This is a genomic window from Streptomyces spiralis (genome assembly GCF_014654675.1).
In the GTDB taxonomy this organism is placed as follows: domain Bacteria; phylum Actinomycetota; class Actinomycetes; order Streptomycetales; family Streptomycetaceae; genus Streptomyces; species Streptomyces spiralis.
Genome location: NZ_BNBC01000028.1, coordinates 56114 through 100495, shown reverse-complemented (window position 1 = coordinate 100495; position 44382 = coordinate 56114). Strand labels below are relative to the sequence as shown.

The window sequence follows — 44382 nt, the reverse complement described above, 5'->3', positions numbered from 1 at the left end:
ACGTCGTGGTCCTTGGCGGCGGCGATGGAGAACCGCAGCCGGGCCGCCATGCCGGAGGAGTACGTCCGCATCGGCAGGGTGATGAAGTCGCCCTTGTCGTTGATGCCGGAGAAGTCGACGATCCCCTGGTAGCGCTCCCTGATCTGCTCCCGGGACATGCCCATGGCCAGCCCGCCCAGGTGGACGTTGCGCTCGCCGGTCAGGTCGTTCATCAGCGCCGCGTTGACGCCGAGGAGCGAGGGCTGGCCGTCGGTGTAGATCTTGCCGTTCTCCACCGGCAGCAGGCCCGCCACCGCCTTGAGCAGCGTGGACTTGCCGGAGCCGTTGGTGCCGATCAGGCCGATGGCCTCGCCCTTGTAGGCGACGAACGACACGTTCTTCACCGCGTGCACCCGGCGTACGCCCGCCGCCTTCTCGGCCTTCCCCGGGCGCAGGATGCGGTTGAGGGCGGCGGTCGCGGAGCCGCGTCCGGCGCCGGTGCCGTACACCCGGTAGACGATGTCGACCTTGTCGGCGACGACGGTGGGGATCTTCTCGGAGCTGTGCTCAGCCACGGCCGTACCTCTCCTCAGCCTTCCAGAAGTAGACGAAGCCGCCGACCCCGGCGAGCAGTGCCCAGCCCAGCGCGAAGGCCCACACGTGGTGCGGGAGCTGATGGGCGTGGAAGCTGTCGATCAGCGCGAAGCGCATCAGGTCGATGTAGACGGCGGCCGGGTTGGCCTCCAGCAGCACCTCCACCGAATGCGGCAGGTTGCTGTTGCGCAGCGTGGCGTCGATGCTGAACATCACGCCCGAGACGTACATCCAGGTGCGCAGGATGAACGGCATCAGCTGTGCGATGTCCGGCGTCTTGGCGCCCATCCGGGCCATGATCATCGAGACGCCGGCGTTGAAGACGAACTGCAGGAACAGCACCGGGATGGTCAGCACCCAGGAGACGCCGACCGGGATGCCGAAGCAGAACAGGATCACCACCAGCGCGGCCATGGAGAACAGCAGCTGCTGGAGCTGCTGCAGCGCGAAGGAGATGGGCAGTGCGGCGCGCGGGAAGTGCAGGGCTCGCACCAGGCCGAGGTTGCCGGAGATGGCCCGCGTGCCCGCCATGATCGAGCTCTGCGTGAACGTCCAGACGAACACGCCCGTGACCAGGAACGGGATGTAGTCCTTCACGCCGTGCTTGGTGCCGAGCAGCACGCCGAAGATGAAGTAGTAGACCGCCGCGTTCAGCAGCGGGGTGGCCACCTGCCAGACCTGGCCGAGCTTCGCCTGGCTGTACTGGGCGGTCAGCTTGGCGGTGGCGAAGGCGGTGATGAAGTGGCGCCGCGCCCACAGCTGGCGGATGTAGGCCGGCAGGGAGGGGCGGGCGCCGCTGACGGTCAGGCCGTGGCGGGCGGCGAGCGCCGCGAGGTCGTCCTCGGCCTCGGCCGGGCGCGGGGGCGGTGTGTGGAGGACCTGGCTCACATCCGCTGCTTTCGTCGGGGGGAGGGGCTGCGGGCGTACGGTTCCGCGTCGGCCGTCCGTTTCCTTACGGTTCTCTTCTCGTTTTCTTACGTCGGGACGGGACCGTATCGTCGAAACGCGAGCGTACGGCCAAGTGACGTCGGGACGCAACCGTTTCGTCGTAACGCCCTATGCTGGACGGCATGACGACGAACGCCGGCGAATCCCAGACGCGTCCGCGCCGCCGTGCCCCCGCGGGGGCGGCCGTACTCCGGGAGGACGTGACGGAGGCGATCCGGGCCGCCGTCTTCGCGGAACTGGCGTCCGTCGGCTATGCGCGGATGTCCATCGAGGGAATCGCACGGCGCGCGGGGGTTGGCAAGACGGCGGTGTACCGCCGCTGGCGCTCCAAGCTGCACCTGGTGCTCGACGTCGTCTCCGCGCTCGCGGTCCAGGGTCTGCCCGCACCCGACACCGGCTCCCTGGAGTCCGACCTCCGGCTGCTCTACGAGGTGACCTCGCGCGCCCTGCGCCACCCCGTGGCCTCGCAGATCATCCCCGACCTCCAGGCCGAGGCGGCCCGCAACCCCGACATCGCCGAGGCCATGCAGAAGGCCCTGCGCGACGGCCAGGAGAGCGTCGCCAGCAGCATCCTCGCCGCGGCCGGACAGCGCGGCGAGATCCGTCCCGGGCTCGACCGCGACCTCGCCCTCGACCTCATCTCGGGCCCCCTGTACTGGCGCGCGGTCGTCATCCGCTCCCCGAAGCTCCCCAAGGGCTACCTGGGCGCCCTGGCCCGGGGCACGGCGGAGGCGCTCAAGGCGCTGTGACGCCGCACGACCGCCTCCCGGAACCGTCCCGGAACCCTTCCGGAGCCCCCGGAACGCGACCGGGCCCGCCGAAGCGGGCCCGGGGAGGACATGAGCGGGTGACCGGGAAGGCCTGAGGCGGGTGACCGCGACGACGCGAGGCGGCTGAGCCGACCGGGACCGATAGGCGTCCCGTCAGTCGCGGGCCGCCTGCGGGTGGTGGCGGAGCCAGCCCTGCCAGGCCGAAGCGATCATGTCGTGGACGTCGTGGCGGGCCTTCCAGCCGAGCTCGGTGGCGATGCGGTCGGCGGAGGCGACGACGCGGGCGGGGTCGCCGGGGCGGCGCGGGGTGACCGTGGGGACGTGGTGGTGGCCGGTGACGGCGGCGATGGTGTCGATCATCTCGCGCACCGACACGCCCTCGCCGCGGCCGATGTTCAGGGTCAGGTCGAGGCCGGGGGAGGACTGGAGCGCGCGGGCCGTGGCCACATGGGCCTCCGCGAGGTCCACCACGTGGATGTAGTCACGGATGCAGGTGCCGTCGGGCGTGGGGTAGTCGTCGCCGAAGATGCGCGGGGCCGCGTTCTCCGTCAGCTTCTCGAAGACCATGGGGACGAGGTTGAACACACCGGTGTCCGCCAGCTCCGGGCTCGCCGCGCCCGCCACGTTGAAGTAGCGCAGGGACGCCGTGGACAGGCCCGTGGCCCGGCCGGTCGCACGGACCAGCCACTCGCCCACCAGCTTCGTCTCGCCGTACGGGCTCATGGGCATGCACGGCGTCTCCTCCGTGACCAGGTCCACGTCCGGCATCCCGTACACGGCGGCCGAGGACGAGAAGACGAACGCCGAGACATCCGCCGCCGTCACCGCCTCCAGCAGGACGCGCAGGCCCTCGACGTTCTCCCGGTAGTAGCGCAGCGGCTGGTCCACCGACTCGCCCACCTGCTTCTTCGCCGCCAGGTGCACGACGCCGGTGACCTCGTGCTCGGCGAGGACCCGCGCCAGGCGGTCACCGTCCAGCGTGGAGCCCACCACCAGCGGGATCCCGTCCGGGACCCGGGCGGCGTCGCCGGTGGACAGGTCGTCGTACACCACGGCCCGCTCGCCCGCTCGGGTCATCGCGCGGACGACATGCGCTCCGATGTAGCCGGCGCCGCCGGTGATCAGCCAGGTCATGTCGGGCGTCTCCTCGTCAGTCGGAGTCAGTGGTGCGAGTCGGAACCGGGTCGGAGTCGGCCGGGCCGAGGTGTGTGCGGGGCGCAGCGGCAGGCGGCTCAGGGCAGCAGGCGGCGGAGTCTGCCGCGGAGCACCGTTGCGGCGCCGCGCAGCCCGGTCGCCACGCGCACGGCGAGCGCGCCGGAGTGTGTGGCGTAGGGCTGGGCCAGCAGGATGCCGAACCTCAGGCTCGGCACGACGCTGCGGCGCAGCAGCCCGGCGCCCGCGACGGCGTGCCCCGTCATCTGCCGGGAGGTGCCGTCGGCGAAGCGCAGCCGTAGGCGCAGGTCCCACGTACCGGCGCCGAGCCCCGCCAGGTCCACGGGCGTCTCGGCGGACCAGCTGCCACCGGAGGAGCGCGTGAGGGGGACGGTGGTGCGCCGGGCCGGCCGGTCCGTCTCCCGGTGCCGCCACTCCACCTCCAGCTCCCGGGGACCCGCGGCGGCCACCCGGCCGTACATCTCGTGCAGGCGCAGCCGCAGCACGGAGGCACGCGCGCGGGGGCGCAGTGCCGCGTCCACGCAGAGCGGGAGGAGGTGCGCCGGCCGGGTCTGGCACGGCTCCAGGGTGACCTGGGGCAGATCGTCCGCCCAGACGGGCGTGGAGTGCTGGTCCCGCGCGTAGGGCGGGCACAGCCGGGCCGGGCGGGCGGCGAGCCCCTTCAGCCGGGACAGGTCGCGCGGCTCGGGCGAGGCCAAAATCACCCGTGCGAGGAGCCGCCCGGGCGCTGACGGGTTGACGGTCCAGTCGGCCGCGTCGTACTCCGCGAGGTACTTCCGCGTGTGCGTCCACCACGCGCGCCGGTACTCCGCGTCGCGCAGGTGCAGCTCGCGGGCGTACATGCGCAGCTCGTGGTCGAGGAACTTGGTGCGGGCGGCCCGCGCGAGCTCCTTGCGCCCGGCGCCCAGCAGGATCTCGTACGCCTGCCGGCTGGCCTCGATGCGCGCCCGCCAGTTGTCGACGTGCGCGCGGTCCAGCGAGATGGACAGCCGGTCGGCGGAGCGCCGCACGTGCCACAGGTAGACCCGGTCGGGGACGAGGGCCATCCGCGGCCCGGCGGCCAGCAGCCGGGCGGTGAACACGAAGTCCTCGTAGGGGAAGCGGCCCTCGGGGAAGCGGATGTCGTGCCCGCGCAGGAAGTCGGTGCGGTACAGCTTGTTGACGCAGAGGGTGTCGTGCACCAGGGCGGGCAGCCGCTCCGGGCGCGTCAGCACGGCGCTGCGCTCGTACAGCGCCGCCTGCCAGGGCACCTCGCGCCCCGAGGGCAGCTCCCGGCGCACGCACAGGCCGGCCGCGACGTCCGCGTGTTCCTCCTCGGCGGCCGTGAGCAGCGCGTTCACCGCGCCCGCCGGCAGCTCGTCGTCGCTGTCCAGGAACATCACATACGGCGAGGTCACCGCCTCGATACCGGTGTTGCGCGGGCTGCCGCAGCCGCCGCTGTTGGTCTCCCGCCGGATCACCCGCAGTCTCGGTTCGGTGGCGGCGAGGCCGGTCAGAAGCTCGTGACTGCCGTCCGTCGAGCAGTCGTCGACGGCGACGACCTCGCGGACGACGGGTCCCTGCGCGAGCGCCGAGCGCACCGCGTGGGCGATGTGGGCGGCGTCGTTGTATCCGATGAGGACGACGCCGACGTGGGGGGTCGGATGCTGGGTCTCGTCGGGGCTCTGGCTCTGGTGGGGGTGCATGGAGTCCACGGGCAGGGGATTGTAGGTACGGACGGTAATCTCCCATTAAGAGGGACTTGGCGTCCGGTGCGGAAGACGGTATGGGTCCGGCTCGGGTTGTCTTGCGGGTAGCACCGGTCTTGTCGAGCGCCACAGCCGGACGAACGAGACTACCGCCGCCGAGGCGAGCAGACCGTTGCGTACCAACATCAGAGCGCATCCCGTCCAGGTGCAGCCCGCCACCTGGGGATAGAACATCGGGTAGGCGATCACGCTGACCAGGCTCGCCGCCGCGATCAGCGCCGCAGCCGGGCGCTGCACGGTGTGCCGTGACGTCAGACACACGGCGGCCAGCCCGAGCAGCCAGACCATGTACTGCGGACTGATCACCCTGCTGGTCACGGTGAACAGCAGCACGGCGCTCAGCGCCGCGTCGTACGGCGTCGCCGGAGTCCGGTGCCGGGCCCGGACCCGCCACACCAGCAGCAGGGCGAAGGCCACCGCGGACAGCGCCAGCGCCAGGTGCGCGACGGCGGTCACGTGCGGCCCGGTGAACTCCAGCGCCCCGTACTGGTACCGCACCGTCCCCGGCCAGCCGGCGTGCGTCGCCAGGGCCAGCGCCGTGCCGCCGAACGACTCGATCTGCACGCCCCGGTCGCCCTGCTGGCGCACGAAGGCCAGCGGGTTGCGGAACACACCGGCGAGCAGCAGGCCGACGACGGCCCCGGTGGCGGCCGCCCACGTCCACGCCGAGCGGGTCGTACGGCCCCGGGGCGTGCCCAGCAGCACCAGCGCCGGCCACACCTTCACCAGGGCGCCCAGCGCGGCGAACGCGCCGCACGCGCGCGGGGAGCGCCCCAGCGCCAGCAGGGCGAGCACGGCGATGGCGGTGACCTGGACGTCGTAGCGGGCCAGCGGGACGTGCATCAGCAGCGGCAGGCCCAGCGTCCAGTAGCCGGCCCCGCGCAGGCTGCGGCCGGGGCGGGTGCCCGCGCGGGCCAGCGCCAGCGTGATCAGGGCGTCGGCGGCCAGGGTGAGCGCCACGAACGCCTGGAAGTACGTCAGGCCCGGCAGCAGCGCGGGCGACAGCAGCACCACTCCGGCGCCCGGCGGGTACTGCCACAGCGTGTCGTGCGCCGGGAAGGCGCCGTGGGAGAGAACGGTGTACCAGTGCCGGTACAGCAGCCACACCTCGCGCGCCACCGCGCCCCGGCCCAGCAGGGGCAGCGAGTCGTGCACGAGCAGCCACAGCATCAGGGCGCGGGTGAGCAGCCAGGTGGCCGTCAGGGCGAGGAGGCGGTGTCTGGCCACCGCACGCGTGAGGGCACGCGGCACGCTCCGGAAGGCACTCATCACGGCGGATCGTAGACCGCGTGAATGGTGCGTTCGTGCCGATACGCCGTCGACCACGTGAAGAGAGGGCCAACAGCACCACACCGGCCACACATTCACCGGACACGCATCACACCGGACACGCATCACACCGGCGCGCAGTCACCCGCAGTCCGGTGCCTCCTCCAGCGCCGCCGCGTCGAGCGCGCCGGTGAGCCGGTCGAGCCGGGAACGCAGGTCGACGATCTCCTCGAGGGTGAAGCCGGTCGCCGCCATGATCCGGCGCGGCACCAGTGCGGCGCGCTCGCGCAGCGCCACGCCCTGACCGGTCGGCAGCACCTCGACGGACCGCTCGTCCCGCGTGCTGCGCTCCCGGCGCACCAGGCCGGCCGCCTCCAGCCGCTTGAGCAGCGGGGAGAGGGTTCCGGAGTCGAGGCGCAGATGCTCGCCGAGCCTCTTCACGGGCGTCCGGCCGTGCTCCCACAGCACCAGCATCACCAGGTACTGGGGATAGGTGAGCCCGAGCTCCTTCAGAAGCACGCGGTAGACGCCGTTGAAGGCGCGCGAGGCGGCGTGCAGCGAGAAGCAGATCTGGTGCTCCAGGTGCAGCCAGTCCTCCTCCGGCACGGCGTCGGGCGCGGTGTCAGGCGGGGCGCTGGGCGGAACCTCGGTCGTCATGCCCTCAGGATAGCCGGGCGTCATTAAGTTGTGCACAACTGAATTGCGTGCTCTACTTGTCTCCGGACGCGAGGACACCCGGTCCACGCTCGTCCGCCGACGTCCGCACGACGTCCGCACACTTTTCGAGAGGGATGGTTTCCATGGACGCGCTCTACACCGCCGTCGCCACCGCCACCCACGGCCGTGACGGCCGCGCCTACACCTCCGACGGCAAGCTGGACGTGCAGCTGGCCCCGCCGGTGGAGCTCGGCGGCAACGGGCAGGGCACCAACCCCGAGCAGCTGTTCGCCGCCGGCTACGCCGCCTGCTTCGCCAGCGCCCTCGCCCTCGTCGGCCGCCAGGCCAAGGTGGACGTGAGCGACGCCGCGGTCACCGGCGAGGTCGGCCTCGGCAAGCAGGGCGAGGGCTTCGCGCTCGCCGTCACCCTGCGCGTCGAGCTGCCCGACACCGTGGACCAGGCCACCGGCCGCAAGCTGGTCGAGCAGGCCCACCAGGTCTGCCCGTACTCCAACGCCACCCGCGGCAACATCCCGGTCGAACTCGTCGTCGAGTAGCGCACCGGCCCGGGGCCCTGTTCACGGGCCCTCCCCGCCCCAGGGTCCCGCTCACCCCCCGACCCGCGCCAGCACCTCCCCGGTCCGCCGGCTCCACGCCACCACCACCGCCTCCCGCGGCGCCGCACGCCACCGCGGCAGCAGCAGCCAGCGCACGTGGTAGCGGCGGACGACGGCGGCACGGCCGGCGCGGGTCGTCGCCGGGTCGAGGTAGGCGCGGACGGCGGCGGCCCGTCGCTGCCGCTCCCGCTCGTCGAGCGCGATGTCCGGCCAGAGAGGCGCGACCAGGTTCACGCCGTACCCGGCGACGGCGTGCCGGGCGTAGTAGCCGTCGGCGAGCACCACGTCGCCGCGCCGCATCCACCCCGCCGCCCAGTCGTACGACGGCCAGCGCGGCGGCTGGTCGAAGCCGACCGGATCCAGCGAGCGCGGCACCACCGCCCCGGCCTGCACGCTCAGGAACCCCACGCAGGCGCCGGCGGCGGCGATCACGCCCAGCAGACGGCGCCACGGCGCCCAGGGCCGGGGTGCCGAGAGCTCCACGGCGAGCGCGATCTGCGGCCCCAGCAGGGCCGGGCCGAGGACCCGGCCGTAGGTGAAGTGGCCGCTGAACCACCCGTACGCCACGACGAGGCAGTCCAGCAGGAACATCAGCACCAGCGGGTCCCGCCCCCGCGACCGGCGCGCCCGCCGCCACAGCGCCGGCACACCGAGCAGGGCCAGCCAGAAGTGGCCGCCGAGGCCGTCGTAGAGCACCCGGTGCAGCCCGTCCAGCCGGTCGTCCCGGACCATTGCGAACACGTCGAAGTACGGCCAGCTTCCGGCGAGCGCGAGGGACACGGCCGCCGCCAGGAGCCAGCGGCCCGCCACCCGGACCCGCCATCCGCGCTGCCAGGCCGCCACGCACGCCAGGGCCCCCACCCCGGCGGCCACGAACGTGATCGGATGCACCAGCAGGACCAGCCCGTACAGCGCGCCCAGCCCCGCGTACCCGCCGAGGCCGCGCAGCCCGTTCGGCCCCACGAACCGCACCCGCTCCGCATCCCGCGCCCGAGCCGCCGTCAGCGCCCACGCCCACAGCGTCAGGCCGAGCGCGAACGCCGACGGATAGCCGAGGTTCTCCGCCATCGACATCAGCCCGAGATAGCCGCTCCACGAGACCGGCTCGGTGCCCCACAGCAGGGTCACCGCGCCCAGTGCCGGCACCGGCGCCCAGGGCCGCGGGGTCAGCGCCCGAACGAACCGCCCGAGCCCGGTCAGCAGAACCAACAGGTTCAGCGGCCCGGCGAGCCGCAGCACGTCCCAGCCGGACAGCCCGGTCCACCGGGCGAACACGCCCTCCGCGAGGGCGTACGGCGAGTAGTACGGGCTGCCCGCGCCCGGCAGGTCCGCCATCGGATGCCGGGGATGCAGCAGATCGTCCCTGAGGCGTTCGATCACCGCCGCGTGCTGGCCGGCGTCGCAGCACAGCGGCAGGCGCCAGTACGCCAGCGTCATCACCAGCCAGAACAGGGCGCCGCACACCTGGTACGGGCTCGGGCGCCGGGAGCGTCCGCCCAGCGCGGCCGCCCCGCGCGCGGAGCGCCGCCGGACGAGGACGCCGCTGCTCACCGGACCGGGAGGGGGAAGCGCGCGGCTCCCGGGCCGGGGGCGGAGACCGCTACCGGGCCGGGAGCAGGGACGGACAGGGATCTACGGGACATTAACCGTATATTCCCAATATCTTCGGCCGGGTCGGCGACGCCCGTCCCGGGTCACCTCATCGGGTGAGCGGGTTCCCCGTGACGGCGGCCGCTGTTTCCCGCTCGGCCTCGCCGCGCGGGCTCATGACGGTGCGAGCCGGTCGTGGCCGCAGGACTGGGCGGGCAGCTGCGCGGTGACCGCCCGGGGGCGCGCGGGCGGCGTCGGCGCCGACGGGGTCCACGCGACCTCGCCGAGGATCAGCGTGCGCACCACCCGCTCGGCCGCCCAGCCGTCGTCGAACTCGCAGAAGCGCGCCCGGAAGGCCGCCCGCAGCCGCGCCGACTCCTCGTCCCGCCAGCTCCCGGAGGCCGGCAGCCACGCCGGTCGCGGCCCGGTCGTCCCGGCGGTCGCCAGGTCGGGGGCCGGGTGGGGACGGGCCGTGACGCGGGGCACATACGAACTCCCATAGGGGCAAACGGTGGTCAGTGGCCGTCGGTGACGGTCTGCCGGCCGGCGGGTTGCGGCACGTTGGCGGGCCGGGAACGAACCGGGTCCGCGGCCGGCCACGGCACCGGGTGGCGTTCCGCGAGCGGGACGACGGGCGGCGGCCCGGCCGCCTCGCCGCCCTGTCCGGGCACCACTTGCCGCACCATCCGCTCGGCGGCGCGCCCGTCGCCGTACGGGCAGAAGCGCTCACGGAACACCGCCCGTAGCTGGGCGGAACGGAAGCCGCGCACATGCCCGCCGGTGAGGACGCGAGCGGGCCGGCGCCGGCCCGCGGGCGGCGTGTCCGGGGCCGGCCGGCGGCACCGTGGGGTGGTGCTGGCGGAGAAGAGCGCGCGGTCCGCGTGCGGCGGCAGACACGGCCGGATCCGGTGGTGCGCTTGCAGCAGGACGGCCCGCAGCGCCCGCAGCAACTTCACGACGGCCTTGGCCGTACGGCGGCGCAGGGTCATCGCCATCCGCAGCGCGCGGAAGGTGCGGTGCAAGGCGAGGCGGACCAGGGCGGGCCGCAGCCGGGGACGCAGCGGGAGCCGGACGCCCGGGGCGAGGTGGCGGCGGTGGTACGTGCGGGCCCGGCGCAGGAACTTCGCGCGGCAGCCGCGCGGCATCCGGCCCGGGCGGGGGAACGCCCGGTCGTGCCGCTCGAGGACGTCGAAGTGCCGGCGGCCGGTGGTGCCCGGGACGCCGTCCCGCCGGGGCTGCCGGTGGTGCACGCACACCCGGTCCAGGGAGGCGATCGACGCCGCGGCCGGCGGCACCGGGTACGTCCACGGGGTGTCCTCGTGGCAGTCGGCCGCGAAGGTGAGGCCCTCGCGCTCCACGAAGTCCCGACGGCAGGTCCCCGGGCGCCCGGTGACGTCGCCGTGGATCGTCCTGCCGGTCCGGTCCGTGCGCGCGGAGTCGTAGACCAGGACGTCCGGTTCGCCGGTCTCCTTCAGACGCGTCTCGATCGACCAGAGCGCGTCCGGTGTGAGCGTGTCGCCGCCGTCCAGGAGAACCAGGTAGTCGCCCGTGGCCCGGTACAGCCCCGCGTCGCGGGCCCGGGCCGGCCCCTGGTTCTCCGTCAGGTGCACGGGCCTGACGCGCGGGTCACGCGCGGCGAACTCGTCGACGATCGCACCGCACGCGTCCGGCGAGCAGTCGTCGACGGCGATCAGCTCCAGGTCCATGAACGACTGGGACAGCACCGACTCCAGGCACTCGTCCAGACCCGCCTGGACCTGGTACACGGGGACGATCACACTGAACCGGGGCACGAAGGACTTCCAAGGGTCGGCGCGGGCGGTCGGCCCGTCGCGCCGCTTGCGTCACGACCGGGCTGTGCCCGGGAACGGCCGATGGACCGAATGGGTCACGTTCCGCTACGGCAACCGGGGGACGGCGGGGGAACGCGAAGGGGCGGGCCGTCACCGGCCCGCCCCTGGTTTCCTGCTCGCCGCTACAGCGCCTGATCTCCCCGCTGCATCGCCTGATCTCCCACTACTTGACCGCGCCCGCCATCACACCGGACACGAACTGCCGCTGGAACGCGAAGAACACGGCCAGCGGGATCACCATCGAGATGAACGCGCCGGGCGCCAGGACGTCGATGTTGTTGCCGAACTGACGTACCTGCGTCTGCAGGGCGACCGTGATCGGCTGCGTACCGGACTTGGTGAACACCAGCGCGACCAGCATGTCGTTCCACACCCACAGGAACTGGAAGATGCCGAGACTGGCGATCGCGGGCCCGCCGAGCGGCATCACGACCCGTGCGAACAGGCGCAGTTCACCGGCGCCGTCGAGCCGGGCCGCCTCCAGCAGCTCGCGGGGGATCTCCGCGAAGAAGTTCCGCAGCAGGAACACCGCGAACGGCAGGCCGTACCCGGTGTGGAACAGCACCACTCCGAAGATCGTGCCGAACAGGCCGATCTTGCCGAAGAGTTCGGCGATCGGGATCAGTGCCACCTGCACGGGCACGACCAGCAGACCGACCACGGCCAGGAACCACCAGTCGCGGCCCGGGAACTCCATCCACGCGAACGCGTAGCCCGCCAGCGAGCCGACCACGACCACCAGGACCGTCGCCGGAACGGTGATCAGGACGGTGTTGAGGAGGGAGTTGGTGATGTCGCTGTTCTCCAGCAGCTTCTGGTAGCTGTCGAACGTCAGCTGCGAGGGCTTGGTGAACACGGTCCACCAGCCGCTGGCGCTCATGTCCTCCGGGGAGCGCAGCGACGACAGCAGCAGACCGATCGTCGGCACCAGCCAGAACAGGCCCACCACGATCAGCACCACACGGACCACACCGCCGCTGACGGCTTCGGCGAGGCGGGAGCCGACCGACCGCCTGGCTTTCACGGGCTGGGCAGCAGGGATCGCCTTCGTGACGGCCTCGGTCGTCATCGCCGCACCTCCCGCCGCAACCGCCGCATGTTGAACAGCATCACCGGGATCACCAGCACCAGCAGGAACACCGCGATCGCGCTGGCGACGCCCGGCCGGCCCTCCGAGAAGCCCTTGCGGTACAGCTCCAGGGCCAGCACGTTGGCGTCGTCCTGGGAGGAACCGGGGGCGATGATGAAGACCAGGTCGAAGATCTTCAGCACATTGATCATCAGCGTGACGGCGACGACCGCGAGCACCGGCGCCAACAGCGGCACCGTGACCCTGCGGAACACCTGCCACTCGTTCGCGCCGTCCACCCGGGCGGCCTCCAGCAGTTCACGCGGCACGCCCGCGAGCCCGGCCGCGATCAGCACCATCGCGAACCCGGCCCACATCCACACGTACGCCCCGATGATGGCCGGTGTGACCAGGGAGGGGCCCAGCCAGTCCACCCCGTTGTACGGCTCCTTGAAGTTGCCCGCCGGAAGCCTCAGCAGGGCGCCGTCGGCCTTCGCGGGCAGCGTGAAGGTGCCGTCGGCGGCGGCCTTCGCCGTCGCCACCACCTTGCCGTCCTTGACGGCCTCGATCCGCATGCCCGAGTAGCCCAGTTCGGACGGGTCGACCGCGCCGAGCTTCCCGACTCCCTTGCCGCGGGTGAAGTCCTGCCACGTGGTGCCGGTGATCTTCCCCGGCTCGGCGGCGGCCCGCACGGCCTTCTCGGCGCTGTCGGGCATCTGTTCGGGGGCGACACCCACCAGCGGCAGGGCGACCGACTGGCCCGTGTGCACCGGGCTGGTGGTGAGGAAGCCGCCGTGGTCGGGTTTCAGGGGCGAGTTGCGGCCCGGGTGCGCCTTCGGGAACGCCGACGACTGCGCGAAGGTGTCGTGGACCCCCACCCACACCGCGTTGGCGACGCCCTTGTCCGGGTCCTGGTCGTACACCAGCCGGAAGATGATCCCGGCCGCCAGCATCGAGATCGCCATCGGCATGAAGACGACCAGCTTGAACGCCGTTCCCCAGCGCACCCGTTCGGTCAGCACCGCGAAGATCAGGCCGAGCGCGGTGGCGACCGCCGGGGCGAACACCACCCAGATGATGTTGTTCTTCAGCGCGGTGCGGATGCCGTCGTCGGTGAACAGCGCCCGGTAGTTGTCGATTCCGGCGAAGTGGTCGCCGGAGGAGTCGTAGAAGCTGCGGACGATCGAGTACCCGATCGGGTAGACCACGAGCGCGCCGAGCAGCACCAGTGCGGGCAGCAGGAAGAGGGCCGCCACGGTCCTTCGGGTGCCGGTCACGCTCTTGCGACCACGGGGAGCGGAGGGCGTCGCCGACGTCTTGGCGACGCCCTCCGCGGCTGCCGACGTCATCGCCGGCCCCCTCCTCGGTGGGTGCGAGCGGTCATCGGCCCATCAGCTCCCGCTGCCGTACGCCGCCGCCGCGTCCTTCTCCAGCTTCGCCTGGGTGCCCGCGACGTCCGAGGGGTTCTTCAGGAAGTCCTGGAGGTCCTTCCACTCGCCCTTGCCGGGCGTGCCGCCGAACGCCTGCGGGGCCTGGTCCGACATGTCGAAGCGGAAGTCGTCGCCGGACGCGATCAGCGCCTGGGCGATCTTGCGCTGCACCTCGTTCGGGTACGCCGAGTTCGGCACGTTCTTGTTCGGGGACAGGTAACCGCCGAGCTTCGCCTGGATCGTGGCCGCGTCGGACGAGGCCAGGAACGTCACCAGCGCCTGCGCCGCCTTGGAGTCCTTCAGGATCACCGCCGCGTCACCGCCGGAGACGACGGGCGCGCTGGAACCGACCGCCGGGAACGGGAACACCTTGGCGTCCGTGCCCACCTTCGCCTTGGTCTCGCCGATGTTGACCTGCGCGAAGTCGCCCTCGAAGACCATGCCGGCCTTCGGCTGGTCGCCGCCGGTGAAGGTCTGCGTGACGGAGACCGGGAACTCCGTCTGGAGCGCGCCCTTCGCGCCGCCCGCGACGTAGTCCTTCTTGGACCAGATCTGCGCGAGGGTGGTCAGAGCCTGCTTGACCGACGGATCCGTCCACTTGATCTTGTGCTGGGCGAGCTGGTCGTACTTCTCCGGGCCCGCCTGGGAGAGATAGATGTTCTCGAACCAGTCGGTGAGGGTCCAGCCGTCGGCGCCGCCCACGGAGAACGGGGTGACACCGGAGTCGTAGACCGTCTGCGCGGTGGCCAGCAGGTCCTTCCAGGTCTTGGGCTCGCTCGCGCCCGCGTTCTCGAAGACCTTCGCGTTGTACCAGATCAGCGACTTGTTGGCGGCCTTGTAGTAGGCGCCGTACTGCTTGCCGCCGACCTTGCCGATGTCCTGCCAGCCCTGCGAGTAGTTCTTGGCGAGCTGCGCCTGCGCCTCCGGGCCGAGCGGCTTGGCCCAGCCCTTGTCCACGGCCTGCTTGATGGCGCCCGGCTGCGGCAGCAGCGCCACGTCCGGCGGCTGCCCGCCCGCGATCTTCGAACCGAGGAAGTTGATGATCGGGTCCTGGGCGGGGACGAAGGTGACCTTGGCGCCCGTGCGCTTGGTGAACTCCGCGAGCACCTTCTTGAAGTTCTTCTGCTCCCCGCCGGTCCAGACGGCGGCGACCTCCAAAGTCTGGCCGTCCAGCTTCGGGAGGGTGACGGTGGTGCCGCCTCCCGTGCCGCCGGTGGCTCCGCCGCTGTGGTCGTCGCCGCTCTTCTTGTCGTTGTCCGAGCCGCCGCACGCGGCAAGGGAGAGAGCCAGTGCTCCCGCGGCGAGAGCCGCCGCGGCCCTGGTCGCCCTGGTGGAACCGGCGGCCCCGTGTGTCCGGATGGTGCTGCTCGTGCTGCGCATCACTGCCCCGTTCTTCGTCCTCGTCGAACGTCCCAGCGCTGTCCTGTCCCGTGCGCTCTGGTCTACGCCGGGGCCCGGGAGTCGGCAAGAGCGCCCACAGTGTCAACCGGAAGATCGTGACCTCGTCGTGACGGTAAGTCAGGCAGGACGGCAGGGGCGTGGGTCAGAGCAGGGACGGGACCTCGGCGGCCGACACCTCCCGCGCGGCCCGCTCCAGCGCGCTGGCCAGCAGGGCCAGGTCCGTCGGGCCGTTGCCCAGCTCCCGGACCGAGCGACGGGTGGGCGGATCGCCCATGCGCTGCCACTCCAGGGGGACGACCGTGGGCCGCTGGGTCGCCGTCCGGGGGATGCGGCCCGTGACCCGGCCGCCCTGGAACGGGGTCACCCGGCCGTCCGCGCCCGTCAACCGGCCGCGCCCCGGCGCCGGTTCGTCCGGGCCGGAGGCCGGGGCGTCCAGCGTGACCCGCAGCGCGGCACGGCGGGCCGGCTCCGTCTGTGCCGTACGGCCTCCGGGCGCGGTCGCCGCCACCAGGTGCACGCCGAGCCGCTCGCCCTCCCGCGCCACCGCCTCCAGCGCCCGGATCACGGACCCGGCGGCGGGCCGCCCGGGCGACCCCAGCGCGGGGGAGACCAGGGCGTCCAGGTCGTCGACGACCACGACCAGCCGGGGCAGCGGCGGCGGCGCCGCCTCGCCGCGCGCCCGTGCCGCCGCGGGCCGCAGCCGCAGGGTGGAACTGGGCGGGGCGTCCAGATCGGCGGCCCCCGGGCCGGGCGTCCCCGTGCCGGTCGCCGCAGGGTCGGCCGCCGCGGTGCGGCCCGGTCCCGTGCGCTGGGCGACGATCCGGCCGGACACCTCGCGCCGGGCGTGCCACTCGGTGAAGTCGGCCAGCCCCAGCAGCTCGGCCCGCCGCTTCAGCTCCGCGCTGAGCGACTGGGCGAACTCCCGCATCCGCACGGGATCGTTGGCGGTCAGGTGGGTGGTGACGTGCGGTACGTCCGTACAGACCCGCAGGCCCTCGCCGTGCCCGTGGCCCGCGCCGGCGTCGTCCCGGCCGTCCAGCAGCACGATGCCGAGGCGGTCCGGGCGCTCGGCGGCGGCGAGCGAGGCCACGGCGGACCGCAGCAGCTCCGTACGGCCGCTGCCCGCCGGTCCCTCGACCAGCAGATGCGGCCCGTCGGCCACGAGGTCCGCGCAGACCGGGCCGCGCGGACCGGCGCCGAGTATCACCCACGCGCGCCCGCCGAGGGATCTGGCGTCGTCGGCCGCGTCCGCCCAGCGCGCCTGGAGCGACGCCGGGGTGGCCCGGGCCAGCCCCAGCTCGTCCAGCAGCCGTGCCGACAGCGGCAGCGGCACCGACAGCCGCGCGGTCCGGTCGCCACCGGCGCCGTCCGCCGCCGTCCTCAGCGGCGCCAGCGCCCGCGCGAACCGCTCGGCCCACGGCAGGGACACCGCGTCGACCCCGGCGACGGTGTCGGGACCCACGGGACCCTGCCCCTGCCCGCCGGACCGCGCGACACGCATCAGCCGCAGTGCCGTCGCCACGTCGCCGCTGAGCAGCGCCACGGCCCCGCACTCGCCGAACACCGGCGAGACCGCGAGGGCCGCCTCGTACGTCTCCGTCACCGGGGACGCGGGCGAGGCGGGCGACGTCTCGGCGAGGCACACGACGTGGATCCCCGCCCGGGAACCCTCGTGCGCCAGCCGCGCCACCGCCTCCCGCACCGCGGCACCGCCCGGGTCGCCGTCCACGACGACCACGGTGTACGGCCCCGGAAAGCCGGGTCCGTCCGGACCGTCGTCGTCCCGGGCCCAGGAGGGGCGCCGGCCAGCACCTGTGGGTCCGGGTGCGGATCCGGCGGGTTCCCGGCTCTCGGCGAGGTGGTCCTCCAGGCGGCGCAGGAGCTCGTCCGTGCGGGCCGTGGCCTGGTCGCGGTCGTAGGCCAGAAGCAGCCGGCAGTCCTGGCCGTGGCCCGGCCGCACATGGGGGAGCCAGCCGAGCCAGGACCACTCGACGGTGCGCTCCTGGAGCGGGCGGGCGCGGTCCGCGCTGATCAGGACGATCTCGAGGGTGTCGGGGGAGTGCAGCGCGGCCAGCTGGGCCAGTACCGCGCGAGCCAGCCCGGACAGGCGCTCGCGCGGTCCGGCCAGGCCGAGCGCGCCCACCTCGCGCAGGCCGGTGGTCACCGGCACCGCGGGCAGCAGCCGACCCGAGTCGTCGGGGGCGGGGCGGTCGGCCGTGCCGAGCCGGACCGTGAGCGCCTCCGGGTGCCCCGGTCCGCGCTCCCACAGCCGCGGACCCGGCCCCAGGGCCGTCAGCAGCAGCGCCGCCGGGTCCGGCCAGGTCTCCGGCAGACGCGTTGCCGCGTACGCCTCGGACGTGTGCCGCGCGGACGCGTGGGCCGCCGTGCCCTCGTCGTACGCCCCGCGGTGGGCCGCCGCAGTGTCACCGCGCCCACCGGCCAGGCGGCGCGCCCACGCACCGATCCCGCCGCGCCTGCGCACGCCCTGCGGTACGTCGGTGCCCCGCACGGGAGTCCCTTTGCGCCCGCCGCGCTCGCCGGCGCCGTCGAGGTCGCCGGCGAACCCTTCCGCGTGGGTCGGCCCGCCGCCGTGGCTCTCGAGCCACGGGGCGCGGCCCTGCGTGGGGACGAGGGGCTCGACCGGCTCGTGCTCGCGCGCCTCCCGGGCCTCCGGGTCCGCGCCGACGCCCACGCCCACGCCCGGGGCCGTACCCGTGCCGAAGGCCGTGTCGGCGCCTGTGCCTGTGCCGAAGGCCGTGCCCGTACCGAAGCCTGTTGCTGTTGCCGTTTGCGTGCCCGTACCGCCTGCGGAGTCGGGCACGCGCGCGTGCGCCGCCGTACCCCCTTCACCCGCCCCACCCGGCGCGGCGCCCTCGCCGCCGGAGACCCGCACATGCCCCTCGCCGTCCGGTGCCGTCGCCACGCGCGCGGACGGGCCGGCGGCCGGGGTCAGACGCAGGGCCGACTCGCCGATGCGCAGCAGGGCGCCCGGGGCGAACCGGACCGGGCGGGAGCCCACGGGCCTGCCGTCCAGCACGGTGCCGTTGGTGGAGGCCAGGTCGGCGACCGAGACGCGGCCGTCGGCGGAGACCGTCACCGCGCAGTGCAACCGGGAGACGTCGGGGTCGTCGAGCGGGACGTCGGCGTCGGCGGACCGGCCGACGACGATCTGCCCGCCGTGCAGCAGATGGACGCCGCCCGCGTCCGGCCCCGCGACCACGTGCAGCTGGGTCGGGGCCTCGTCGAGCTCGGGGTGCGGCTCCGGCGCGGCGGGGGCGCCCAGGGACAGCACGGCGCCGTCCAGCAGCGGCGGCTCGCCGAGCGTGCAGCGCTGGGCGTCGAGCCGCTCGACTCCCGCGTAGAGCACCACGGGCCCGGTACCGGGCTCCCGGCCGGACCGCTCCGATCCGCTCCGGTCGCGCCCGGCCGCACCACGCTCCGGGCCGGACCGCTCGGACGCCGCTCCGCCGTCCCCGGCGACCGCAGCGGCCAGCGCCGACGCCACCGCGGCCAGGGCGGTCCCCGCGGGCGCCGTGACCAGCACGTCGCGGCTCGCGGCGCGGCCCCCGGCCGCCGCAGGCGGGCCCAGCGGGTCTACGACGGTCAGCCGGATCTGCATCGGCGTCAGCGGTCCCTTCTGCGCGGGCGCGGACTCCCCCCACCCCACACGAGCACGTCGGCCAGTCACTGGAGGCATCCTCGCACCTGCCACCGACAACACGCCCGCCGTCCCACGGCAAGTGATCTTGATTGGTCGGCTCTGCCCCCAAAAGTGCCTGGCCGGTGCCCGGTGAATGACCGCTTCGGGCCCGCTTGAGATCGGTCACGTCCGTGCGCGGGCAACCAACCGACCCGAGTCGAGCGTCTTACCGTCGAACATGTACGGCACCTCCTGCGTATGTGGCCGCGTACGTCGCTCCGGAACAGCCGTGGGGAAGGCGAGGAGCGGCACTACAGTGGGTCGGAACACCCGCGGCAGGCCCTGGGCCCTGTCCCAGAAGGCGCGGGGGACCAGGCAAGCAAGCAGCAGGGAGCGCATGACGTGCGGCCGGTAGGCAGCAAGTACCTCCTGGAGGAGCCGCTCGGACGCGGTGCCACCGGGACCGTCTGGCGAGCCCGCCAGCGCGAGGCCGCGGGCGCCGAGGCGGCCGTGCCCGGCCAGCCCGGCGAGACCGTGGCGATCAAGGTCCTCAAGGAAGAGCTCGCCAACGACGCCGACGTCGTCATGCGGTTCCTGCGGGAGCGCTCCGTGCTGCTCCGGCTCACCCATCCGAACATCGTCCGGGTCCGCGACCTGGTGGTCGAGGGCGATCTGCTGGCGCTGGTCATGGACCTCGTCGACGGCCCCGACCTGCACCGCTACCTGCGCGAGAACGGCCCCCTCACCCCGGTCGCCGCCGCGCTGCTCACCGCGCAGATCGCCGACGCGCTCGCCGCCAGCCACGCCGACGGGGTGGTCCACCGCGACCTGAAGCCGGCGAACGTCCTGCTCAAGCAGGACGGCGGCGAGATGCACCCGATGCTCACCGACTTCGGCATCGCCCGTCTGGCGGACTCGCCCGGCCTGACCCGCACCCACGAGTTCGTCGGCACCCCCGCCTACGTGGCGCCCGAGTCCGCCGAGGGCCGTCCGCAGACCTCCGCCGTGGACATCTACGGCGCCGGCATCCTGCTGTACGAGCTGGTCACCGGCCGCCCGCCGTTCGGCGGCGGCTCCGCGCTGGAGGTCCTGCACCAGCACCTGAGCGCCGAGCCGCGCCGCCCGTCCACGGTCCCCGACCCGCTGTGGACGGTCATAGAACGCTGCCTGCGCAAGAACCCGGACGAGCGGCCCAGCGCCGTGAACCTCGCCCGCGGCCTGCGGGTCGTCGCCGAGGGCGTGGGCGTGCACGCCAACGCCGCGCAGATCGCCGCCGCCGAGGGCGTCGGTGCCCTGCTGGCCCCCGACCCGGCGCCCGCGACCGTGCCCGCCGCGGACACCCCCGGTGTGCCCGGCGCGGCCGACCCGACCCAGGTGCTGCCGCACGGTGCGCCGGGCGTGCCGGCGTACGACCCGAACGGCGCCACCAGCGTCCTGCCGCACACCGGCGGCCCGGCCGGCGCCGCCGACCCCACCACCGTCCTGCCTCACGGCGCGGCCGACCCCACCCGCATGATGCCGCCGATGCCGCAGGGACAGCAGGGCGGCGGGCCCCAGGCACAGCAGGGGCAGCAGCCCGAGCAGCCGCACCCCTGGCAGTCCCAGCTGCGCGCGGCCCGCGACCGCAACGAGCAGACGCAGATCCAGTACCTCGACCCGAGCGAGGACCCGCTGCGCCGCCGCCCCCAGCGACAGGTCGCCCGGCCGCAGCAGCAGCCGCAGCCCGGCTACGGCCATCCGCAGCAGCAGCCCCGCTACGCCCAGCCGCAGCCCCAGCAGTACGCCCCGGCGCCGCAGCACCGGCAGGCGCAGCAGCCCCAGCGGTACGCGCCGCCCGCCCCGGAGCCCCAGCGCCCGGCGCGCGAGCCGCGCGCGCCCCGGCAGCGCAGCGCGAACCCCATGAAGATCCCCGGGCTCGGCTGCCTCAAGGGATGCCTGTTCACGATCCTCATCCTGTTCGTCGCGAGCTGGCTGGTCTGGGAGCTGAGCCCGTTGCAGGAGTGGATCGGCACCGGCAAGGGCTACTGGGACCAGCTGAGCTCGTGGGTCGGCGAGGCGGTCGGCTGGATCAAGGACCTGGGCGGCAGCGGCAGCTGACGGGCGGGCCGCCGGATCGCGGGGCCGCCGGACCGGAGTCCCTTCGGATCCACGCCGCGGCACGTGAGTCTGGAGATTTGTCGACACCGGGCGGGTGATTTCCGTCTCCGCGGTGAAGGTTGGCTCCGCGGACGCGTAGTTTTGGCGACAACACGCGTCTGTAGGAGCAGTCTTGGCACGGAAGATCGGCAGCCGGTACACCGCGAACCAGATCCTGGGGCGGGGCAGCGCCGGCACGGTGTGGCTCGGCGAGGGGCCGGACGGGCCCGTCGCGATCAAGCTGCTGCGCGAGGACCTGGCGTCCGACCAGGAGCTCGTGGGCCGCTTCGTGCAGGAGCGGACCGCGCTGCTGGGCCTGGAGCACCCGAACGTCGTCTCCGTACGGGACCTGGTCGTCGACGGCAACGACCTCGCCCTGGTCATGGACCTGGTCCGCGGCACGGACCTGCGCACCCGCCTGGAGCGGGAGCGGCGGCTGGCGCCCGAGGCGGCGGTGGCCATCGTGGCCGACGTGGCGGACGGGCTGGCCGCGGCGCACGCGGCCGGAGTCGTGCACCGGGACGTCAAGCCGGAGAACGTGCTGCTGGACATGCAGGGCCCGCTCGGCCCGGGCGGGGCCCACCCGGCGCTGCTGACGGACTTCGGTGTGGCCAAACTCATCGACTCTCCGAAGCGGACCCGCGCCACGAAGATCATCGGCACCCCGGACTATCTGGCCCCGGAGATCGTGGAGGGCCTGCCCCCGCGGGCGGCGGTGGACATCTACGCCCTGGCCACCGTGCTGTACGAGCTGCTGGCCGGGTTCACCCCGTTCGGCGGCGGGCACCCCGGCGCGGTGCTGCGCCGGCACGTCACGGAGACGGTGGTCCCGCTGCCCGGCATCCCCGACGAGCTGTGGCAGCTGATCGTGCAGTGCCTGGCCAAGGCACCGGCGTCCCGGCTGCGCGCCTCCGAGCTGGCGGCGCGGCTGAGGGAGCTGCTGCCGATGCTCACCGGCATGCCGCCCCTGGACGTGGACGAACCGGACGACACCGACCCGGCCCAGGAGCCGCGGGAGGAGCTGCCCGAGCGGACCCCGGCGCCCGGCGGGGACGGCGCGCCACGCCGGGGAGCGGTGCCCCTGGTGCCCGGCGCCAGGCCGGACTCCAACCGGGACACGCACACCTCGATGCGGGTCCCCGCCCCGGACGAGCTGGCCGGCGGCGCGCACGGCACGGCGCGCGCTCCGCGTACGCCCGGCGCGCCCCGCCCCGGATCCGCCCGCAACCGCGCCGCGGCCCGCCGGCGGCGGATCACGCTGAGCGTGGCGGGTCTGGTGCTCGTCGCGGCCGTCGGCGCCGGTGCCTGGTGGGCAACGTCCGGCGACGCCCCGGCGAGCGAGCCTCAGGACACGCGGCACTCGGCGCCCTCCACGCCGTGACGGCCGTCACCGCTCGGCCATCCACGCTTGGCGGAGCCGTTACGCTGGATGCGTGGCAGTCGTCGATGTATCCGAAGAGCTCAAGTCCCTCTCCTCGACCATGGAGTCGATCGAGGCCGTTCTGGACCTCGACAAGATGAGGGCAGACATCGCCGTGCTCGAGGAGCAGGCGGCCGCGCCGTCCCTGTGGGACAACCCGGACGAGGCGCAGAAGATCACCAGCAAGCTGTCCCACCTCCAGGCCGAGGTCAGGAAGGCGGAGGCGCTGCGCGGACGGATCGATGATCTCGCCGTGCTGTTCGAGCTCGCCGAGGCCGAGGACGACTCGGACACCCGCGCCGAGGCCGAGGCCGAGCTGACCGCGGTCAGGAAGGCGCTGGACGAGATGGAGGTCCGCACCCTCCTCTCGGGCGAGTACGACGCGCGCGAGGCCCTCGTCAACATCCGCGCCGAGGCCGGTGGCGTGGACGCCGCCGACTTCGCCGAGCGGCTGCAGCGCATGTACCTGCGCTGGGCCGAGCAGCACGGCTACAAGACCGAGGTCTACGAGACGTCGTACGCGGAAGAGGCCGGCATCAAGTCGACCACCTTCGCGGTGCAGGTGCCCTACGCCTACGGCACCCTCTCCGTCGAGCAGGGCACCCACCGGCTCGTCCGCATCTCGCCCTTCGACAACCAGGGGCGGCGGCAGACCTCCTTCGCCGGTGTGGAGATCCTCCCGGTCGTCGAGCAGTCCGACCACGTCGAGATCGACGAGTCCGAGCTGCGCATCGACGTCTACCGGTCCTCGGGCCCCGGCGGCCAGGGCGTGAACACGACCGACTCCGCGGTCCGCATCACCCACCTGCCCAGCGGCATCGTCGTCTCCTGCCAGAACGAGCGCTCCCAGATCCAGAACAAGGCCACGGCGATGAACGTCCTCCAGGCCAAGCTGCTGGAGCGGCGCCGTCAGGAGGAGCAGGCCAAGATGGACGCCCTCAAGGGCGAGGGCGGAAACTCCTGGGGCAACCAGATGCGCTCCTACGTCCTGCACCCGTACCAGATGGTCAAGGACCTGCGCACCGAGTTCGAGGTCGGCAACCCGGAGGCCGTGTTCAACGGCGAGATCGACGGGTTCCTGGAGGCCGGAATTCGCTGGCGCAAGCAGCAGGAGCAGGCTGCGAAGTAACTTAGTCGACAAGGCAACTGCCGCCTCCGGGGCGGCAGTTGCCTTTTTCGTTCCCGGAAGTCCGGGTTTTGCATCACGCTCACATTGCTCTTCGCCTCGCATAGAGCGCGTACCCGGACATCACGTACGCAACGGCCTTGACGTTGCTTTGAATTATGGGAATGGTAAAGCGCGGCATGCGCATCTCTGGGGCGCATGTGAACCGGGGGGCTTCATCGTTCAGCTACCTCCGTCGATCACTGCCCCGAGCGCGGCCTCACAGACGATTCGGCTACTGGGGGTAGCAACCATATGACGAAGAAGACGCGGATCCGGGTCGCGCGGATAGCCGCCGGCGCCGTGATCGCGGCCGGCGCCTCGCTGACCGCCGCGGGCGCGGCGTCCGCGCTGGATGCGAATGTTCAGGTCGGTCCGGTCTCGCTGGGCGTGAGCACGGGCAGCGGTGACGACTCGGGCGGCAACAGCGAGGGCACGAGCCAGGGCACCAGCGAAGGAACCAGCGAGGGCACGAGCCAGGGCACCAGTGAAGGCACGAGCCAGGGCACCAGTGAAGGCGCGTCGCTCGGTGTGACCGAGGGCACGTCCCAGGGGACCTCGCAGGGCACGTCCCAGGGCACGTCCCAGGGGACCTCGGAAGGCACGTCCCAGGGCACGTCGCAGGGGACCTCGCAGGGCACGTCCCAGGGCACGTCGCAGGGGACCTCGCAGGGCACGTCCCAGGGCACTTCGCAGGGCACGTCGGAAGGCACGTCCCAGGGGACCTCGCAGGGCACGTCCCAGGGCACGTCGGAAGGCACGTCCCAGGGCACGTCGGAAGGCACGTCCCAGGGCACGTCGGAAGGCACGTCCCAGGGCACGTCGGAAGGCACGTCCCAGGGCACCGCGCAGGGCACTTCCGAGGGCGCCACCGGCGACCAGGGCGAAGACGGAAGCGACACCGGCACCACCCCCGACGGCAACACCCCCGCCCCGCAGGACCAGGGCTCCTCGGCCCTGACCGACACCGGTTCCACCACCCCGGCCAACACCGCGCCGCAGGGCAACGGCAAGGAGCTCGCCGAGACGGGTGCCGGGCAGACCGCGTTCCTGCTGATCGGTGCCGCGACGATGATCGCCGGCGGTGTCGGCTTCCGTATCCTGCCGCGCCTGGTGTCGGGCCGCGGCGGAGCCGCAGCCTGAGCGTAGCCGCACGTCCACGGGGCGTACCCGGCATATGACGCCGAAGGGCCCGGAGCCTGTCGCTCCGGGCCCTTCGCGTGGTCCGATACGCCTCGCGGCCGGCTTAAGCCGTCTGGTGCGCCAGCAGCGCCACCGCGGCGATCAGCACCGCCAGCAGCGCGATCAGCGCCATCGGGTTCAGCCCCGCGAAGAAGTTCTCCTGCTGCAGCCGCTCGCGGTTCGCACGGCACACGGGGCACCGGCCCTCGCTCACGGGCGCCGCGCAGTTCGCGCACACCAGCCGGTCGTACGTCATGCGCTCGCCCTCCTTGCACCGGTTACCTCTACAACGCCCGCGGACACGCGAACGTTCCCCTCACCACAATGCCAGGTTCCCCGGATTTCAGCTCGGGCTCCCCTCAGGTCCCCCTGAAGCCCCCGTTCCTGCCCCGCCGAAGCGCAGACAAAACGTACAACTGGCCCGCAACCCAGACCGGCGACTGCGCTCGCGCACCCGACTCGCGTATGGTCACGCTCATCTACCCCCGGCGACCCGTGGTGCATCCGTGATCCGATTCGACAATGTCTCCAAGGTCTACCCCAAGCAGACCCGCCCCGCCCTCAGGGATGTCTCCCTGGAGGTAGAGAAGGGCGAGTTCGTGTTCCTGGTGGGGTCCTCCGGCTCCGGAAAGTCCACCTTCCTGCGGCTGATCCTCCGCGAGGAGCGGTGCAGCCACGGCCAGGTGCACGTCCTCGGCAAGGACCTCGCGCGCGTCTCCAACTGGAAGGTGCCGCAGATCCGCCGCCAGTTGGGGACGGTGTTCCAGGACTTCCGCCTCCTGCCGAACAAGACGGTCGCCGAGAACGTGGCCTTCGCGCAGGAGGTGATCGGCAAGTCGCGCGGTGAGATCCGCAAGTCGGTGCCGCAGGTGCTCGATCTCGTCGGGCTCGGCGGCAAGGAGGACCGTATGCCGGGCGAGCTCTCCGGTGGTGAGCAGCAGCGCGTGGCCATCGCGCGGGCCTTCGTCAACCGGCCCAAGCTGCTCATCTGCGACGAGCCCACCGGCAACCTCGACCCGCAGACCTCCGTCGGCATCATGAAGCTGCTCGACCGCATCAACCGGACGGGCACGACCGTGGTGATGGCGACCCACGACCAGAACATCGTGGACCAGATGCGCAAGCGCGTCATCGAGCTGGAGAAGGGCCGCCTCGTCCGCGACCAGGCGCGCGGCGTCTACGGCTACCAGCACTGAAGAGTCCACGTCGGAAAGGCTTGACCAGACGCCATGCGCGCCCAGTTCGTCCTGTCGGAGATCGGTGTCGGTCTCCGCCGCAACCTGACGATGACCTTCGCGGTCGTCGTCTCCGTCGCCCTGTCGCTCGCCCTGTTCGGCGGGTCGCTCCTGATGAGCGACCAGGTCACCAAGATGAAGGGCTACTGGTACGACAAGGTCAACGTCTCGATCTTCCTCTGCAACAAGAGCGACGCCGAGAACGACCCCAACTGCGCCAAGGGCGCCGTCACCGAGGACCAGAAGAAGGCGATCCTCGCCGACCTGAAGAAGATGTCGGTGGTCGAGACGGTCACCTACGAGTCCCAGGACGAGGCGTACAAGCACTACAAGGAGCAGTTCGGCGACTCCCCGCTGGCCGGCTCCCTCACGCCCGACCAGATGCAGGAGTCGTACCGGATCAAGCTGAAGAACCCCGAGCAGTACAAGGTCATCGCCAGCGCCTTCAACGGACGCGACGGCGTCCAGTCGGTCCAGGACCAGAAGGGCATCCTGGACAACCTCTTCGGGCTGTTGAACGGCATGAACTGGGCCGCGCGCGCGGTGATGGCGATGATGCTGGTGGTGGCGCTGATGCTGATCGTGAACACGGTGCGGGTCTCGGCGTTCAGCCGGCGCCGGGAGACCGGGATCATGCGGCTCGTGGGCGCCTCCGGCTTCTACATCCAGGCGCCGTTCATCATGGAGGCCGCCGTCGCCGGACTGATCGGCGGCACGGTGGCGTGCGGATTCCTGGTGACCGCGCGGTACTTCATCATCGACCACGGTCTCGACCTGGCGCACAAGCTCACGCTGATCAACTTCATCGGCTGGGACGCCGTGCTGACCAAGCTGCCGCTCATCCTCGCGACGAGCCTGCTGATGCCCGCGCTCGCCGCGTTCTTCGCGTTGCGCAAGTATCTGAAGGTGTGACACACGCCAACAGGGCCGTACGGCCAAGCGGACGTACGGCTGTGAGGCGTTGTCCTAGACTCACCGCCATGTCAGGTCGTGACCCGTTCTGTCAGCCCCGCCGCAACCGCGCCGGGGCCACCCTGACATTGGTCTTCGCGGGCGTGCTCGTGGCCGGCGCGGCGACCGGCTCCCTGCCCGGCTCCGTGCCGGACGGCGCCGGACGGAAGTCCTCCGCGCAGGCGGCCGGTTCGACCGAGCTCGAACCCGCCGGCCACCACGAACAGGTGACAAAGGCGGCCGAGGAGGCCATGGCCGCCGGAAAGTCCCCCATGGAGGCCGCCGAACGGGCCGTCAGCCGCAGCGGCGACCGCTGGGGCGCCGTCTACTCCCAGGGCGACTACGAGGAGTTCCAGGAAGCCCTGGACGGCCAGTACACCGGCGTCGGCCTGTCGGCGCGGCGCGAGCGGGACGGCCGTATCGACGTCTCCAAGGTGCAGCCCGGCTCGCCCGCGGCCGACGCCGGGATCCACCAGGGCGACCGGTTGCGCAGCGTGGACGGCGAGAAGGTGGACGGGCTGCCCGTCACGCAGGTCGTCTCCTTACTGCGCGGCGACGCCGAGGACGCCCCCGCGGGCACGGCCGTCACCCTGGGCCTCCAGCGCGGCACGCGCGTGTGGACGCAGACCGTGCGCCGCGCCCGTCTCTCGACGGACCCGGTCACCGAGCGGCGTCTGGCCGACGGGGTGACCGTCATCAAGATCACCGCGTTCACCAAGGGCGTGGGCGAGAAGGTCCGTACGGCGGTACGGCGGTCGCCCTCGGGCACCGGGATCATCCTGGACCTGCGGGGCAACTCCGGCGGCCTGGTCACCGAGGCCGTCACCACCGCCTCCGCCTTCCTCGACGGCGGCCTGGTCGCCACCTACGACGTCGACGGCACGCAGCGCGCCCTGCACGCCGGCCCCGGCGGCGACACCGGAAGGCCTTTGGTCGCGCTCGTCGACGGCGGCACGATGAGCGCGGCGGAGCTGCTCACCGGCGCCCTTCAGGACCGCGGCCGCGCGGTGGTGGTGGGCTCCCGCACCTTCGGCAAGGGCTCCGTGCAGATGCCGAGCCGGCTGCCCGACGGCTCCGTCGCCGAACTCACGGTCGGGCACTACCGCACCCCGTCGGGCCGCAGCGTGGACGGTCACGGCATCACTCCGGACCTGGACGCGGGCAGTGACGCCCTGGGACGGGCGCGTACGGTCCTCACGGGCCTGGGCGACGACGCCTCGTGACCGTGGGGGCTCCGACCGCGTACGCGGTGCCCGCCGACGCACGCCCCCGATAATCTTTCCCCGCGACCCCTCCGTAGTGCGAAAATGGTGGGCACTATGGCTAAGGAAAAAGGGCGCAAGCTGATCGCGCAGAACAAGAAGGCGCGGCACGACTACCACATCCTCGACACCTACGAGGCCGGCCTGGTCCTCACCGGCACCGAGGTGAAGTCGCTGCGCCAGGGGCGGGCCTCGCTGGTCGACGGCTTCGTGCAACTGGACGCTCACGAAGCGTGGCTGTACAACGTGCACGTGCCCGAGTACAGCCAGGGCACCTGGACCAACCACACCGCCCGCCGCAAGCGGAAGCTGCTGCTGCACCGGGTGGAGATCGAGAAGCTGGAGTCGAAGTCCCAGGAGACGGGTCACACGATCGTGCCCCTCGCCCTGTACTTCAAGGACGGCCGCGCCAAGATCGAGATCGCCCTGGCGAAGGGCAAGAAGGAGTACGACAAGCGCCAGACCCTGCGCGAGAAGCAGGACCGGCGCGAGGCGGACCGCGCGATGTCGGCGGTGCGCCGCAGGCAGCGCGCCTGAGCCGGGACCGAACCGGGAGCCGGGGCGGTAGCCGGGTCGGGAATGTTCCGGTGCCGGGTCGCGTTGGACCTGGTACGAACGCCGTACGACGGCCGGGTGACCGGCGGGAATACGGTGGCGTCGACGGGCGTTGTTCCGTACCATGGCACCTGCACCTCACGGCAGGTGCGCACCTTGAGAAATCAACATGGGGATGATCGGTTTCGACAGCGGCTGTCGAAGCAGGGGAAGCGTGTCGAGGAAGCGGCCATGATCTCGTAAACCACAGGCCGAAAAAAATAATCGCCAACACCAAGCGCGATTCCTCCCAGCAGGCCTTCGCCCTCGCTGCCTGATCTCAGGTAGCAGAGCGAGCCTCCTACTAAGGGAGTGTCAGCCCGGGGCTGTTCCCGACCCGGATCCTGGCATCAGCTAGGGGACTAAACCTTGATCCCGGTCACGGGGTGAAGAGGGAAACCACACAGTGACTGAGCCCGTCGGAGACTTGTCCGCGTGATCTCCGGGGCCGAGAAAATCGAAGCGGACTGCACACGGAGAAGCCCTGGTTCCGCACCGTTGGACGCGGGTTCGATTCCCGCCATCTCCACCCAGCTGGAGCCGGGGGCCTTGGCCCCCGGACCCCGCACCCCATGTGGGCAAGGCCCCGTCGCTTCCGAGCGGCGGGGCCTTCGTCGTTCCCGGGACCCGTCACCGGCCGCGCCGAAAAGGTTGTACGCCTCGTGTTGCACTTGCGTCCCGCTTCTGTCCCGCTTCTGTCCCGCTTTCGTGCCATGAGGAAAAACCGTTGACATGTAAAAGACACGTGTAAGGATCATGGAGTACCCCTGGGTCCCGCCGGCGGCACCGGTGTGCGCCATCGGGCCGGACCGGCGGTCGAACCCTTCCTCATGACCAACTGGAGGACCCTCGTGGTCAAAAGCTCCGGCCTGAACGCCCGCCGCGCGGTGGCGCGCGGCACCGTCGCGGCGCTCACCGCCGCACTGGTGGCGGCCGGTACCAGCGCCGCCGGCGCGGCGGACGCACCCGCCCGTACCGCGGCGCAGGTCTCCGTGAACGCCAAGCCGTCCGTCTCGAAGTACACCGCGAGCACCGCGACCGGCGGCACCCAGGTGAACGCGCTGTACGGCGTGAACAGCAGCGGCACCATCTACGGCTACGCGCCCAACGGCTCGGGCGGCCTCGGCTCCCGCGAGTATGTCGGTGACGGCTGGCAGGACTCCCGCTTCATCACCCAGGTCGACCAGAACGCCGACGGCCACTCGGACGGCCTCTGGGACGTCTACGGCAGCCAGCTGTACTACACCAAGTGGGACACGGACCCCCTGCTCATCGGCAGCGGCTGGAACATCTACAACCGCGTGCTCTCGGCCGGGAACCTCGGTGGTGCCTCCGCCGACGACCTGATCGCCCGGGACGGCTCCGGCGTGCTGTGGCTCTACCTCAGCTACGGCGACGGCAAGCTGACCCAGCGCCGCAAGGTCGGTAGCGGCTGGAACATCTACACCGACCTCACCGGCAAGGGCGACCTCACCGGTGACGGCAAGGACGACATCGTCGCCAAGGACAGCTCGGGCGTGCTGTGGCTCTACAAGGGCACCGGCGACTCCAACGCGCCCTTCGCCGCCCGCACCCGCATCGGTGCCGGCTGGAACACCTACAACAAGATCGTCTCCGTGGGCGACATCAACCTCGACGGGATCACCGACCTGGTCGGCCGCGACTCCACCGGCGCCCTGTACCTGTACAAGGGCACGGGCAAGGCGTCCGCCCCGTTCGCGTCCCGGGTGAAGATCGGCACCAGCGGCTGGAACACCTACCGCCTGCTGTTCTGACCCGAACCCCCGCCTTCCCCGAAGGCACCGCAACGGGCCGCTCCCTCCAGGAGCGGCCCGTTCCGCGTGCAGCGGCCCATGTTGCGCATGTCTGCGACGGGTGATGTAGGCCAACTCGTAGCGGAACAGGGCGATACGATCTGCGGGCGCACTGAACGCGCCCTCCTTCCAAGGACGTTCCGGGCCCCACGCCTTCGGGGCCCGGCCCGAGCCTGAAGGCGGCAGTCACCGGGATCTTGGCTGCCTCGTCTGGAAGGAGGGCGCCGATGGGGTGCCACCGGAAGGAAAAGCCGAAGAAGAAGCCCCTGTACAAGCGGATCGCCGCGGTGATCCGGGAGTTCGGGAGGTGGCTCGTCGGGCGGTGACCGGCAGTCCTCAGAACTAGTGAGGGCTCCCGGTCGGTAACCGCCTTCCGGTGAAAAGGGGTCCCCGCTTGGATGCCGGTCCGGGCGGGGGCCTCCCTCTCATCGAACCACACCGGGCACGTGCTCGGCATCCTTCGGCGCGGGCGAACGCAAGACCGCCGGGTCACCCGGTCCGTCGGACGAGGGAGATCAGCAGCGCCACCGCCGCGGCCGTGACCGGCACCCCGTAGGCCGCCGTCGGGGACAGGTGCTCCACCGCCCAGCCGCCGGCCGCGCTGCCGCAGCCGATGCCGCCGAGGAGGCCGGTCACCGCGAGGGTCATGCCCTCGTTGAGGCGGCCCTCGGGGGTGCGCTGCTGGACCAGGGTCATGTTGGTGACCATGGTGGGCGCCGTCGCCGTACCGGCCACGAGCAGTGCCCCCGACAGCAGCAGGAGGGAGCCGGTCAGAGCGGCGGCCAGCAGGGGCAGCGTCATGAGAACCGTCATCGCCGCCACGCACCACCGCAGCCGCCGGTCGGCCGGTCCCGCCGGCCGCAGCAGCCCGAACACCAGACCCGCCACGCACGACCCGGCCGCCTGCAACCCGAGCGCCACGCCCGCCACCGACCGGTGCCCCTGGGCGTCCGCGAACGCCACCGTGACCACCTCCATGGCCCCGAACACGGCCCCCATGGCGAGACAGACCGCGAGCTGCGCCGGCATGCCCGGGGCGCGCAGGGGTGCCTTCGCCCGGGACGACAGCGGCCGGGGCGGTGGCTCCGTCGAGCGCTGGGCGGCGAACAGCAGGATGCCCGTGAGCAGCAGCGCCGCCCCGGTCAGCGTCCCGGCCTCCGGGAAGACCGTGCCGCACAGGAAGGCCGCGAGGACCGGGCCGAGCATGTAGCACAGCTCGTCGGCCGCCTGCTCGAAGGAGTTCGCGGTGTGCAGGGCCTCGGGATCGCCCTTGAGCAGGTGGGCCCAGCGGGCGCGGGACATTCCGCCGGTGTTGGGGGTGGTCGCGGTGGCGGCGTAGGCGGCGAAGAGGGTCCAGTCCGGGGCGTCGTAGTGCACGCACAGCACCAGGGCCAGGCTGCCCAGCACCGCGCAGACGGTGGCGGGCACGGCGATGCGCGCCTGGCCGTGGCGGTCGACCAGCCGTGCGATCCAGGGCGCGGTCACCGCGGTCGCCGCCAGGCCGGTGGCGGTCACGGCGCCGGCGAGGGCGTACGAGCCGCGGGCCCCGGCGATCATGACGACCGCGCTCACGCCGAACATGCCCGAGGGCAGCCGGGCGATGAGGTTCCCGGCGGTGAAGGCGCGGGCGCCGGGGAGGGCGAAGAGACGGCGGTAGGGGTTGCCCGTCGCCGGAGCGGTCGCGGTGGGTACGGCTCGGTCGGTCGTTCCGGTGGGCGTTCCGGGGGTCGCTTCGGCGTTCGTCGGTGGCATGTCCACCACCGTCGCGCGTAGTGGATCACCTGGTCCAACACCTTGTCGGTGCCGATTCACGCACTCACGTTGTAAGTTCACCGCATGCCCGACCTGCCCGGCCGCCGCCCCCTGGACCCCCGCCTGCTCCGCGCCTTCCTCGCCGTCGCCGAGGAACTGCACTTCACGCGCGCCGCGGCGCGGCTGTACGTGGCCCAGCAGGCGCTCAGCCGCGATGTACGGCGACTGGAGCGGGAGTTGGGCGCCGAGCTGTTCGTGCGGACGACCCGGCTGGTGACCCTGACCGCCGACGGCGAGCGGCTGGTGCCGTACGCACGCCGGGTGCTGGACGCCCAGGACGAGTTGCTGGCCGCCTTCGGACAGGCCCGCCCGCTGCTCGTCGACCTGAACTCGCCGGGCCTGGCCACCGGCCGCCGCGTGCTGTACCGGGCCCGCGAACTCGCCCCGGAACACGAGATCATGGCCCGTTTCGAGAGCGGTCTGACGGGCGCGGCGGCCGAGTTGCTGGCGGGCCGCCTGGACGCCTCGTTCGGTCGGTACGCGGGCCTGGACCCGGCGCTGCGGGCCATGCTGGACCACCAGTTCGTGCGGTACGAGCCGATGGCGGTCGTCCTGCCCGAGGGCCACCCGCTGGCCCCGCTGCCCCAGGTGCCGCTGGCCGCGCTGGAGGGCGAGACCGTGTACGCCGGCGCCGGGAACCCGCGCACCCCGGAGTGGACCGACCTCGCGCACCGCCTGTTCGACGGCCGGGGCATCGCGGTCGCGCCACCGGCTCCGCTGGCCGTCGGGGTCGAGGAGTTCGAGCGGCTGATGGCCAAGACCGGTCACCCGGTGCTCGCGGTGGTCGGCTTCCCGCCCCTGCCCCGGACCGTCGTACGGCCGCTCGTCGACCCGGTTCCGCTGTCGCCGGTGTCACTCGTGTGGCGTAGGGGGCTGGTGCATCCTGCGTTCGACGCCCTGCGGCGCGCGGCGGCGGAAGTGGCGGCACGTGAAGGCTGGTTCCTGCGACCCGAAACAGGATGGATTCCAGCCATCGACGAATCAGCGGCGAATCGGTCAATTCCGTTCACCATTGATCTTCACGATTCCTGACCACCTTTGCAGGCGTAAGTTCGTGACCGCCGAGCACGGTGGGACAACGGGGGCGCTCGGGCAGGTGGGGGCCTGTTCCGGCGGCGTGGGGCTCGGAGTCGTACGCGCACCCGGAACACTCCCGTGGGGGAAGCTACGTGCGCGTGAACAAAGGGCCGGAAGAGGCCCAACCCGAATGGCCCGCGGCCGCGTCCGCGACCGGAGCGGTGCCCGCCGCCGAGGGCGACGGCGACGGTGACGGCGACGTCGGCGAGGACGCCCAGACGTTCCCGGAGACCGGCACCGGCCGTGCGCTGCGGGTCGAGGACCCGTGGGAGGAGCCCGGACGCGACGGCTCCGATCCGGGCGAACTGACCGTCCGCCTCGACCGTGTCGAGGGCAGCCCGGACGACACCGGCTCCCCGGACCCGGACGGCCGCGAGGGCGGCGGCTCCGAGGGACCCGTCTTCGTCGACGCCTCCGGCCGCCGCAGCCGGCGCTTCCGCCGGTTCGGCATGGCGGTGGGGCTCGCCTGCGCGGTCTACGCCGTCGTCATCGTCGTCACCCTCCTCTCGGGCAACTCCGACGCACCCTGGTTGCCGGTGCCCGGACAGGCCGACGACCGGCCGGCCGGCAAGGTCGACACCTCCCCGGTGCCCTCGGACCCGGCACGACCGCCCGGCACGGGAGACGGCGTCGCCGTACCAGGAGTGCCGGGCGCATCGGGGGTGCCGAACGTACCGGGGATCTCCGCCTCGGCCTCCGGCTCCGGCAAGCCGTCCGCGGGCCCCGGTGCCACGGCGCCCCAGTCCTCCGCCGGTGCGCGGCCGGGAACCTCGGCCTCTCCCGGGCCGAGCGGTACGGCGAGCGGCGGGCCCAAGCCGCCCGGCAACGGCGGTTCGACCGGACCCGTCGTCGGTCCGACCCCGCCGCCGGCCTCCACCTCACTCGACCCGAGCCCCAGCGGCACCGGCGGCGCGTCCTCGCCCGACCCGTCGCCGTCCTCCGGCGGAGGCGGCAGCGGGAGCACGAGCGGCTCCGGCCCTGGTTCCGGAACGGTCGCGGAGGGGCCGGGCACCCCGGTGCCCGTGACGAGTGAGCCGGCACCGGGAACCAGCGGGGGACCGGGCCCCACGACGGCACCCGGACCCACCTCCGCGCCGGGTCCCGCCGGAACGTCCGGGACCTCCGGCGCCTCCGGCGGTGCGTCGGCCCCGGCGGCCACGGGAAACCTCGCCTGATGGCGGCCCGCCTCCGTCGCGGCGACGCACGCCGCCCCGCCGATCACCGCCCCGGCGACCGCCGCCCCGCTGCCGGGCGCCGTCCTGCCGCCCGCCGTCCCGCGGCGCGCAACCGCCCTGCCGCGCGCCTGCCCCTGCGCCACCTGCTGCCCACGCTCGTGCTCGCCGCCCTGATGGCGATGCTGATGCTGCGCGGCTATGTGCACAGCGAGATCCTGGCCGACCACCGCATCCGCCCCGAGGCCGCCACCGACAAGGTGCCGGAGAAGATCCTCGACGGCGGCCCGGTCATCGACACCCGCGGCGGGCAGGCGACCAGCCTGCGCGTGCCCGACCACCGCCTGGTCCTCACCTTCGACGACGGCCCCGATCCGACCTGGACGCCGAAGGTGCTGGACGTGCTCAAGAAGCACCACGCCCACGCGGTCTTCTTCGTCACCGGCACCATGACCTCCCGCTACCCCGACCTGGTCAGGCGCATGGTGGCCGAGGGCCACGAGGTGGGCCTGCACACCTTCAACCACCCCGACCTCTCCTACCAGTCCTACAAGCGCATCGACTGGGAGCTGTCGCAGAACCAACTGGCCATCACCGGCGCGGCCGGCGTGCGGACCTCGCTCTTCCGGCCGCCGTACTCCTCCTTCGCCGACGCCATGGACAACCGGTCCTGGCCGGTGACCGAGTACATCGGCAGCCGCGGCTACATCACCGTGGTCAACACCGCCGACAGCGAGGACTGGCAGAAGCCGGGCGTCGACGAGATCATCCGCCGGGCCACCCCGAAGGGCGGCAAGGGCGCGATCGTGCTGATGCACGACTCCGGCGGCGACCGCCACCAGACCGTGCAGGCCCTGGACCGCTACCTGCCCGAACTCCAGGCGCGCGGCTACCGGTTCGACAACCTCACCGAGGCACTCGGCGCGCCCAGCGCGCTCACCCCGGTCACCGGACCCGACCTGTGGAAGGGCAAGGCCTGGATCTTCCTGGTCCAGGCCGCCGACGGCATCACCGACGGCCTGGGCGTCTGCATGGCCCTGGTCGGCGGCCTGGTCATCGCCCGCTTCGCCCTGATGCTGCTGCTCTCCGGCGCGCACGCCCGCCGGGTACGCCGCCCCGGCTTCCGCTGGGGAGAGCCGGTCACCGAGCCGGTGTCGGTGCTGGTGCCGGCGTACAACGAGGCCAAGTGCATCGAGAACACGGTCCGTTCCCTCATGGCGGGCGAGCATCCGGTCGAGGTCGTGGTGGTGGACGACGGCTCGGCCGACGGCACCGCGGACATCGTCGAGGCCCTGAACCTGCCCGGCGTACGGGTGGTGCGCCAGCCCAACGCGGGCAAGCCGGCCGCCCTCAACCGCGGTATCGCGCACGCCTCGCACGACCTGATCGTCATGATGGACGGCGACACCGTCTTCGAACCGTCCACCGTCCGCGAGCTCGTCCAGCCCTTCGGCGACCCAAGGGTCGGTGCGGTGGCCGGCAACGCCAAGGTCGGCAACCGGAACTCGCTGATCGGCGCCTGGCAGCACATCGAGTACGTGATGGGCTTCAACCTCGACCGGCGCATGTACGACACCCTGCGCTGCATGCCGACGATCCCGGGCGCGGTCGGGGCGTTCCGGCGGTCCGCACTGAAGCAGGTCGGCGGCATGAGCGACGACACGCTCGCCGAGGACACCGACATCACCATGGCGCTGCACCGCGCCGGCTGGCGGGTGGTGTACGCCGAGGACGCCCGCGCCTGGACCGAGGCACCCGAGTCGGTCCAGCAGTTGTGGTCCCAGCGCTACCGCTGGTCCTACGGCACCATGCAGGCGATCTGGAAACACCGCCGGGCCCTGCTGGACCGCGGGCCGTCCGGCCGCTTCGGCCGCGTGGGCCTGCCGCTGGTGTCCCTGTTCATGGTGGTGGCCCCGCTGCTCGCACCCCTGATCGACATCTTCCTGCTCTACGGCGTGGTCTTCGGCCCGACCCAGAAGACGATCCTGGCCTGGCTGGGCGTCCTGGCCATCCAGGCGACCTGCGCCGCGTATGCCTTCCGCCTGGACCGCGAACGCATGACGCACCTGATCTCCCTGCCGCTCCAGCAGATCCTCTACCGCCAGCTGATGTACGTCGTCCTGCTCCAGTCCTGGATCACCGCGCTGACCGGCGGCCGGCTGCGCTGGCAGAAACTGCGCCGCACGGGCGTGGTGGAGGCACCCGGTGGACCGGGCGGACCCGGCGGACCGGCACCGCGCGAGCGCGTGAGGGTGACCCCCGAGATGCCCGAGGCACTCGGGACCTCTGAGGCGACGACCGCGACCTCCGAGGCGACCGAGACGACCGATCGGAGGCCGGTGGCATGACGCAGGCCCTCGCCCCGGAGAACGCGGCCGGCCGCAAACCGGCCGGCGGCCGGGACCGCTACCTGGACCTCCTGCGCGCCCTCGCCCTGCTCCGGGTGGTCATTTACCACCTCTTCGGCTGGGCCTGGCTGACGGTGCTGTTCCCGTCGATGGGCGTGATGTTCGCGCTGGCGGGCTCCCTGATGGCACGCTCGCTGGACCGTCCGGCGGCAAGCGTGATCAAGGGCAGGCTGAGAAGGCTCCTGCCGCCGCTGTGGGCGTTCGGCGCGATCCTCCTGCCCCTGATGCTGGCGGCCGGCTGGAACCCGGTGAAGGACCCCGACATCGGCGGCGCGGCCGGCCTGGTGAAGCTCCTGACCTACGTCGTCCCGGTGGGCTCCCCGCCGTACCCCGAGCACCTGGGCTCCGACTCCGGCCTGCTGGACGCGACCTGGGCGGACGACGCGGCGGGCCCGCTGTGGTACCTGCGGGCGTATCTGTGGTTCGTCGTGGCGTCGCCCCTGCTGCTGCGGGCGTTCCGCCGGGCCCCGTGGCCGACCCTGCTCGCCCCGCTCGCCCTGACCGCGGTGGTCGGCACCGGCCTGGTGACGATCCCCGGCGAGACGGGCGACGCGGTGACGGACTTCGCGGTCTACGGCGGCTGCTGGATCCTGGGCATCGCCCACCACGAGGGACTGCTGCGGAGGATCCCCCGCTACGCGGCGGTCTCGGTCTCGTCCGTGCTGATGGCCTTCGCGCTGTGGTGGGCGTCCGGCCACCAGGGCCCCGACGGCTGGGACCTGAACGACATCCCGCTCGCCCAGGCGACCTGGTCCTTCGCGATCGTCGTGATCCTGCTCCAGTACTCCCCGTCCTGGCAGCGGTTCCCCGCCCGGCTGCGCCGCTGGGAGCCGCTGATCACCCTCGCCAACAACCGTGCGGTCACGATCTACCTCTGGCACAACCTGCTCATAGCCCTCACCGTCCCCCTTCTCGACCAGGCCTACAACCTGCCCTTCCTGCAAGGCGACCGCGCGTCGGCGTTCCTGGACTCGACCTACGGCCTGTGGATGTTCGTCCTGGTGTGGCCGCTGATCGCCGCCGCGATCCTCGCCTTCGGCTGGATCGAGGACCTGGCGGCGAAACGGAGGCCACGGCTGTGGCCGACCGGGAAGCGGTGACCGAACGCCGCCGCAGGAGGACCACGAGGACCGCAAGGACCGTGTGGGCTGCGAGGACGGTGAGGGCCGCGGGGGACCTCTCACCGTCCCACCCCGTGAGGTGAGAGCAACGTTCCCTTGCGGTGACCCACCGCCACAGGCAGGAAACGCGCCCTTTCTACCTTCGGGCTCAGTCAGTCGATGACAGTCGACGGCCAGACCGAGCACCCGGAGCCCGTGGAGGCGTGATGACAGCTCCAGCCCCAGCCCCGCCCCGTCGCAGTGGCCGCTGGATCGAGCACTGGGACCCGGAGGACAAGGGGTTCTGGGAGGCGAGCGGGGAACGGATCGCCAACCGGAACCTCTGGTTCTCGGTCCTGTCCGAGCACATCGGCTTCTCGGTCTGGACCATGTGGTCCGTCCTGGTGCTCTTCATGGGCCCGGAGTACGGCCTCACTCCCGCCGACAAGTTCCTGCTGACCTCGGTGGTCACCCTCGTCGGCGCCGTCGTGCGCGTCCCCTACACCTTCGCGGTGGCCCTCTTCGGTGGCCGGAACTGGACGATCGTCTCGGCGGCCCTGCTGCTCGTCCCGACGATCGCGGCCTTCGCGGTCATGCACCCCGGCACCTCCTTCTCCACCTTCCTGTGGGTAGGCCTGCTCGCCGGCATCGGCGGCGGCAACTTCGCCTCCTCCATGACCAACATCAACGCCTTCTTCCCGCTGCGCAGGAAGGGTTGGGCGCTGGGCCTCAACGCCGGCGGCGGCAACGTCGGCGTGGCGGCGATCCAGCTGGTGGCGCTCGCGGTCATCGGGGCGAGCGGCGGACCGCGCGTCCTGCTGGGCATCTACATCCCGCTGATCGTCGTGGCCGCCGGGTGCGCCGCGCTCTTCATGGACAACCTGGCGACGGTGAAGAACGACACCGGCGCCGCGAAGGACGCCGCGAAGGACGCCCACACCTGGATCATGTCCTTCCTCTACGTCGGCACCTTCGGCTCCTTCATCGGCTACAGCTTCGCCTTCGGCCAGGTGCTGACGAACCAGTTCGGCCGGACCCCGCTCCAGGCGACCTACCTCACCTTCATCGGCCCGCTGCTCGGCTCGCTGGTCCGGCCCGTCGGCGGTCGGCTCGCGGACCGGTACGGCGGCGCGCGGATCACCCTCTGGAACTACGTCGCCATGGCCGCGGCGACCGCCGCCCTGGTCGTCGCGAGCCTGAAGCAGTCGATGCCGCTGTTCGTGACCGTCTTCATCGTCCTGTTCGCGCTGAGCGGCCTCGGCAACGGCTCGACGTACAAGATGATCCCGGGCATCTTCCAGGCCAAGGCCCTGGCCAAGGGGCTCGAAGGGGAGGCCGCCATGGCCCACGGCCGCCGTCTCTCCGGCGCCTCCATGGGCCTGATCGGCGCCGTCGGCGCGCTCGGCGGGGTCGGCATCAACCTCGCCTTCCGCCAGTCCTTCCTCTCCTACGGCTCCGGCACCGGCGCGTTCGTCGCCTTCCTCGCCTTCTACGGCGTCTGCTTCGCGGTGACCTGGGCCGTATACCTTCGCCGCGCGGCGGGGCAGGCTGTGACTACGGTGGCAGCGGAGACGAAGCCGCAGCTCAGCTATGCCGAGGTGTGACGTAACACCGGTGCAATGAAGCCGAACCGAGCCTGTCACGCGCCGTTGACAGGCTCGGTGGCGGCGTGCCGGTCAGCTAGGAGAGCGAGCACATGTACGACGAAGAGCACCAGGCCGAACGGTCCGAGCACGGGCCGCTCGCCGGATTCACCGTGGGCGTGACCGCCGCGCGCCGGGCCGACGAGCTGGGCGCCCTGCTCCAGCGGCGCGGTGCCACCGTCCTGCACGCTCCGGCCCTGCGCATCGTTCCGCTCGCCGACGACGGGGAACTCCTCGCCGCCACCAAGGAGATCATCGACCAGGTGCCCGACGTGGTGGTCGCCACCACCGCGATCGGCTTCCGCGGCTGGGTGGAGGCGGCCGAGGGGTGGGGGCTCGGCGAGGCGCTGCTGACGCAGCTGCGCCGGACCGAGCTGCTGGCGCGCGGGCCCAAGGTGAAGGGCGCGATCCGGGCCGCCGGGCTGACCGAGGAGTGGTCCCCGTCGTCGGAGTCCATGGCAGAGGTGCTCGACCGGCTGCTCGGGCAGAGCGTGGACGGCCGCCGGGTGGCCGTACAGCTGCACGGCGAACCGCTGCCGGGGTTCGTGGAGGCGCTGCGCGCCGGCGGAGCGGAGGTGGTCCCGGTGCCGGTGTACCGCTGGCTGCCTCCGGAGGATCCCGGTCCGCTGGACCGCCTGCTGGACGCCGCCGTCTCCCGCGGCCTGGACGCGCTCACCTTCACCAGCGCACCGGCCGCCGCGTCCCTGCTGGCACGGGCCGAGGAACGGGGACTGCTGCCCGAGCTGCTCACCGCGCTCGGCCACGACCTGCTGGCGGCATGCGTCGGCCCCGTCACCGCGGTGCCGTTGCAGGCGCACGGCATCGACACCGTGCAGCCGGAACGGTTCCGGCTGGGCCCGCTGGTGCAGCTGCTGTGCCGCGAACTTCCGGCCCGCGCCCACCCGTTGCCCGTCGCCGGTCACCGGCTGGAGATCCGCGGCCACGCGGTGCTGATCGACGGCGACCTGAAGCCCGTACCGCCGGCCGGCATGGCCCTGCTGCGCGCCCTGGCCCGGCGCCCCGGCTGGGTCGTCGCCCGCGCCGACCTCCTGCGCACCCTGCCGGGCGCCGGCCGCGACGAACACGCGGTGGAAACGGCGATGGCCCGCCTGCGCACGGCGCTCGGGGCACCGAAGCTGATCCAGACGGTGGTCAAGCGGGGCTACCGCCTGGCCCTGGACCCGGCGACGGAGGAGAAGTACGCGGAGGAGTAGGGACGGAGACGCGGGCTCGGGGGACCTCGCCGGTACGAGGGGTTCCGGACGCGGGAGCGGGCAGGCACTGTGGGAGGTGAAGGTTCCCTGTCCTAGGCGGTGACAGGCACATGGCACTGGGTACGGCCACGATCCCGTACGAGCTGCGCTTCGACGCCGGGCGGATCTGCCTGGATCTCCTCGCCACCACCCATCCCGGCGAACGCCTGGACTCCCCGCCCGCACTGTGTGCCTGGATCACCGGCTCAGGACTGGTGCCACCGGGCACGGCCCTGACGCACACCGACGCCTCCTGGGCACCCCGCTTCCACGGACTGAGGGACGACGTGGGGAAGTTGGTGCGCGCGCACCTCACGGGGGACGTCCGTCCCCACGACCTCGCGCTTGCCCGCGTCAACGACCTCGCCCGCCCCGCACCGCCCGCTCCCCGCGCCGTACGCGACACGGACGGCACGCTGGTACGCGCGCTGGCCGACCCTCCCGACTGCGCGGCACTGCTCGCGGCCGTCGCCCGGGACGCCCTGGACCTGCTCACCGACCCCGTGGCCCGGGCGGCCCTGCGCCAGTGCGCGGGCGACAACTGCCCGATCGTCTACCTGGACGCCTCCCGTGGCCGCCGCAGGCGCTGGTGCTCCAGCGAGGTCTGCGGCAACCGCGAACGAGTGGCCCGCCACCGCCGCCGCGCGGCCATCGCCCGCGCCTGAGGGGCGCGCTCGACCACGTCGGAGAGCCGCCCGCTTGTCGAACGTGATCGGTGGAGGTGGCTGGTTCCGTCGGTGCCCGGTCCGCTGCAGGCCGACATGGTGGTGGACACGGTGCCCTGGCCCCAAGGCAGTTGGAAGAGCTCCATGGCTCACTGACCGAGACGCCGGGTCTTCTTCGCTTCCGCCTTCGCCCTGCAGCGCGAGTGCCTTCCGAGAGTCGCCGTAGAACCACCATGTGTACCCGGTGATCACAGTCCAGAACACGGCAAGCACGATGACCACCACGGAAGTCAGGACGCGGAGGGTGAGACCGTGGCGAACAAGCCGGACTTCGGCGTGTTGTTGACCCGACTCATGAACCACCGCCGGGTGGACGTCGCGTGGCTGTCCTCGGCGTCCGGTGTCCCGGAGGCGGAACTCCGCTCGGTGGTGTCCGGCAGGGCGCCGTCGGCTGCGCAGCTCGACAAGCTCGCTCCCGCGCTCGGGTTCCACGCCGCAGACCTCCATGTGATCGCCGACGTCCCGGTGCCGGAAGTCCTCCCACCGCGGGGGTCGGCCGCCGGGTCCGCGGTCGTGGCCCTTGTCCGGATCGCGATGGCGCTGCCGCCGGAGCAGAGAGCCCTCGTCCAGCGGCTTGTCGATCAAATGCCGCTGGAACTCGAAGAACCTTCGTCCGCTCCGCCGTACGTCTTCGACCAGCACGAGGCGGGCTTCGGCGCGATGCTCGTCAACCTGCTGTGCGGCAACCGGAATCTGCACTCCGTGGCCGCTGTGGCCAGGGTCCTGGCCCTGCTGACCGAAGGCCGTGTGTACCTGGCCGCCTCCACGATCGGCGGCATCGGACGGGGCCGGGTTCCGCTCACCGCGGAGCGGGTGGAGGGCTTCGCGACGGCTCTCGGTATCCCGGCTGGTGACCTCGCCGCCATCACAGGCGTCGAACTCGGGGAGGCGTCGCGGCCCTGCGATCCGCTGGCGGCCGAGATGGCGGGGCTGGTCTGGAAGTGCCGGTGCCTGACCGCGGCTCAGGTCGGTTACGTGCGCGACGAAGCCGAATCCATGCTCGTAGCAGTGCCCGACGATGCCCCTGACGAAGCCTGGAATCGCGTCCGTCAGCGCCACGGGAGATGGTGGGGTGCGCCGAGGCGGTGAAGGGCAGCCCGCCTCGGTGGTCCTGCCCAGCTGCGTGTGATTTGGGCAACACCTCGTTTGGACGGCGGAGGGCGCGGGCAGCGCGGCTCGACCCGTCGGTGTGGCGGAAACGTAAAGGGTGGGTGGGGGGAATGTGCTCCCATGTCCTCTCTCGTCACGTCGACTCGAAGAAAACCGTGGGCTCGCTTTGAACGCGGGGCGTTCCGTATCCGTACCCGTGCACGAGCGACCGACTGGGGGAACCCCCGGACACCGGAGGTGGGCGTGCGCAAGGATGCGGCCGTGGCCAATGAACGTGGATCGAGGGCCCGACATCGCATGTCCTCACAGCCCTCGGAACCTGACGAGGAGCTGATGCGCGCGCTGTACCGCGAGCACGCCGGTCCCTTGCTCGCGTACGTCCTCAGGCTGGTCGCCGGAGACCGGCAGCGCGCCGAGGACGTGGTGCAGGAGACGCTCATCCGTGCCTGGAAGAACGCCGGCCAGCTCAATCGAGCGACCGGTTCGGTACGCCCCTGGCTGGTGACGGTCGCCCGGCGCATCGTCATCGACGGCCACCGCAGCCGGCAGGCCCGGCCGCAGGAGGTCGATCCGTCGCCGCTGGAGGTCATCCCCGCGGAGGACGAGATCGACAAGGCGCTGTGGCTGATGACGCTGTCGGACGCGCTCGACGACCTGACCCCGGCCCACCGGGAGGTCCTCGTCGAGACGTACTTCAAAGGGCGTACCGTCAACGAGGCGGCCGAGACGCTGGGCATACCCAGCGGCACCGTCCGCTCCCGGGTGTTCTACGCCCTGCGTTCGATGAAGCTGGCTCTGGAGGAGCGGGGGGTGACGGCGTGATGAGCATCTACGGGGGAAACCAGGGATTCGGCCCGGGTGGTTCGGGTATGTCAGGGTCCATGCAGGGATCACCGGCCCCGAACGAGCACGAGACCGTCGGCGCCTACGCCCTCGGAATTCTCGACGACGCCGAGGCAACCGCTTTCGAGGCACACCTCGCCACCTGCGAGTGGTGCGCCCAGCAGCTCGACGAGCTGGCCGGGATGGAGCCGATGCTGGCCGCGCTCGCGGACCTGCCGGGCGCCGGCACCCCCGCGATCGGCGAGTCCCTGTCGGCGAAGCCCAGTCCGCGGCTGGTGGAGAAGCTGGTCGACGAGGTCTCCGAGCACCGCGCCCGGAAGCGCCGCAAGGGCTTCTACCTGGTCGCGGCGGCCGCGGCGCTGATCATCGGCGGCCCGCTGACGGTGTACGCGGTCAGCGGTTCGGACGGCGGCTCCACGCCCACGGTGGCCGCGAACCCCGCGAAGGCCGCCTTCGACACCATGTCCGACAAGGTGACGGCCACCGACCCGGCCACGCACGTCACCGCGACCGTCGCGCTGGAGAAGAAGGACTGGGGGACCAACGCGGTCCTGCAGCTGAAGAACGTGACCGGCCCCGAGCGCTGCTCGCTCATCGCCGTCGGCAAGAACGGCGAGCGGGAGACGATCACGTCCTGGTCCGTTCCCGGCTGGGGCTACGGCGTTCCGAACGCCAAGACCGAGGAGGCCAAGAACCCCCTCTACATCCGCGGCGGAGCGGCCTTCCAGCCGAACCAGATCGA

34 protein-coding genes, 1 other RNA gene and 2 pseudogenes (1 of these 37 running past the window's edge) are annotated in these 44382 nt (G+C 72.3%); 22 read left to right on the top strand and 15 right to left on the bottom strand.

Annotated features, from left to right (window positions below):
• The coding region (locus IE318_RS26625) for an ABC transporter ATP-binding protein (RefSeq protein WP_229903759.1) at window positions 1–554 on the bottom strand (554 nt) is incomplete at its 3' end.
• Window positions 547–1461 carry an ABC transporter permease gene (locus IE318_RS26620; RefSeq protein ID WP_189904332.1) on the bottom strand — a complete coding sequence of 305 codons (915 nt, stop codon included), beginning with the start codon at window positions 1459–1461 and terminating at the stop codon, window positions 547–549. The genes IE318_RS26620 and IE318_RS26625, both read right to left, overlap by 8 nt.
• Before the next feature lie 170 nt (window positions 1462–1631).
• Between IE318_RS26620 and IE318_RS26615 the strand changes: the two genes are divergently transcribed.
• Window positions 1632–2270 carry a TetR/AcrR family transcriptional regulator gene (locus IE318_RS26615; protein WP_189904330.1) on the top strand — a complete coding sequence of 213 codons (639 nt, stop codon included), beginning with the start codon at window positions 1632–1634 and terminating at the stop codon, window positions 2268–2270.
• Window positions 2271–2444: 174 nt separating this feature from the next.
• On the opposite strand, the gene galE is transcribed toward IE318_RS26615, so the two are convergent.
• The 4 genes from galE to IE318_RS26595 all read right to left on the bottom strand — a co-directional run bounded on the left by galE (window position 2445) and on the right by IE318_RS26595 (window position 7138).
• Window positions 2445–3425 (bottom strand): UDP-glucose 4-epimerase GalE, encoded by a 981-nt coding sequence (gene galE, locus IE318_RS26610; protein ID WP_189904328.1) that lies wholly within the window; start codon window positions 3423–3425, stop codon window positions 2445–2447.
• 98 nt (window positions 3426–3523) lie between these two features.
• Window positions 3524–5149: a glycosyltransferase family 2 protein gene (locus IE318_RS26605; protein ID WP_189904373.1), complete on the bottom strand. Its 1626-nt coding sequence runs from the start codon at window positions 5147–5149 to the stop codon at window positions 3524–3526.
• A 45-nt stretch (window positions 5150–5194) separates the two neighbouring features.
• Window positions 5195–6481, bottom strand: coding sequence for a glycosyltransferase 87 family protein (locus IE318_RS26600; protein WP_189904326.1), 1287 nt, complete (start codon window positions 6479–6481; stop codon window positions 5195–5197).
• A gap of 141 nt (window positions 6482–6622) precedes the next feature.
• On the bottom strand, window positions 6623–7138 hold the full coding sequence (locus tag IE318_RS26595) for a MarR family winged helix-turn-helix transcriptional regulator (protein WP_189904324.1): 516 nt from the start codon (window positions 7136–7138) through the stop codon (window positions 6623–6625).
• A 143-nt stretch (window positions 7139–7281) separates the two neighbouring features.
• Between IE318_RS26595 and IE318_RS26590 the strand changes: the two genes are divergently transcribed.
• Window positions 7282–7695 carry an organic hydroperoxide resistance protein gene (locus IE318_RS26590; RefSeq protein WP_030167185.1) on the top strand — a complete coding sequence of 138 codons (414 nt, stop codon included), beginning with the start codon at window positions 7282–7284 and terminating at the stop codon, window positions 7693–7695.
• Window positions 7696–7746: 51 nt separating this feature from the next.
• On the opposite strand, the gene IE318_RS26585 is transcribed toward IE318_RS26590, so the two are convergent.
• From IE318_RS26585 to IE318_RS26555, 7 genes and pseudogenes are all read right to left on the bottom strand, one after another.
• The gene (locus tag IE318_RS26585; protein ID WP_189904322.1) at window positions 7747–9306 is read right to left on the bottom strand and encodes a hypothetical protein; all 1560 of its coding nucleotides are present in this window, start codon (window positions 9304–9306) and stop codon (window positions 7747–7749) included.
• 213 nt (window positions 9307–9519) lie between these two features.
• Window positions 9520–9759: pseudogene (locus tag IE318_RS26580) on the bottom strand (CDP-glycerol glycerophosphotransferase family protein); the annotation flags it as partial.
• Between the two features lie 443 nt (window positions 9760–10202).
• Window positions 10203–11138: pseudogene (locus IE318_RS26575) on the bottom strand (glycosyltransferase family 2 protein); the annotation flags it as partial.
• 223 nt (window positions 11139–11361) lie between these two features.
• Complete coding sequence (locus IE318_RS26570) at window positions 11362–12267, bottom strand: carbohydrate ABC transporter permease (protein ID WP_189904318.1); 906 nt, start codon at window positions 12265–12267, stop codon at window positions 11362–11364.
• The gene (locus IE318_RS26565; RefSeq protein WP_189904316.1) at window positions 12264–13616 is read right to left on the bottom strand and encodes a carbohydrate ABC transporter permease; all 1353 of its coding nucleotides are present in this window, start codon (window positions 13614–13616) and stop codon (window positions 12264–12266) included. The genes IE318_RS26570 and IE318_RS26565 overlap by 4 nt, the downstream gene beginning before the upstream one ends.
• A 42-nt stretch (window positions 13617–13658) precedes the next feature.
• A complete protein-coding gene (locus tag IE318_RS26560; RefSeq protein ID WP_189904314.1) occupies window positions 13659–15077 on the bottom strand; it encodes an ABC transporter substrate-binding protein in 1419 nt (472 codons plus the stop codon).
• 163 nt (window positions 15078–15240) lie between these two features.
• Window positions 15241–18717 carry an FHA domain-containing protein gene (locus IE318_RS26555; RefSeq protein WP_189904312.1) on the bottom strand — a complete coding sequence of 1159 codons (3477 nt, stop codon included), beginning with the start codon at window positions 18715–18717 and terminating at the stop codon, window positions 15241–15243.
• 423 nt (window positions 18718–19140) lie between these two features.
• Between IE318_RS26555 and IE318_RS26550 the strand changes: the two genes are divergently transcribed.
• The 4 genes from IE318_RS26550 (at window position 19141) to IE318_RS26535 (ending at window position 24602) form a co-directional block, all read left to right on the top strand.
• Window positions 19141–20835 carry a serine/threonine-protein kinase gene (locus IE318_RS26550; protein WP_189904310.1) on the top strand — a complete coding sequence of 565 codons (1695 nt, stop codon included), beginning with the start codon at window positions 19141–19143 and terminating at the stop codon, window positions 20833–20835.
• Window positions 20836–21007: 172 nt separating this feature from the next.
• Window positions 21008–22255 (top strand): serine/threonine-protein kinase, encoded by a 1248-nt coding sequence (locus tag IE318_RS26545; protein ID WP_030167204.1) that lies wholly within the window; start codon window positions 21008–21010, stop codon window positions 22253–22255.
• 52 nt (window positions 22256–22307) lie between these two features.
• Window positions 22308–23423, top strand: a complete 1116-nt coding sequence (prfB, locus tag IE318_RS26540) for a peptide chain release factor 2 (protein WP_030167205.1) — start codon at window positions 22308–22310, stop codon at window positions 23421–23423.
• Window positions 23424–23714: 291 nt separating this feature from the next.
• Window positions 23715–24602 (top strand): hypothetical protein, encoded by an 888-nt coding sequence (locus tag IE318_RS26535; RefSeq protein ID WP_189904308.1) that lies wholly within the window; start codon window positions 23715–23717, stop codon window positions 24600–24602.
• A 103-nt stretch (window positions 24603–24705) separates the two neighbouring features.
• On the opposite strand, the gene IE318_RS26530 is transcribed toward IE318_RS26535, so the two are convergent.
• Window positions 24706–24897 carry a hypothetical protein gene (locus tag IE318_RS26530; RefSeq protein WP_016438128.1) on the bottom strand — a complete coding sequence of 64 codons (192 nt, stop codon included), beginning with the start codon at window positions 24895–24897 and terminating at the stop codon, window positions 24706–24708.
• Between the two features lie 250 nt (window positions 24898–25147).
• On the opposite strand from IE318_RS26530, the gene ftsE reads away from it, so the two are divergent.
• The 6 genes from ftsE (at window position 25148) to IE318_RS26500 (ending at window position 30458) form a co-directional block, all read left to right on the top strand.
• Window positions 25148–25837 carry a cell division ATP-binding protein FtsE gene (gene ftsE, locus IE318_RS26525; protein WP_030167209.1) on the top strand — a complete coding sequence of 230 codons (690 nt, stop codon included), beginning with the start codon at window positions 25148–25150 and terminating at the stop codon, window positions 25835–25837.
• A 33-nt stretch (window positions 25838–25870) separates the two neighbouring features.
• A complete protein-coding gene (gene ftsX / locus IE318_RS26520) occupies window positions 25871–26788 on the top strand; it encodes a permease-like cell division protein FtsX (protein WP_030167211.1) in 918 nt (305 codons plus the stop codon).
• A 68-nt stretch (window positions 26789–26856) separates the two neighbouring features.
• The gene (locus IE318_RS26515; protein WP_189904306.1) at window positions 26857–28050 is read left to right on the top strand and encodes a S41 family peptidase; all 1194 of its coding nucleotides are present in this window, start codon (window positions 26857–26859) and stop codon (window positions 28048–28050) included.
• Between the two features lie 96 nt (window positions 28051–28146).
• Window positions 28147–28626: an SsrA-binding protein SmpB gene (smpB, locus tag IE318_RS26510; RefSeq protein WP_030167217.1), complete on the top strand. Its 480-nt coding sequence runs from the start codon at window positions 28147–28149 to the stop codon at window positions 28624–28626.
• A 189-nt stretch (window positions 28627–28815) separates the two neighbouring features.
• Window positions 28816–29215, top strand: a transfer-messenger RNA (tmRNA) gene (gene ssrA / locus IE318_RS26505).
• 298 nt (window positions 29216–29513) lie between these two features.
• The gene (locus IE318_RS26500) at window positions 29514–30458 is read left to right on the top strand and encodes an FG-GAP repeat domain-containing protein (RefSeq protein ID WP_189904304.1); all 945 of its coding nucleotides are present in this window, start codon (window positions 29514–29516) and stop codon (window positions 30456–30458) included.
• Window positions 30459–30986: 528 nt separating this feature from the next.
• Here IE318_RS26500 and IE318_RS26495 read toward each other — a convergent pair.
• The gene (locus tag IE318_RS26495) at window positions 30987–32249 is read right to left on the bottom strand and encodes an MFS transporter (protein ID WP_189904302.1); all 1263 of its coding nucleotides are present in this window, start codon (window positions 32247–32249) and stop codon (window positions 30987–30989) included.
• Window positions 32250–32333: 84 nt separating this feature from the next.
• Between IE318_RS26495 and IE318_RS26490 the strand changes: the two genes are divergently transcribed.
• The 10 genes from IE318_RS26490 to IE318_RS26445 form a co-directional block, all read left to right on the top strand.
• Complete coding sequence (locus tag IE318_RS26490) at window positions 32334–33341, top strand: LysR family transcriptional regulator (protein ID WP_189904300.1); 1008 nt, start codon at window positions 32334–32336, stop codon at window positions 33339–33341.
• Window positions 33342–33478: 137 nt separating this feature from the next.
• Window positions 33479–34561, top strand: a complete 1083-nt coding sequence (locus IE318_RS26485; RefSeq protein ID WP_229903758.1) for a translation initiation factor IF-2 — start codon at window positions 33479–33481, stop codon at window positions 34559–34561.
• 173 nt (window positions 34562–34734) lie between these two features.
• Window positions 34735–36906 carry a bifunctional polysaccharide deacetylase/glycosyltransferase family 2 protein gene (locus IE318_RS26480; protein ID WP_229903760.1) on the top strand — a complete coding sequence of 724 codons (2172 nt, stop codon included), beginning with the start codon at window positions 34735–34737 and terminating at the stop codon, window positions 36904–36906.
• A complete protein-coding gene (locus IE318_RS26475; protein WP_189904298.1) occupies window positions 36903–38066 on the top strand; it encodes an acyltransferase family protein in 1164 nt (387 codons plus the stop codon). Before IE318_RS26480 ends, IE318_RS26475 begins: the two co-directional genes overlap by 4 nt.
• A 227-nt stretch (window positions 38067–38293) precedes the next feature.
• Complete coding sequence (locus IE318_RS26470; RefSeq protein WP_189904296.1) at window positions 38294–39670, top strand: nitrate/nitrite transporter; 1377 nt, start codon at window positions 38294–38296, stop codon at window positions 39668–39670.
• A 92-nt stretch (window positions 39671–39762) separates the two neighbouring features.
• Entirely contained in the window at window positions 39763–40923 is a 1161-nt protein-coding gene (locus IE318_RS26465; protein WP_189904294.1) for a uroporphyrinogen-III synthase, read from the top strand.
• A 110-nt stretch (window positions 40924–41033) separates the two neighbouring features.
• The gene (locus IE318_RS26460; RefSeq protein WP_189904292.1) at window positions 41034–41627 is read left to right on the top strand and encodes a CGNR zinc finger domain-containing protein; all 594 of its coding nucleotides are present in this window, start codon (window positions 41034–41036) and stop codon (window positions 41625–41627) included.
• Between the two features lie 312 nt (window positions 41628–41939).
• Window positions 41940–42776, top strand: a complete 837-nt coding sequence (locus IE318_RS26455; protein ID WP_189904290.1) for a hypothetical protein — start codon at window positions 41940–41942, stop codon at window positions 42774–42776.
• Window positions 42777–43034: 258 nt separating this feature from the next.
• A complete protein-coding gene (locus IE318_RS26450; RefSeq protein WP_030167252.1) occupies window positions 43035–43619 on the top strand; it encodes a sigma-70 family RNA polymerase sigma factor in 585 nt (194 codons plus the stop codon).
• Window positions 43619–44382, top strand: partial view of an anti-sigma factor family protein gene (locus IE318_RS26445; RefSeq protein ID WP_308438597.1) — the 5' portion only. The gene runs 55 nt beyond the window's last position; the window shows 764 of its 819 coding nt (coding positions 1–764); it begins with the start codon at window positions 43619–43621; its stop codon lies off the right edge, out of view. The genes IE318_RS26450 and IE318_RS26445 overlap by 1 nt, the downstream gene beginning before the upstream one ends.

Bases quoted from the DNA above. Each gene is read 5' to 3' on its own strand.
- IE318_RS26615 (WP_189904330.1), top strand. From the start codon at position 1,632: ATGCTGGACGGCATGACGACGAACGCCGGCGAATCCCAGACGCGTCCG.
- galE (WP_189904328.1), bottom strand. From the start codon at position 3,425: ATGACCTGGCTGATCACCGGCGGCGCCGGCTACATCGGAGCGCATGTC.
- IE318_RS26605 (WP_189904373.1), bottom strand. From the start codon at position 5,149: ATGCACCCCCACCAGAGCCAGAGCCCCGACGAGACCCAGCATCCGACC.
- IE318_RS26600 (WP_189904326.1), bottom strand. From the start codon at position 6,481: ATGAGTGCCTTCCGGAGCGTGCCGCGTGCCCTCACGCGTGCGGTGGCC.
- IE318_RS26595 (WP_189904324.1), bottom strand. From the start codon at position 7,138: ATGACGACCGAGGTTCCGCCCAGCGCCCCGCCTGACACCGCGCCCGAC.
- IE318_RS26590 (WP_030167185.1), top strand. From the start codon at position 7,282: ATGGACGCGCTCTACACCGCCGTCGCCACCGCCACCCACGGCCGTGAC.
- IE318_RS26570 (WP_189904318.1), bottom strand. From the start codon at position 12,267: ATGACGACCGAGGCCGTCACGAAGGCGATCCCTGCTGCCCAGCCCGTG.
- IE318_RS26565 (WP_189904316.1), bottom strand. From the start codon at position 13,616: ATGACGTCGGCAGCCGCGGAGGGCGTCGCCAAGACGTCGGCGACGCCC.
- IE318_RS26560 (WP_189904314.1), bottom strand. From the start codon at position 15,077: ATGCGCAGCACGAGCAGCACCATCCGGACACACGGGGCCGCCGGTTCC.
- IE318_RS26555 (WP_189904312.1), bottom strand. From the start codon at position 18,717: ATGCAGATCCGGCTGACCGTCGTAGACCCGCTGGGCCCGCCTGCGGCG.
- IE318_RS26535 (WP_189904308.1), top strand. From the start codon at position 23,715: ATGACGAAGAAGACGCGGATCCGGGTCGCGCGGATAGCCGCCGGCGCC.
- IE318_RS26530 (WP_016438128.1), bottom strand. From the start codon at position 24,897: ATGACGTACGACCGGCTGGTGTGCGCGAACTGCGCGGCGCCCGTGAGC.
- ftsX (WP_030167211.1), top strand. From the start codon at position 25,871: ATGCGCGCCCAGTTCGTCCTGTCGGAGATCGGTGTCGGTCTCCGCCGC.
- IE318_RS26515 (WP_189904306.1), top strand. From the start codon at position 26,857: ATGTCAGGTCGTGACCCGTTCTGTCAGCCCCGCCGCAACCGCGCCGGG.
- smpB (WP_030167217.1), top strand. From the start codon at position 28,147: ATGGCTAAGGAAAAAGGGCGCAAGCTGATCGCGCAGAACAAGAAGGCG.
- IE318_RS26500 (WP_189904304.1), top strand. From the start codon at position 29,514: ATGACCAACTGGAGGACCCTCGTGGTCAAAAGCTCCGGCCTGAACGCC.
- IE318_RS26495 (WP_189904302.1), bottom strand. From the start codon at position 32,249: ATGCCACCGACGAACGCCGAAGCGACCCCCGGAACGCCCACCGGAACG.
- IE318_RS26490 (WP_189904300.1), top strand. From the start codon at position 32,334: ATGCCCGACCTGCCCGGCCGCCGCCCCCTGGACCCCCGCCTGCTCCGC.
- IE318_RS26480 (WP_229903760.1), top strand. From the start codon at position 34,735: ATGGCGATGCTGATGCTGCGCGGCTATGTGCACAGCGAGATCCTGGCC.
- IE318_RS26475 (WP_189904298.1), top strand. From the start codon at position 36,903: ATGACGCAGGCCCTCGCCCCGGAGAACGCGGCCGGCCGCAAACCGGCC.
- IE318_RS26470 (WP_189904296.1), top strand. From the start codon at position 38,294: ATGACAGCTCCAGCCCCAGCCCCGCCCCGTCGCAGTGGCCGCTGGATC.
- IE318_RS26465 (WP_189904294.1), top strand. From the start codon at position 39,763: ATGTACGACGAAGAGCACCAGGCCGAACGGTCCGAGCACGGGCCGCTC.
- IE318_RS26460 (WP_189904292.1), top strand. From the start codon at position 41,034: ATGGCACTGGGTACGGCCACGATCCCGTACGAGCTGCGCTTCGACGCC.